The organism is Gluconobacter japonicus (assembly GCF_002723975.1).
In the GTDB taxonomy this organism is placed as follows: Bacteria; Pseudomonadota; Alphaproteobacteria; order Acetobacterales; family Acetobacteraceae; genus Gluconobacter; species Gluconobacter japonicus.
Genome location: NZ_BEWO01000009.1, coordinates 1 through 56,568 on the forward strand (window position 1 = coordinate 1; position 56,568 = coordinate 56,568).

Annotated in this window: 56 protein-coding genes (1 of these 56 only partly in view); 19 read left to right on the forward strand and 37 right to left on the reverse strand. The window is 57.7% G+C overall.

The genetic code is table 11. The features are described from left to right. Positions 1-123 precede the first annotated feature (123 nt). Positions 124-366: a sulfurtransferase TusA family protein gene (locus GJA01_RS07720; RefSeq protein WP_010503550.1), complete on the forward strand. Its 243-nt coding sequence runs from the start codon at positions 124-126 to the stop codon at positions 364-366. Here GJA01_RS07720 and rimI read toward each other — a convergent pair. The 6 genes from rimI to GJA01_RS07750 form a co-directional block, all read right to left on the reverse strand. Next, complete coding sequence (rimI, locus tag GJA01_RS07725; RefSeq protein ID WP_062502621.1) at positions 356-796, reverse strand: ribosomal protein S18-alanine N-acetyltransferase; 441 nt, start codon at positions 794-796, stop codon at positions 356-358. The genes GJA01_RS07720 and rimI overlap by 11 nt on opposite strands. Next, positions 793-1,404, reverse strand: a complete 612-nt coding sequence (gene tsaB / locus GJA01_RS07730; protein ID WP_062502622.1) for a tRNA (adenosine(37)-N6)-threonylcarbamoyltransferase complex dimerization subunit type 1 TsaB — start codon at positions 1,402-1,404, stop codon at positions 793-795. The genes rimI and tsaB overlap by 4 nt, the downstream gene beginning before the upstream one ends. Before the next feature lie 5 nt (positions 1,405-1,409). Beyond that, positions 1,410-2,048 (reverse strand): malonic semialdehyde reductase, encoded by a 639-nt coding sequence (locus GJA01_RS07735; protein ID WP_062502623.1) that lies wholly within the window; start codon positions 2,046-2,048, stop codon positions 1,410-1,412. A 3-nt stretch (positions 2,049-2,051) separates the two neighbouring features. After that, positions 2,052-2,615: a NifU family protein gene (locus tag GJA01_RS07740; RefSeq protein WP_026017565.1), complete on the reverse strand. Its 564-nt coding sequence runs from the start codon at positions 2,613-2,615 to the stop codon at positions 2,052-2,054. 96 nt (positions 2,616-2,711) lie between these two features. After that, positions 2,712-4,064 (reverse strand): ATP-binding protein, encoded by a 1,353-nt coding sequence (locus tag GJA01_RS07745; RefSeq protein WP_062502624.1) that lies wholly within the window; start codon positions 4,062-4,064, stop codon positions 2,712-2,714. A gap of 20 nt (positions 4,065-4,084) precedes the next feature. Continuing rightward, the gene (locus GJA01_RS07750; protein ID WP_023943939.1) at positions 4,085-4,852 is read right to left on the reverse strand and encodes a response regulator; all 768 of its coding nucleotides are present in this window, start codon (positions 4,850-4,852) and stop codon (positions 4,085-4,087) included. Between the two features lie 163 nt (positions 4,853-5,015). On the opposite strand from GJA01_RS07750, the gene fbaA reads away from it, so the two are divergent. Further along, positions 5,016-6,089 (forward strand): class II fructose-bisphosphate aldolase, encoded by a 1,074-nt coding sequence (gene fbaA / locus GJA01_RS07755; protein ID WP_062502625.1) that lies wholly within the window; start codon positions 5,016-5,018, stop codon positions 6,087-6,089. A gap of 42 nt (positions 6,090-6,131) precedes the next feature. Here fbaA and GJA01_RS07760 read toward each other — a convergent pair whose 3' ends face one another. Further along, positions 6,132-7,709, reverse strand: a complete 1,578-nt coding sequence (locus GJA01_RS07760) for an efflux transporter outer membrane subunit (protein WP_062502626.1) — start codon at positions 7,707-7,709, stop codon at positions 6,132-6,134. Positions 7,710-7,807: 98 nt separating this feature from the next. Between GJA01_RS07760 and GJA01_RS07765 the strand changes: the two genes are divergently transcribed. Beyond that, positions 7,808-8,476 (forward strand): TetR/AcrR family transcriptional regulator, encoded by a 669-nt coding sequence (locus GJA01_RS07765; protein WP_062502627.1) that lies wholly within the window; start codon positions 7,808-7,810, stop codon positions 8,474-8,476. Here the strand turns inward: GJA01_RS07765 and GJA01_RS07770 are convergent. From GJA01_RS07770 to GJA01_RS07790, 4 genes are all read right to left on the reverse strand, one after another. Continuing rightward, positions 8,470-10,044: a DHA2 family efflux MFS transporter permease subunit gene (locus tag GJA01_RS07770; RefSeq protein WP_023943943.1), complete on the reverse strand. Its 1,575-nt coding sequence runs from the start codon at positions 10,042-10,044 to the stop codon at positions 8,470-8,472. The genes GJA01_RS07765 and GJA01_RS07770 overlap by 7 nt on opposite strands. After that, entirely contained in the window at positions 10,041-11,138 is a 1,098-nt protein-coding gene (locus GJA01_RS07775; RefSeq protein WP_061931855.1) for an HlyD family secretion protein, read from the reverse strand. Before GJA01_RS07775 ends, GJA01_RS07770 begins: the two co-directional genes overlap by 4 nt. A 244-nt stretch (positions 11,139-11,382) precedes the next feature. After that, complete coding sequence (locus tag GJA01_RS07785) at positions 11,383-12,825, reverse strand: UdgX family uracil-DNA binding protein (protein WP_062502628.1); 1,443 nt, start codon at positions 12,823-12,825, stop codon at positions 11,383-11,385. After that, positions 12,825-14,057, reverse strand: coding sequence for a putative DNA modification/repair radical SAM protein (locus GJA01_RS07790; protein ID WP_010503531.1), 1,233 nt, complete (start codon positions 14,055-14,057; stop codon positions 12,825-12,827). Before GJA01_RS07790 ends, GJA01_RS07785 begins: the two co-directional genes overlap by 1 nt. A gap of 183 nt (positions 14,058-14,240) precedes the next feature. Here GJA01_RS07790 and GJA01_RS07795 point away from each other — a divergent pair, with 183 nt between their 5' ends. Next, on the forward strand, positions 14,241-15,710 hold the full coding sequence (locus tag GJA01_RS07795; protein WP_253783123.1) for a flagellin: 1,470 nt from the start codon (positions 14,241-14,243) through the stop codon (positions 15,708-15,710). A gap of 123 nt (positions 15,711-15,833) precedes the next feature. Further along, positions 15,834-16,247, forward strand: coding sequence for a flagellar biosynthesis regulator FlaF (locus tag GJA01_RS07800; RefSeq protein ID WP_061931845.1), 414 nt, complete (start codon positions 15,834-15,836; stop codon positions 16,245-16,247). 104 nt (positions 16,248-16,351) lie between these two features. Here the strand turns inward: GJA01_RS07800 and GJA01_RS07805 are convergent, their stop codons facing one another. Genes GJA01_RS07805 through folD form a run of 3 tightly spaced genes read right to left on the reverse strand, consistent with a single transcriptional unit; the run spans position 16,352 to position 20,001 of the window. Then, positions 16,352-18,313 (reverse strand): M1 family metallopeptidase, encoded by a 1,962-nt coding sequence (locus GJA01_RS07805; protein WP_062502630.1) that lies wholly within the window; start codon positions 18,311-18,313, stop codon positions 16,352-16,354. Between the two features lie 30 nt (positions 18,314-18,343). Then, on the reverse strand, positions 18,344-19,093 hold the full coding sequence (locus GJA01_RS07810) for a methylenetetrahydrofolate reductase (RefSeq protein ID WP_062502631.1): 750 nt from the start codon (positions 19,091-19,093) through the stop codon (positions 18,344-18,346). Beyond that, entirely contained in the window at positions 19,093-20,001 is a 909-nt protein-coding gene (gene folD / locus GJA01_RS07815; protein ID WP_062502632.1) for a bifunctional methylenetetrahydrofolate dehydrogenase/methenyltetrahydrofolate cyclohydrolase FolD, read from the reverse strand. Before folD ends, GJA01_RS07810 begins: the two co-directional genes overlap by 1 nt. On the opposite strand from folD, the gene GJA01_RS07820 reads away from it, so the two are divergent. Beyond that, positions 20,000-21,148: a threonine aldolase family protein gene (locus tag GJA01_RS07820; protein ID WP_062502633.1), complete on the forward strand. Its 1,149-nt coding sequence runs from the start codon at positions 20,000-20,002 to the stop codon at positions 21,146-21,148. The genes folD and GJA01_RS07820 overlap by 2 nt on opposite strands. 43 nt (positions 21,149-21,191) lie before the next feature. On the opposite strand, the gene GJA01_RS07825 is transcribed toward GJA01_RS07820, so the two are convergent. Further along, positions 21,192-22,217, reverse strand: coding sequence for an MYG1 family protein (locus GJA01_RS07825; RefSeq protein WP_099282327.1), 1,026 nt, complete (start codon positions 22,215-22,217; stop codon positions 21,192-21,194). Positions 22,218-22,417: 200 nt separating this feature from the next. Between GJA01_RS07825 and hflX the strand changes: the two genes are divergently transcribed. Next, positions 22,418-23,779, forward strand: a complete 1,362-nt coding sequence (gene hflX / locus GJA01_RS07830; RefSeq protein ID WP_099282329.1) for a GTPase HflX — start codon at positions 22,418-22,420, stop codon at positions 23,777-23,779. Positions 23,780-23,857: 78 nt separating this feature from the next. On the opposite strand, the gene pgm is transcribed toward hflX, so the two are convergent. The 3 genes from pgm to GJA01_RS07845 all read right to left on the reverse strand — a co-directional run bounded on the left by pgm (position 23,858) and on the right by GJA01_RS07845 (position 27,793). Then, positions 23,858-25,504: a phosphoglucomutase (alpha-D-glucose-1,6-bisphosphate-dependent) gene (pgm, locus tag GJA01_RS07835; protein ID WP_062504438.1), complete on the reverse strand. Its 1,647-nt coding sequence runs from the start codon at positions 25,502-25,504 to the stop codon at positions 23,858-23,860. Between the two features lie 191 nt (positions 25,505-25,695). After that, positions 25,696-27,216 carry a Do family serine endopeptidase gene (locus GJA01_RS07840; RefSeq protein ID WP_062504440.1) on the reverse strand — a complete coding sequence of 507 codons (1,521 nt, stop codon included), beginning with the start codon at positions 27,214-27,216 and terminating at the stop codon, positions 25,696-25,698. Positions 27,217-27,328: 112 nt separating this feature from the next. After that, the gene (locus tag GJA01_RS07845) at positions 27,329-27,793 is read right to left on the reverse strand and encodes a nucleoside deaminase (protein WP_062504443.1); all 465 of its coding nucleotides are present in this window, start codon (positions 27,791-27,793) and stop codon (positions 27,329-27,331) included. A gap of 6 nt (positions 27,794-27,799) precedes the next feature. On the opposite strand from GJA01_RS07845, the gene GJA01_RS07850 reads away from it, so the two are divergent. The 5 genes from GJA01_RS07850 (at position 27,800) to GJA01_RS07870 (ending at position 33,466) form a co-directional block, all read left to right on the forward strand. Further along, positions 27,800-28,540, forward strand: a complete 741-nt coding sequence (locus tag GJA01_RS07850) for a gamma-glutamyl-gamma-aminobutyrate hydrolase family protein (protein ID WP_061931830.1) — start codon at positions 27,800-27,802, stop codon at positions 28,538-28,540. After that, complete coding sequence (locus GJA01_RS07855; RefSeq protein WP_010503516.1) at positions 28,537-29,325, forward strand: pseudouridine synthase; 789 nt, start codon at positions 28,537-28,539, stop codon at positions 29,323-29,325. The genes GJA01_RS07850 and GJA01_RS07855 overlap by 4 nt, the downstream gene beginning before the upstream one ends. 3 nt (positions 29,326-29,328) lie before the next feature. Next, on the forward strand, positions 29,329-29,928 hold the full coding sequence (rsmD, locus tag GJA01_RS07860) for a 16S rRNA (guanine(966)-N(2))-methyltransferase RsmD (RefSeq protein ID WP_061931828.1): 600 nt from the start codon (positions 29,329-29,331) through the stop codon (positions 29,926-29,928). Positions 29,929-30,045: 117 nt separating this feature from the next. Further along, positions 30,046-32,745, forward strand: coding sequence for an FtsK/SpoIIIE family DNA translocase (locus GJA01_RS07865; RefSeq protein ID WP_062504566.1), 2,700 nt, complete (start codon positions 30,046-30,048; stop codon positions 32,743-32,745). After that, complete coding sequence (locus GJA01_RS07870; protein WP_062504452.1) at positions 32,735-33,466, forward strand: RluA family pseudouridine synthase; 732 nt, start codon at positions 32,735-32,737, stop codon at positions 33,464-33,466. The genes GJA01_RS07865 and GJA01_RS07870 overlap by 11 nt, the downstream gene beginning before the upstream one ends. On the opposite strand, the gene GJA01_RS07875 is transcribed toward GJA01_RS07870, so the two are convergent. The 12 genes from GJA01_RS07875 to GJA01_RS07930 form a co-directional block, all read right to left on the reverse strand. After that, on the reverse strand, positions 33,457-34,197 hold the full coding sequence (locus tag GJA01_RS07875; RefSeq protein WP_062504568.1) for a DUF4097 family beta strand repeat-containing protein: 741 nt from the start codon (positions 34,195-34,197) through the stop codon (positions 33,457-33,459). The genes GJA01_RS07870 and GJA01_RS07875 overlap by 10 nt on opposite strands. Before the next feature lie 20 nt (positions 34,198-34,217). Beyond that, positions 34,218-34,628, reverse strand: a complete 411-nt coding sequence (locus GJA01_RS07880; protein WP_023943980.1) for a hypothetical protein — start codon at positions 34,626-34,628, stop codon at positions 34,218-34,220. 129 nt (positions 34,629-34,757) lie between these two features. After that, the gene (locus GJA01_RS07885) at positions 34,758-35,168 is read right to left on the reverse strand and encodes a hypothetical protein (RefSeq protein ID WP_062504454.1); all 411 of its coding nucleotides are present in this window, start codon (positions 35,166-35,168) and stop codon (positions 34,758-34,760) included. 87 nt (positions 35,169-35,255) lie between these two features. After that, positions 35,256-36,680 carry a sugar porter family MFS transporter gene (locus GJA01_RS07890; protein WP_231875979.1) on the reverse strand — a complete coding sequence of 475 codons (1,425 nt, stop codon included), beginning with the start codon at positions 36,678-36,680 and terminating at the stop codon, positions 35,256-35,258. Positions 36,681-36,763: 83 nt separating this feature from the next. Next, positions 36,764-37,789 carry an asparaginase gene (locus GJA01_RS07895; RefSeq protein WP_062504456.1) on the reverse strand — a complete coding sequence of 342 codons (1,026 nt, stop codon included), beginning with the start codon at positions 37,787-37,789 and terminating at the stop codon, positions 36,764-36,766. A gap of 18 nt (positions 37,790-37,807) precedes the next feature. After that, the gene (locus GJA01_RS07900; protein ID WP_062504458.1) at positions 37,808-38,275 is read right to left on the reverse strand and encodes a hypothetical protein; all 468 of its coding nucleotides are present in this window, start codon (positions 38,273-38,275) and stop codon (positions 37,808-37,810) included. Positions 38,276-38,280: 5 nt separating this feature from the next. Next, entirely contained in the window at positions 38,281-38,820 is a 540-nt protein-coding gene (locus GJA01_RS07905) for a Fur family transcriptional regulator (protein WP_010503497.1), read from the reverse strand. A 61-nt stretch (positions 38,821-38,881) separates the two neighbouring features. Further along, on the reverse strand, positions 38,882-40,753 hold the full coding sequence (gene ptsP, locus GJA01_RS07910; RefSeq protein WP_062504571.1) for a phosphoenolpyruvate--protein phosphotransferase: 1,872 nt from the start codon (positions 40,751-40,753) through the stop codon (positions 38,882-38,884). Continuing rightward, positions 40,746-41,030 carry an HPr family phosphocarrier protein gene (locus tag GJA01_RS07915; RefSeq protein WP_010503495.1) on the reverse strand — a complete coding sequence of 95 codons (285 nt, stop codon included), beginning with the start codon at positions 41,028-41,030 and terminating at the stop codon, positions 40,746-40,748. Before GJA01_RS07915 ends, ptsP begins: the two co-directional genes overlap by 8 nt. Continuing rightward, positions 41,030-41,470, reverse strand: coding sequence for a PTS sugar transporter subunit IIA (locus GJA01_RS07920; protein WP_023943995.1), 441 nt, complete (start codon positions 41,468-41,470; stop codon positions 41,030-41,032). The genes GJA01_RS07915 and GJA01_RS07920 overlap by 1 nt, the downstream gene beginning before the upstream one ends. Next, the gene (rapZ, locus tag GJA01_RS07925) at positions 41,467-42,435 is read right to left on the reverse strand and encodes an RNase adapter RapZ (protein WP_010503493.1); all 969 of its coding nucleotides are present in this window, start codon (positions 42,433-42,435) and stop codon (positions 41,467-41,469) included. Before rapZ ends, GJA01_RS07920 begins: the two co-directional genes overlap by 4 nt. Before the next feature lie 49 nt (positions 42,436-42,484). Then, entirely contained in the window at positions 42,485-43,072 is a 588-nt protein-coding gene (locus GJA01_RS07930; protein ID WP_010503492.1) for an HPr kinase/phosphorylase, read from the reverse strand. On the opposite strand from GJA01_RS07930, the gene GJA01_RS07935 reads away from it, so the two are divergent. Together GJA01_RS07935 and GJA01_RS07940 are read left to right on the forward strand one after the other, a co-directional pair. After that, positions 43,073-43,423, forward strand: a complete 351-nt coding sequence (locus GJA01_RS07935) for a hypothetical protein (RefSeq protein WP_010503491.1) — start codon at positions 43,073-43,075, stop codon at positions 43,421-43,423. A gap of 169 nt (positions 43,424-43,592) precedes the next feature. Next, the gene (locus GJA01_RS07940; RefSeq protein WP_062504460.1) at positions 43,593-43,976 is read left to right on the forward strand and encodes a UrcA family protein; all 384 of its coding nucleotides are present in this window, start codon (positions 43,593-43,595) and stop codon (positions 43,974-43,976) included. A 154-nt stretch (positions 43,977-44,130) separates the two neighbouring features. Here GJA01_RS07940 and GJA01_RS07945 read toward each other — a convergent pair whose 3' ends face one another. Further along, positions 44,131-45,945 carry a stimulus-sensing domain-containing protein gene (locus GJA01_RS07945; protein ID WP_062504462.1) on the reverse strand — a complete coding sequence of 605 codons (1,815 nt, stop codon included), beginning with the start codon at positions 45,943-45,945 and terminating at the stop codon, positions 44,131-44,133. A gap of 34 nt (positions 45,946-45,979) precedes the next feature. Beyond that, positions 45,980-46,750, reverse strand: a complete 771-nt coding sequence (locus GJA01_RS07950) for a response regulator transcription factor (RefSeq protein ID WP_023944006.1) — start codon at positions 46,748-46,750, stop codon at positions 45,980-45,982. Between the two features lie 184 nt (positions 46,751-46,934). Between GJA01_RS07950 and GJA01_RS07955 the strand changes: the two genes are divergently transcribed. The 5 genes from GJA01_RS07955 (at position 46,935) to infC (ending at position 52,380) form a co-directional block, all read left to right on the forward strand. Further along, on the forward strand, positions 46,935-47,564 hold the full coding sequence (locus GJA01_RS07955; protein ID WP_062504464.1) for a nucleotide exchange factor GrpE: 630 nt from the start codon (positions 46,935-46,937) through the stop codon (positions 47,562-47,564). 94 nt (positions 47,565-47,658) lie between these two features. Next, positions 47,659-48,567: a glycosyltransferase family 9 protein gene (locus GJA01_RS07960; protein WP_062504466.1), complete on the forward strand. Its 909-nt coding sequence runs from the start codon at positions 47,659-47,661 to the stop codon at positions 48,565-48,567. After that, complete coding sequence (locus GJA01_RS07965) at positions 48,564-49,649, forward strand: glycosyltransferase family 2 protein (protein WP_062504468.1); 1,086 nt, start codon at positions 48,564-48,566, stop codon at positions 49,647-49,649. Before GJA01_RS07960 ends, GJA01_RS07965 begins: the two co-directional genes overlap by 4 nt. Before the next feature lie 111 nt (positions 49,650-49,760). After that, entirely contained in the window at positions 49,761-51,704 is a 1,944-nt protein-coding gene (thrS, locus tag GJA01_RS07970) for a threonine--tRNA ligase (protein ID WP_062504470.1), read from the forward strand. A gap of 154 nt (positions 51,705-51,858) precedes the next feature. Then, positions 51,859-52,380: a translation initiation factor IF-3 gene (infC, locus tag GJA01_RS07975; RefSeq protein ID WP_010503474.1), complete on the forward strand. Its 522-nt coding sequence runs from the start codon at positions 51,859-51,861 to the stop codon at positions 52,378-52,380. Positions 52,381-52,449: 69 nt separating this feature from the next. On the opposite strand, the gene GJA01_RS07980 is transcribed toward infC, so the two are convergent. The 5 genes from GJA01_RS07980 to GJA01_RS08000 all read right to left on the reverse strand — a co-directional run. Then, the gene (locus GJA01_RS07980) at positions 52,450-54,000 is read right to left on the reverse strand and encodes a tetratricopeptide repeat protein (RefSeq protein WP_062504472.1); all 1,551 of its coding nucleotides are present in this window, start codon (positions 53,998-54,000) and stop codon (positions 52,450-52,452) included. Between the two features lie 175 nt (positions 54,001-54,175). Continuing rightward, positions 54,176-55,081 carry a hypothetical protein gene (locus tag GJA01_RS07985; protein ID WP_062504475.1) on the reverse strand — a complete coding sequence of 302 codons (906 nt, stop codon included), beginning with the start codon at positions 55,079-55,081 and terminating at the stop codon, positions 54,176-54,178. Positions 55,082-55,162: 81 nt separating this feature from the next. Then, positions 55,163-55,546, reverse strand: coding sequence for a thiol-disulfide oxidoreductase DCC family protein (locus tag GJA01_RS07990; protein WP_306417367.1), 384 nt, complete (start codon positions 55,544-55,546; stop codon positions 55,163-55,165). After that, positions 55,521-56,219: an SIMPL domain-containing protein gene (locus GJA01_RS07995; protein WP_062504476.1), complete on the reverse strand. Its 699-nt coding sequence runs from the start codon at positions 56,217-56,219 to the stop codon at positions 55,521-55,523. The genes GJA01_RS07990 and GJA01_RS07995 overlap by 26 nt, the downstream gene beginning before the upstream one ends. Next, positions 56,216-56,568: the 3' portion of a hypothetical protein gene (locus GJA01_RS08000; protein ID WP_062504478.1), read on the reverse strand. The gene runs 4 nt beyond the window's last position; 353 of the gene's 357 nt are visible here — the last part of the coding sequence; its start codon lies off the right edge, out of view — the gene reads right to left on this strand; the stop codon is at positions 56,216-56,218. Before GJA01_RS08000 ends, GJA01_RS07995 begins: the two co-directional genes overlap by 4 nt.

The window sequence follows — 56,568 nt, forward strand, 5'->3', positions numbered from 1 at the left end:
GGTGGCGCAGATCAAGGTCTGCTGTCTCTTGCGACATAATATAAAGTCCTTCATCCGGAAACGGGCAGTTCTCTATCAGTGAATTTTGACTACTATCAAGCAAAAACAAGGTGCAGACGAGACATGACAGAATATGAAATATTTCCACTCGACATCAGAGACAAGCGTTGCCCAATGACGACTGTGTATGTTCGCACCCGTCTGGACTCCATGACTTCCGGCCAAAAACTCCGGGTTTTAATCAAAGGTGAAGAACCAAAGCGGAATGTTTCCACCGCCGTTCGAGCACTTGGACACCAGATAATAGACGAAACTCACGTTCAGGAAGATAGCGGTTTTTATTGTCTTCTGATTGTCAAATCTTAGAGGTCATGACGATGGCATCACTTCCATCCTGATAATAACCACGCCTTACGCCAGCCCGGACAAATCCACAGGCCTCATAAAGCGCCATCGCAGCCGTGTTACTTACGGATACTTCCAGAAATATTTGACCTTTTGGAAAGATTTTCTCAATCAGCCGACGTCCCAATCCCCGTCGCTGAAAGCGGGGAGAGACAGCAAGTGTCAGGATTTCCGTTTCATCCAGAAGCGTTCTGGTCAGAATAAAGCCCGCAGGCTGCCCTTCCAGAGTCACAACCAGCGCTTCAGTTCCAGGGATGGAGAGCAACGAGGCAAACTCCGCCTCATTCCAGACTTCCCCGCCCTGAAAGGCTTCTTCATGCAAGGCCGCCAGCAAAGGCGCCCCCTCCACACCCAGATCCTGAAAGACCTGGTCCGGTTTTGCGGCTATCATTGGGGAAGCGGGCGCAGTCCAGCCGCAGGCGGCTTTGCTTCCGGAGGATCAACATAAAGAGGGCTGAGAGGCCCGGCAGCCTGCCCCTGCGCTGCACGGACGATTCCAAGCGCATCCGGAGCAACACAGTTAATCGTGGGACACCCCCAGGACAATCGTTCCTGAACACCGTCCCCCGCTATCGCAGAAAACACTGTCTCATCCAGATCGTCCGCAGAGATTGCGAAAACATCTCCCCTCGGCGGGTCAACAAAGAACCGCCCTCGCCGCGCGAGACTGACACAGGCAACATCCGGCCGTCCAAGCGTAGCCCGGATCGCAGCTCCCAATGTGACGCCAATCGTCGGACAGTTCCACCCAGCGGCCAGTCCTGCGGCCAAAGACAGAGACGCCCGCAAACCCGTAAAAGATCCTGGCCCTATCACAGCAACGACCGCATCCGGAGCCTCGACCCACTGCTCTTCTTCAAGAAGGGATCTCAGGGCAGGCGCGAAATGCTCGGACGCGCCTCGTCCGGTCAGAAGCTTTTCTGCAACGACACGTCCGTCTTCAACAAGAGCAATAAGATTGGTCGTTCCCGTCCCTGCACCTGCGCCATTGAAAACCACAGTCCTCACAGGCACAGACACGCCTCGCCAAAGTCCAGACGCGGAGCACGGGGTTCAGCATGATCCGGATGAGGCTCGTTTTCTGCCGGGTAACCAAGGCCAATCAGGAAATTCGCCCGCCACCCTGAAGCAGTCAGCAAAGCATCTTCCACCATGAAGGAATCAAATCCCGACATTGGCATCGCCGCAAGCCCCAGCATCCGGGCCGCCAGAATGAGATAGCCGCCCTCCAGCGTCCCATTCCGGAACGCTGTTTCTTCAGACAGACCAACATCCGCCGCAAACCAGTCCCGCAGCCCTTCATCGCTTCCAAGCCGGGGGAGCGCTTCAAAGAACAGCGGATCATGGCACACGACAGCCAAAACAGGAGCGGCCATGGCGCGTTCAACGTTCCCGGGCGACAAGGCAGGGCGCAAACGCTCCTTGGCATCCTGCGTCGTCAGAAACACGAACCGCCCCGGTGAGCAATTTCCAGATGTCGGACCCAGCTTCACCAGATCGTACAAATGCCGCAACACGTCTTCCCCAACAGCCCGCGGGGAAAAAGCCCGTGGTGTGCGGGCCTGTGTAAACAGAACCTCGGCGCCCGGCATAGGGCCGGAACACGGGGCCTCCGTCACGGGGAGAGACGTCTGGTCGTCCATAAATCAGTCCTCGACCTGCTCGACAGACTGCACTTCCGGCACATAATGACGGAGCATGTTCTCAACACCATGCTTCAGCGTCGCGCGGGAAGACGGACAGCCGGAACAGGCGCCCTGCATCGTCAGGTAAACAATTCCGTCCTTGTAGCCCCGGAAAGCAATGTCGCCACCATCTCCAGCCACAGCCGGACGAACACGCGTATCCAGCAAATCACGGATGCGAACCACAACGTCAGCATCTTCCGGCGCAACATCGTACTTCAGGGCTTCATCACCGCCAGCGAGTACAGCTTTGCCGCTCTCAAAGAACGTCGTGAGCGTGCTGAGCACAACCGGCTTCATGTCTCCCCAACTGACGTCCGGCGCCTTGGTGATGGAAACGAAATCGCTGCCCAGAAAGACGCGCTTGACGTCCGGCAGAGCAAAAAGCGTTTCAGCCAGCTCGGAACGCCCTTCAGCAGCTGAGGCCTCTCCAAAATCAACCGTGCGCGAGTCTCCGGTTACAGGGCGTCCCGGAAGAAACTTCAGCGTCGCAGGATTCGGGGTATCTTCGGTTTCAATGAACATCGTCGTCATGTCCTCAGTGTCCAGTCCGTCCCTGACATGTGCCACTTCAGCCCTCGGCGCAAGGGTCTGGACCAATCCAGTCCCACTTCCCGGCCTTCAAACCTGTGGCCGTTCACCAATCGTCGGCTTGCGGGCAGGCGGCAGAACAATTGTCGCACAGAGCCCGCCGTACCCCTTTTCGGCATCGCCCCGCCCCAGACGTAAATAGCCCCCTTCCCGGGCAATCTCGCGGGTCACAATGGCCAGTCCCAGCCCGATCCCGCCCGTCTGACGGGAGCGGGACCCTTCCAGACGGTAGAACGGTGTCAGAACACGCTCATATTCACTTTCAGGAATACCCGGACCATTGTCCTGAATGGCAATTTCTATGGAGTCATCGTCCCGCACCGTCAGCGTGGCCAGAACATTTCCCCCGTAATTCAGGGCGTTCTCAATCAGGTTGGACAGAACACGCTTGATCGCCAGGGGGCGGACGCGGACCAGCGCCCGATCCGGGCCTTCGTAGCGGGCATCCTTGCCATGATCGGCGTGGTCATCGATGAGCGTCGTCAGCGTAGCGACAATATTGATGGTCTTTGGTTTTTCCGGATCATCCGCGCCTGCGAGATACGCGAGAATGCCATTCACCATTCCCTCCATCTCATCCAGATCCGATTCGATGGCGGCCTGCGCCTCCCCATCGTTCAGAAAACCGCATCGAAGCCGAAGCCGTGTCAGAGGTGTTCGCAAATCGTGAGAAACGGCCGCCAGAGCCTGCGTCCGGTCATTGATGAGGCTCTGAATACGGCGCTGCATGGCGTTGAGGGCGCGCGCAACATCCCGGACTTCCCGGGGACCACGCTCCGCAAGTGGCACCCAGGTTTCATTGGAACCAATCTTGTCCGCAACGGATGCCAGAGCCCGCAAGGGCATGCTCAGGCCACGAATGAGCATGGTCGCCGCGATTGCCACGGCACAGGCTGCAATCGCGGCGGAGGCCAGACCACGGGTGAAATGATGTCGTCCCAGCAGCCCCGGAACCCGGAAATGGATGTAACTTCCATCCGGAAGACGCTCGGTTCCCAGCACGTCAGGGGATCCGCTTCCCAGCGTATAGAGATCAAGCTGGGCCTGAGCGAGGATAGGATCATCCTTGATCAGCCGCTTCGTCAGGTCCAGCAGGACCTGCGGCCGGTGTCCCGGCAGCAGCGGCATGGATGTCACGGGCTGCCAAGCAACGCTCAGTTCACTGCCCGAAAGCATAACCGCCAGAAAGGAGCGCTGCGTAACAGGTGCAGCCGCCAACACACGCAAATTGGTGCTCAGCCCTTCTCCAAGCTGTGCAATCCGCACGTCATCAACAATGTAGGTTTCAGCCTCGCCATAAAAAACGGCATTGGCGAGGAACACCAGTGTGACCGCTACGGTCAGGACGACGCAGACACGCCCGACCAGCCCCAGCGGCCACAGCAGGATCCGATTCTGAATATTCAGACCCGTTCGACCTCAGCCACGAAGATATAGCCCAGCCCCCTTACCGTACGGATAAGCTGGTCCGCATCAGAACCCAGCTTACGGCGCAGACGGCTGACGAGAACGTCGATACTGCGATCCGAGACATCACCCAGACGGGTACGGGACAGTTCCAGCAGACGATCACGGGCAATGACGCGCTGGGGATTGTCGAGGAAGCTGGTCAAAAGATCGTGTTCAGCTCCGGAGATATCGACCGTCGCACCGCTTGGATCAGTCAGTTCACGGCGACGGAGATCGAGCGTCCAGCCCGCAAACTGTAATTTTTCACGCCGAACCTTCTCCGGTGCTGTCGTGCCGGGAGTGCCTCGTCGCAGAACCGCACGGACACGAGCCAGAAGTTCACGCTGACCAAAAGGCTTGGGCACATAATCGTCTGCACCGGTCTCAAGCCCCATGACACGGTCACGCTCTTCACCACGGGCCGACACCATGATGATGGGAACCTGTGACGGCGGCGTCTCATCAGGATGACTTGCCCCTTGGCCACTGCGCAGCGCACGGCACAACTCTATGCCGTTCGTACCAGGGAGCATGATGTCCAGAATAATGAGATCGACCGGAGCCACCTCAAGGGCGGCCCACATCTCATCACCACTGGCGACACCACGGGCGCGGAAACCGCCGCCCTGCAATGCACGCAGAATGAGGGTACGCATACCTGCATCGTCTTCAACGACGAGAATGCGAGCGGGAAGATCGGGGTCTGAAAGATTTGGCACCATACTTTTCCATAATCTCAGCGGGGCAAACACTACAAGCAACAAATCTGGGCTGGAACTGTTCCCTTATCTTGAGCGCTCATGACGGAAAGATTTTTCTGCCTTACAATACATGAAACGCAGGGCCAGCCTAATCAGGGTTCCTGCCATTCGACCGGAGTCTCTCATGACAAGCGTTTCTCCCGGCGTCGTAACAGGCGCCGATTATAAAACTCTTCTTCAGGCATGCAGGGACGGCGGATATGCCCTCCCAGCCATTAACGTCGTTGGAACCAACAGCGTCAATGCCGTTCTGGAAGCCGCCGCAGCCAACAGGTCCGATGTCGTCATTCAGGTCTCGAATGGCGGGGCCCGCTTCTTCGCCGGCGAAGGCTTGCCGGATGCCCATCGCGCCCGTGTTCTTGGGGCAGCCTCAATGGCGCATCACGTTCATCTTCTGGCGAAAGAATATGGTGTCGCCGTCATTCTTCATACCGATCACGCTGATCGCAAGCTTATTCCCTGGCTTGAAGACCTGATTACCCTCAGCGAAGCCGAGTTCAAGGCTCAGGGTCGCCCGCTGTTTTCATCCCATATGCTCGATCTGTCCGCCGAGACGCTTGATGACAATCTGGCTCTCTCCCAAAAACTTCTGACGCGCCTTGCACCCCTTGGCATGGGCCTGGAAATCGAACTGGGCGTCACGGGCGGCGAGGAAGATGGCGTCGGACATGATCTGGAGGAAGGTGCGGACAATGCGCATCTCTATACCCAGCCGGAAGACGTGCTGAGAGCCTGGGAATTGCTCTCGCCTATTGGCATGGTCTCCATCGCCGCGTCTTTCGGCAACGTTCATGGCGTTTACAAGCCAGGTAACGTCAAACTCCGTCCGGAAATTCTGAAGAATTCACAGGATGCCGTACAGAAAGCCACAGGAAGCGGGCCGAAGCCTCTGCCGCTGGTCTTCCATGGCGGGTCCGGGTCCAGTCTGGAAGAAATCCGGGATGCCGTGGCTTACGGCACCTTCAAGATGAATCTGGATACAGATATCCAGTTCGCTTTCGCTCACGGCGTCGGCTCTTATGTCAGCGCGCATCCGGTTGCCTTCCAGCACCAGATCGACCCCGCGACAGACAAGCCTATGAAGTCCCTTTACGATCCTCGCAAATGGCTCCGCGCAGGTGAAAAATCCGTTACGGAGCGTATGGGCGAGGCTTTCGAAATCCTTGGCTCAAAGGGCAAATCCATCGCCCAAAGCTGAAACAGCCCCGGGAGACAGCCCTCCAAACTCTGACGCCGGGTCTCAGGGACCCGGTGTTGCGGAAGCAAGCTTCGTTCTGGTGACGTCCTGCGATGCCGGAACGACGTCTTCCCATCCGCCGCCAAGAGCGTTGTAAAGACGGGCCAGATTGGTCGCGACCGTTGCATCGCTCTCGGCAAGGCTCATCTGGGCGGACTGAAGCTGACCCTGCGCATTCAACACATTCAGGTAGTTGGTCAGGCCACTGCGATACTGGCTCTGGGCCAACTGAAGCGCCTTGCGGTTATCATTCACCGCACGCTCCAGACCCTGATGACGAAGCTGCTCGTCACGATAGGCAATCAGGGCATTATCAACGTCATGCCAGGCCTGAATGACCGTCTGCTGATAGGAAATTGCCGCAGCCTTCTGCGCATATTTCTTCAGTTCCAACTGGCCGCGCAGACGTCCACCCTGGAAAATCGGCAGGGAAATGGATGGCCCCACATTCCAAGCGCGGGCATTCCAGAACCCGAGATCCCGGAAGGACAGGGTCTGGAAACCGAAATCCGCATTGATGGTAATCTTCGGATAGAAGTCCGCTGTCGCCTCACCCACTTCTGCTACGGACGCGCGCAGTTTGGCTTCGGCTTCCCGGATATCGGGACGGCGATGAGCCAGTTCAGACGGAAGCCCTACAGGCACAACCGGCGGCACAACCGGAATACCGGCATTTTTCTCGAGTTCTGCATTCAGGCTAGCCGGAGGCGCACCGAGCAGAAGGGCCAGGGCATTCTCTTCCTGCGCGATACTCTGCTGAAGCTGCGCTGCCTGTGCTTCCGTATCGTGCTGACGGGCCTGTGCAGAATCCACATCCACTTCCGTCACCAGACCGCTGTGATAGCGGCTCTGGGAAATATCCACGATCTGCTTCAGCGTCGCGAGGTTATCCTGAAGCACTTGAAGGCGCTTCTGGTCTCCCCGCAGGGCCATGTAACCGCGCGCCATATCGGCCTGCTGGGCAATCAGGACTGACCGGCGTTCCTCGTCCGTTGCCTGAAGATCTGCTTTCGCAGCATCATACTGATGCGCGACACGGCCCCAGAGATCGATTTCGTAGCTGGCATCAATAGAGGTTTTCCACTGATTGAGCAGCGGAATTGTGGCACCACTGGCGGCACCGCTCAAAATGCTGCTGCCCCGATCACCAAGAAGCCCATTATCGGATTTGGCAATACTGCCCCCTACCCGGCTGATGATTTCCTGCATCTGCTTTGTGCTGAACTGGCTGCGGGTATAGGAACCAGAAGCACTCAGCCCGGGAAAGCGCTCAGCACCCGCCATCAGAAGCTGTGCACGGCTCTGAGCCAGATTGGCCGTCGCAAGGCGGAAGGACAGGTTCTGCTGAACCAGACGATCTTCCAGAGAAGCCAGTTCCGGATCGTTGAAGACCGTCCACCACTTGCTGGCGGCCTTGGCTTCACTTGTCACGCTCTCAGGCGCACCAGCCGTATGGTCGGCATAATGCGCGGGGGACCAAGGGTGTGGTTCATGATATTCCGGCCCAACCCGCAGGCAACCGGACAAAGCGACGAGGGCGCAGCCTGACAGCAGCGCGCGGGACAGAAAGGCTGCGCTCACAAAGAAACTCCTGATACGGAAATGATCTTGCGGTGACCGACCAGTTCGGTCAGCATAATGAAGACGGTAGAAGAACCACAAAAGGACCCTGTCCCCTCATGACCAGTACCCCTGTCCCCCGCACCCAGAGCACGCCTGACGAAACCAGCGCGTCTGTGTGCCAGTTGCGCGCCAAGCGCGAGCAGATCCTGCAGGGGGCGGAAAAGGTTTTTCTGGCGAGTGGATACGAAGGCGCGTCCATGTCCCAGATTGCCAGAGAGGCTGGCGTTTCGAAAGGCACGCTTTACAATCATTTTGACGGTAAGGCGTCCCTGTTTTCTGCGTTTTTCGAAGAACGTAGCAAGACTAAACTTGCCGCCATCGAGGCCATCTCGCGTGAAGACGGACAGAATGTTCACATTGTCCTGCGGCGTCTCACGGAAAGCGCCATCAAGATGATGCTCAACCCCACTTCCATGGACCTGTACCGCATCATTGTTGGCGAGGCAGGAAAGTTCCCCAATCTGGCCGATGCGTTCTGGCGCTATGGTTTCGGGCGCACCCTGCACAATCTGGCGGACTGGCTCCGCCGTCGCAGCGATGCGGGAGAACTTCACATCGAAGATCCTGAATTCGCCGCCGAACAGCTCATGATCCTGTGTCAGGCCCGCATCGTTCATCGTCGTCGCCTCATGCTGCAGGTCGATGACAGCCCGGAAGCGATCAGCCTTTTGGCGAGCAGGACGGCAGATTCGTTCATGAAAATGTACGGTCCCCGTCATCAGTGACCCCCAGCCGGTTCCGTTTTCTTCGTGCTGTTGGGTGACAGCAGGAAGCAAAGCGGAACCACGAACATCGCGATGATACCGATCCAGCGGAATACTTCGTTGTAAGCCAGCATCGAGATTTGCGATGTGAACTCTGCAAACAGGCGATGAATTGCAAACGTATGCGCGGCGGCAGGTGTGAGGCCATGCGCTTCCCCCACGGCCTGCGCCTGATTGATGTAGTTCGTAAACTCCTGCCGTCCCGGCGTCATGTTGTCGGTCACATAGGTCTGGTGCCGCTGCCGGGTCTCGATAATCGCCGCCGTAGCCAGAGAAATGGCCATGGATCCCACATAGTTTCGCGCCATACTGAAGAGCGCCGATGCGTCCGAGTTCAGTTCTCGCGGCAGAGTAGAATAGGCGATCGTGGAGATCGGCACGAACAGGAACGCGAGTGAGGCCGTCTGGGTGATGCGGTAGAAAACCAGATGTCTGAAATCAATCCCGGCATACAGGTTGGCCGCCTGGAACATGGCCATGCCCATGAAGAAAAATCCAAATGCGATCAAATAACGCAACTGGATGAACTTCATCAGTCGTCCCACAAAGGGGATGAGAATGATGATCGCTACACCGCCCGGTGCAAGCAGAAGCCCTGACGTTGTCGCCGTATAGCCCAGAACCTGCTGCGCAAACTGCGGAACAATGATCGCGGAGGAATAAAGCGTCGCACCGACCATCGAGATCAGGAACATGCCTGTCGCGAAGTTACGATCTTTCAGAACCGTCAACTTCACCAGCGGATCCTTGGCATAGCACAGCCAGACAATCGCACCGAGAACGCCGATCACGCCCAGAACAGCCATGGTGATGATGAAGTTCGATCCGAACCAATCATCATCCTCGCCACGATCGACCATGACTTCGAGACAGCCCAGCCCCAGCGTAATGAGACTGATACCAATCACGTCGATTTTCTCGCGCTTCTGTTTCTCCCATGGCGGATCTTCCACGAAAGCCGTAACCGCCATGACCGTCAGGATACCGAACGGAACGTTGACGAAGAAAATCCAGCGCCAGGAGAAATTGTCCGTCAGATAGCCACCCAACATCGGACCGAGAACCGGACCAACGATGGTCGCAATAGCCGTCATGCCAAACGCTGCGCCGCGTTTTTCGGGCGGGAAGGTATCCAGAATGATGGACTGCTGGCTCGGCTGTAGCCCGCCACCAAAAAATCCCTGCATCAGACGGAAAACGACGAGCATGGGCAGCGATGTCGCCAATCCACACAGGAAGGACGACACCGTGAACATGGTGATACAGATGAGGAAGTATCGTTTCCGCCCGAACAGCCGGGAGAGCCAGCCGGAAATCGTCAGAACGATACCGTTTGCCACCAGATAGGACGTCAGCGCCCAAGTGGCATCGTCATAGGAACTGCCGAGCGATCCCGCGATGTGTGGCAGCGCCACGTTGACGATGGTGGTGTCCAGCACCTCCATGAAGGCCGCCAGCGTGACCGTAATGGCCACAAGCCACGGATTATGACTGGGTTTCCAGTCTTGATGCCCGGCAGTATCGCTCATTTTACGTAGACCGTGGGAACAACAGACATACCAAGAGCCAGCGGCAGATGAGGATCAAGACCACTGTCGATCAGGATCTTCACCGGAATACGCTGAACCGTCTTCACAAAGTTACCCGTCGCATTTTCCGGCGGGAACGTGCTGAAGGATTCACCCGAGCCAAGCTGAATGGAATCCACATGGCCCTGAAGCTTGAGCTGCGGATAGGCATCGACTTCGATATCCACCTTCTGGCCCGGACGCATATGCGTCAGCTGCGTTTCCTTGTAGTTAGCGACAACCCAGACTTCCGGCTCAACAATAGAGAACATCTGCTGCCCGGTCTGGACGAAGTTGCCACGCTCGACGCTACGCTGGGATACCCAGCCATCGTTCGGCGCGCGAACCTGCGTCCATTCCATGTTGAGCTCAGCCTGCTCCAGAGACGCCTGGGCAGACTTAAGATTGGCCTGCTCCTGTGACACGTGAGCATCAGCATTCGCCACATTAGCCTTGACCGGCTCAGCCTGCGTCAACTGGCCCTGAGCCTGAACCACGCGGGCCCGGGCTTCTTCAAGAGCCGCACGCGCATAGTCGATATCCTGCTGGGACGTTGCCGCGCGGGCAACGCTGCGCTGGCGCTTGTAATCCGCTTCGGCTTTCGTCAACTGAGCCTGCGCTGCTGAAAGATTACCCTGTGCCGTCACAAGTTGGCCGGGATAATTCTTGTGCGCGACCTCAACCATCAACTGATAGGCCTGCATGTTGGCTTCGGCCTGCTGGATAGCTGCCTGAGCCTTATGCAGGGATGCCGCGTAGTCGCGGTCATCGATGGTCAGAAGCAGGTCGCCACGATGAACATACTGGTTGTCGTTCACCAGAAGCTGGGTGACATACCCGTTCACATGCGGGGCAATGGCAACCTTGCGGCCTGCCGTATAGGCGTCGTCCGTCTCAATATTATTGCGGGTCAGGAAAAGGTAGAGACCAATTCCGACCAGAACCAGAACAACCACCAGAATCAGAATAATCCTGACAAGTGGATTGCGCTTTTTCTGCGGTTTTCCGGACGCTCCGGACTGCTGGTCGGCCTGCGCCTGGTCGCCTTGCGCCATTATCGTCTCTCTCGCTTTAACGGGTCTGTCCGAAGTGACCGGCTGGAAGAGTACCCTGTAACGGGCCCATTGACCGATCGGTTCGGTCATCCATGACATATCGTCTCTCAGCCTTCAAGCCGGAAAAAACTGATGCGTTTCCTTTCTGGAGGGAACGCTTTTTCTTTTTCGTCGCAGCCTCACAAAAAGAAATTTTTCGCTCTTCAAGAAAGGGTCAGCGCAATCCTCTGACCATGTGTCTTTTTCAGAGAACACCCTTGATCTTACTCAGCCCGGCAATCAGGGCCTGACGCTCCCGCTCCGCCTGGTCTGTCGGTCCGAGACGGAGAATCCACGAAGGGTGGGCCAGAGTGAGATGCGCCCACCCCTCGCCTGCATGCTCTTGCAAGGTGCCACGGACGTCTTTCAACCGATCCGAGGGACCACTCACCGCTCGCAGAGCCGTTGCCCCCAATGAGACAATCAGTTTCGGCTTCACCAGGGCAATTTCTCGCTTGAGCCACGGCTGACAGGCAGAAATATGCTCGACCCCAGGTGCCTGGTGGATGCGTCGTCGACCGTTGACCGTAAATCGGAAATGCTTGACGGCATTCGTCAGGTAAAGCGCCTCGCGGGCGACGCCGGCTTCTTCCAGACATCCCATCAGAAGCTGCCCGGCTGGTCCCACGAACGGACGGCCTGCCAGATCTTCCTGATCTCCAGGCTGCTCCCCTACAATCATCACCTTCGCCGTTTCCGGCCCTTCTCCCACCACTGCCTGTGTAGCGTGACACTGCAAAGAACAGGCCCGGCAGGCCCGAATATCCTGTGCAAGCTCCGTCATACTCCCGGGAACATGGGCCTGAATGGTGATAGCGCTTTGTCTGGCCTGAATGGCCTGATGAAATTTTGGCGCAGGCAACGCTTCTCTCGCAGCCATTTCCGCAACACGCTTTTCAGCTTCCGCCACGAGCTGAGGAATCAGGGCGGCTTCCGGCAGATTCTTCCAGTACCGGCGTGGCATCTCATTTCGCATGGCTTTTGTGCGAACACGGGCCGGATTGAAAGTCGAGGCATAATAGGTCTGCCACAACTGTTCGACATCATCCTCAAGAGCCTGCTTTTCACACGGCTTGAACGAGCAGTTCAGCGTGGTGCCATTCCAACTTATGGAACCTCTCGGCGTCAGGATAAGCCAGTCCATGTCTGCGAAACGCTTGGCAAAAAAGGACGAGACCTTCTCCAGAACATGATGATCCGGCTCGAACCATGACAGGAATCGTCGTCGACCGTTTTCGGTTGGATCCTGCTCACGGAAACGGACAAATGCTGTCATTTTATGCGCGGCCCGGCGAACCTGTTGCACCATGCGCCGGGCCTGACCCACGTCCGGGTCAGTGGGAACGGACAGAAGATCCGGATCCTCCTGCAAACGCCAGAGCAGACGATACGCCAGTGCGAACCGCTCCGGGCTGGAATGGCACAGAACATCTTTCAGAACAGGCAGATTGGAGGCTTTCAACCTGACGTCCCGCTTGATCTCGCCGGTAAAAGACGTCGTCTCCGCACAGGAGAAAAGATCTGCGTTCTTTCCCTGCAAACACCAGACAATCTGCTCAGGAGGAACTTCACGCTGGAGGGCAGCCCGCGCCGTCTGGCGCCAAGGCTCGAACGCGCTGGTGTCTGCCAGAGTAACAACAACAGACATCAGAGAAGGCTCATCTGCTGCGGCGCGGGCAGGAACAGAGTTCGCAAATCCTGTCGATCGGTCAGGCGCGCGGGGCTCCATCCGATCGCTTTCACAAACGGACGCACCTTTTTAATGGACACATTCAGGCGTCCCAGATCTTCCAGACGGATCGCCCTGTGCTTCCGCGCCATTAGAAGAGCCTGAACGGTTTTCACCCCCAGACCGGGCACCCGGAGCAGCATTTCCTTGGACGCCCGGTTCAGATCCACCGGAAACTGTGCACGGTTATCCAGAGCCCAGGCAAGCTTTGGGTCGATTTCCAGATCCAGCATTCCACCGGGCCGGGATGCCGTCAGTTCCCCAAACTCGAAACCATAGAACCGAAATAACCAGTCGGCCTGATAAAGCCGATGCTCGCGCTGAAGCGGAGGACTGCGAACCGGCAGAATAGCGGATGCATCCGGGATAGGACTGAATGCCGAGTAATACACCCGGCGCAATCCGTAAGAGCCATACAGACCGGAACTGCTGGCCAGAACGTCCCGATCCGTCGCAGCATCGGCTCCGATAATCATCTGGGTGCTCTGACCGCCCGGTGAAAACCGTGCTGCACGGCGGCCGGTATGCGTTTTTTCCTTTGCCGCATCGATCTTAAGCCGCATATCTCCCATGGCACGCCGGATGCCACCTGCGTCCTTTTCAGGCGCATAATCCTTGAGGCCCGTTTCTGTCGGCATCTCGACATTGATGGAAAGGCGATCCGCGTAAAGACCTGCTTCTTCCAAAAGCTTGGGAGACGCATCCGGAATGGTCTTGAGATGAATATATCCCCGAAATCCATGCTTCAATCGCAGATCACGCGCGACCTGAACAAGCTGTTCCATGGTGTGATCCGAGGACTGAATGATTCCCGAGGACAGGAACAGACCCTCGATACAATTGCGCCGATAGAACTCCAGCGTCAGCCAGATTACTTCGTCTGGAGTGAAGCGGGCACGTTCTACGTTTGAAGAAGACCGGTTGATGCAATAGGCGCAATCATACACGCAGAAGTTGGTCAGCAGGATTTTGAGAAGCGAAATGCAGCGGCCGTCTGGCGTATAAGCATGGCAGATTCCGTTACCGGTTGTGGACCCAAGACCACCCGTTTTGGCAGAGTCCCGGCGCGTGGAACCACTGGATGCACAGGACGCATCATACTTCGCGGCATCGGACAGAATCGCGAGACGTTCGGACAGAGATTTCTTCATGCCATGTTCTTATTTCGTTCTTATTCATAAAATGCAAGAACTGCATGAAATTTACCGGTTGTTTGCCATTTTCCCGTCAGACCTCGTCGTCGTTTTTTAACGATGCAGATTCAGGTTCCCTTAACCATTCAAAGACTATCGTGAAGGGGCAAAACTGCACCGACGGAGAATATCTCGATGTCCATGTCCATCAATACAAATACAGCCGCCATGTCGGCTCTTCAGGTCCTGAACCAGACGACGGACCAGCTGAGCAAGACGCAGAATGCTGTCTCCACAGGCAAGAGCGTCAGCTCCGCTTCTGACAGCCCGGCCATCTACGCCATTTCCCAGACAATGAACTCCCAGATTTCGGCCCTGTCCGGCGTCTCTACGGGTCTTCAGTTCGCTGGTCAGGTGCTCAGCACCGCCACGAAACAGGCATCCTCTATCTCTGGCGTCCTGAGCAGCATGTCCGAAACGGTCACGAATGCTGCCAACAACGGCGAGAACCAGGATACGCTGAACTCCCAGCTGAGCAGCTATCTGTCCCAGATCGACGTTGCCACGTCCAACTCAACCTTCCAAGGCGTGAACCTGCTGTCCGGTTCTACCAGCAACAGCGTCAAGTACACGCAGATTTCCGCAGCGCAGGACATCAACGGCAACCTGTTCACGCTGAACGGTGCTGACGCCACGTCGACGGGTCTGGGCCTTCAGGGCCTGAGCACGGACATGAAGGGCGTCACGATTTCCACGAGCGGCATCACGGCGCTGGCTGGCACAGGTGCGACCGCTACGACGCTGACTCTGAAGAACCAGTCTTCCGCCGACAGCGCAAATGCAACCGCTTCCAACCCTGCCATCACGACATCTTTCGTGCTTGATTCCAAGCCGGGTGATGCCACGAATGGCGCCGCAACATCCATTGGAACCGCCATCGCAGCAGGCCTCACAGATAACACGACCTCGGTAACCGTCGGCTCCAACGGAGCACTGACCATTACTGGCGCCACGTCCAAGACGGCTTCTGACGGCACGACAACTTATTCTCTGACCAATGGCGACAGCATTACAGCCAAGGCTGATGCCAGCGGCAACATGACCTACAACATCGCCAAGGTTGGTGATCTGGATGCCAACGGCAATGCCAAGACGCTGACGCAGGTTGTCGATGTTGACGTCTCCGGCGCGTCTTCCACCACCACGAAGAACGATCAGCTCTCCACGCTGGTAACAGCTCTTGGTAACGCTGGTTATGGTGCCCAGATGGCCAATGATGGCACCCTGACGATTGCTGGTGGCAACCTCGACGCAGCAGACGCAACGGCAACCACGCCGTCTGTCAGCCTGACAAACGCCACGGGAACCTCCACTGTTGCAACGACCTCCGGCACGGATGTCGTTCAGCTGGCGGTAACAGGCGCCATCAACAAGATGAGCCGTATTTCTTCCAGCATCGGTGTGGCCTCTAACACCGTTACGCAGCTTCAGACGTCCAACAGCACCCTGTCCGACGCTCTGACAACCGGCGTTGGTGCTCTGACGGACGCTGACCTTGCAGCAGAAAGCGCCAAGCTGACCTCCCTACAGACGAAGCAGCAGCTGGCCATCCAGTCCCTGTCGATTGCGAACTCGCAGTCTTCCAACATCATGTCGCTCTTCCGCGGCTGATGATGGTGGGGCATCGGTTCTTCCGATGCCCCTCTTCGGACTGCTTCAGACGTTTTCCGGATGCATTCAGTTCTCTCACCGGGAAACATCTGAAACCGTCCTTTTGAAAAGGAGCCTCTTTTCGTGACCTATGGCATGTCACAGTACCAGAACCAGTCCGGCACTTATCTGCCTCCCCGTGAAGTGGAAGCCATGGCGTTCAGACACGTCAACGATCTGCTTTCCAAAGCCAAGACTCACTCTGACCGGCAGTCTGCCCTCTCTGCAAACCTCAAGCTTTGGGGAATTCTGTTGCAAGGCGTGCAGCGCGTTGATTGCCCTCTGGACGAGATCCTGCGCAAGGACCTGACAACTGTTGGCACCTGGTCCATGCGCTACGCCAACGTAGCTCTGAATTCGGACACGTCTCTCAAGGCACTGATCGACATTAACGAGGACATGATTGAAGGTCTCTCGGCACCAACGCCAGTAGCGGCCACTCCTTACGGAGCCTCCGCCCCTACCGAAGGGCATATGGCCATTCAAATGGTTGGCTGAGCGGTCCAACTCCTTTTGTAAAGAAAACCCCCTTCGCCATTTGACGAAGGGGGTTTTCTGTATTGTGACCCTGATACGCTTTCCACATCAGCGCCTGTCAAACTTTACTTCCGGTTATCAGCCCGGTCGATGTCCGGAATAACGTGATCCGGGTCCAGTGTTACGGCCTTCACCGCACCGTGCGGTTCAAACGTCACCTTGAGATCGCTGGTCTGGCGCCATGCTTCCGTCGGGATACGACGGTCCACCACTGTACCATCCTGATATTCAACACGCAGAACAACCGGAAGAGGCAAGGTTCCGTAGTTGAAGACCTGAACGGATACGGGATCATTTCCATGCTGTTCAACCGCCCCCACAGCATAATCCGGGGCCGCATTGGTGAAATACCATCCACGCCAGAACCAGGAGAGATCCTCGCCTGCTTCGCTGCTCATCAGGCGGAAGAAATCGGACGGTGACGGATGATGGTAAGCCCAGACAGCAATATATCGACGAAAGGCAGCATCGAAGCGCACTGGCCCCAAAATCTGCTCGCGCAGCAGTTTCAGACCATATGCGCCTTTGAAATACGTCACGCTGTGGCGGTATTTCTCGGAAATTTCGTCAGCACCCGTCATCAGGTTAGGCGCAGCCGGGTCTATCAAAACAGGAACGATATCCTGTGCGGGATTGCCGGTTTTCGGTGCAAACTCGGGGTCACGTTTGGGCGCGAATTCGCCATTATGAAAATGGTCTGAGGCGTAGGCGTCAATGAAAGTATTGAAGCCCTCATCCATGAACGGATTCCGGCGCTCGTCAGACCCGACAATCATCGGAAACCAGTCATGACCCAACTCATGCGTCGTGATCCAGAAGAGCTGCGGGTCACGGTCGCTCATGCCATCGAACACGATGCCTGGATATTCCATACCTGCACCGTGACCACCAAGATTAATGGCGTTCGGCCAAGGATATTCATACCACTGGGATGAGAAGTACTCGATGGCGTGTTTCACATACTCCGTCGAACGATCCCAGCCATGCGGACCAATACCTTCACGCGGATAGACGGACATCGCCAGACGCGGAACCGCATGATAATTCGTCCAAGGCACGACCGGCGGAAGGTTAATACGGGCTGCATCCCACAGAAACGCTGGAGAGGCCGTGAAGGCCACGTCGCGGCTATTGCGCATGACGTAATGCCAGGTCACTTCGCCGGACTGCTTCAGATGACTCTTGGGATCTGTCACATCATCAATCGTGCGGATCATGACGCGACTGTCACTTTGTGCAGCCTGTGCCAGACGGGAGCGTTCTGTAGCAGTCAGCGTTTGCTCAGGATTCAGAAGAGCGCCTGATCCGACCAGCGTAAAGTTCCATGGCACCGTAACCGAGTAATCGAAGTTCCCATATTCCAGATAAAACTCCTGCCCCAGATACGGCAGCGTGTTCCATCCCGCACGGTCATCATAAACGCTCAGCCGCGGATACCACTGGGCGATTTCATAGATTTCACCTTCGCGGGACGGCGTGACAGCCGTGCGGCCACCCCATTCGCCCGGGATGGTGTAATGCCAGTCGATCTTGACGAACGCGACGCCGTGGGAGTCCAGCATCCGGGGCAAACGAAGCTGCATTCGGGTATCGGATACCAGCGGTGTCACGTCGACTTCGCGTCCACCCTGCACAATCGACACATGCTCGATTTCCATCCCCGACGAATGACCGCCAGACGGAAACTTACCCCAGAACGACGCACGAGAGTCCTGCCGATACAGATTCTGCTCAAGCTGAACCCACAAAACGTCCAGAGCTTCAGGGCTGTTGTTTGTATAGGTGATGGTTTCCGAACCATGCAGAACATGGGTTTGCGTATCGATCCGGGATCGAATCGTATAGTCCGTGCGGTTCTGCCAGTATTGCGGGCCCGGCAGACCGGAGCCCGACCGATAGACATTCGGAGCGTCTGGCAGGGTTAACGGGGCAAAGACTGGCGCTGGATCGGAGAGGGTTTTAGCGGAAAGTGCGGCTGGAACCAGCACGCCTCCCAGAAGCGGTAAGAGGAAAAGACGTGCGTGCATCCGGGCTATGATCTCCGCTCTCGTTAGTTCTTACCCCGTTATAATATCACTCAGTCCACCCAGATAGGACGCAAGATCAACTTTCAGTGGCATCAGATAGGTATTGTCGTTCTTTTCGCGCACCAGCGTCAGCATCTGGCGAGCGAGACGAATGTTTCCGTCCAGCGTGTCATCATAGTCTTTCGGGAACACCACATGGTTAACGCGTTCCCAATATCGCCGGGACCGTTCGCCCAGAACCGGTGAAATCCCCCAGAACACCGTGTCATCGCGCAGCCAGTCCATGGACAACTGAAGCATATGCAGATCAAACAGGGGCTGCGTAAAGAACCCGCAGGCGCCGGCGTCTTTCTTGCGCGCAACGTCTTCCAGCTCCTGCCAGGGGGCACGTCGATAGGGATCGAAGACCGCATAGACATCCAGATGCGGCGCTTCGCGGCGATACCGCTCGATAATCTGTGCAGACGTGTTCGGATAAGCCACCCGATCACTGCCAGCAGGGAGCGGGTCACCCGCGACAACGAGAACAGCGTTCAGTTCCGGCCGGTCAGCACCCGGCAGCGGCGCATTGGGCGCAATGTCGATAGCGCGGATATGCGGGATGACAGTCAGGCCAGACGCCCGATTGACGCGCGCCGCAGCCTCATCACTGCGCAGATCAAACCGGATGAGGTCCGGAATATTCAGCAGATCAACGGACGGCAGCACCCTGCGGACCACCGACACGTCTTCAAACAACGCCTCTTCCGAGCGTGGAACAAGTTCAACAGAAACGCGCATCAGAAAAGATCGTCCTTCCCCAGACCCTGCGTAGCGCGGGCCGCCTGAAGCGTGTTGTGCAGCAAACAGGCAATGGTCATCGGACCGACACCGCCCGGAACCGGCGTAATATGGCCAGCAATAGGAAGCGCTTCTTCAAACGCCACATCCCCAACAAGGCGGGTCTTGCCTTCAGGTGTCGGAATACGGGTGATGCCGACGTCGATCACGGTTGCACCCGGCTTGATCCAGTCCCCGCGGACAAGACCATGCTTACCTGTCGCAACGACGAGAATATCTGCCTCACGGGCCAGTTCGCGCGTATTGCGCGTATGGATATGGGCGATCGAGACCGTACAGTTCTCTTTCAGAAGAAGCTGCACCATGGGCTTACCCACCAGGCTAGATGCGCCGATGACGACTGCATTCTTGCCCGTCATGTCCTTGTGCACGGACTGAAGCAGCATCAGGCAGCCAAGTGGCGTGCAGGGAACGATACCCTCAATGCCCAGCGACAGACGACCCGCGTTGACTTCCCCAAGACCGTCCACATCCTTGTGAGGGGCAATGGCATTCGTCACCACGACCGGATCGATCTGCGGCGGCAACGGAAGCTGCACGAGGATGCCATGGATCTGCGGGTTGGCATTCAGTTGCGCAATCAGATCCAGCAACTCCCCCTGCGATGTGCTCTGCGGAAGCATATGCATGAAGGATCGCATTCCGGCGCGATGCGTCTGGATGGCCTTGTTCTTCACATAGACTTCCGAAGCCGGATCGTTTCCGACCAGCACGACGGCGAGACCCGGCAGGGTATTGCCCTGCTCGATAAAGCTGGACACTTCTCGGCCGACACGGTCTGTCAGAGACCGGGCAATGCCTTTGCCATCAATGAGTTTGCCGGCCAGTTCAGGGGGAAACGTGCTCATGGGCTCTCCGGATGACAACAGGCTGCGGTTTCAGTTACGCTTTACGCCAGCCCGCGTTGTGCGCAGGAAAAAGGATGGTTTCGTGTCCGAGGAAATACGCAAGAACTTCGCCAGTGACAATGTCACACCGATCTGCCCTGAAGTCATGGCCGCCCTGATCGCGGCCAATGAAGGCAGTGTCGGGTCCTATGGAGAAGACGATCTGACCCGTTCCCTGAACGAACGGTTCGGGGAAGTTTTCGAAACCGAGGTCGCTGTTTTCCCGATCGCCACAGGGACAGCCGCCAATAGTGTGGCCCTGTCAGCACTTGTTTCGCCGTATGGCGCCGTCCTGTGTGATGAGAGCGCACATATCAACATGGACGAAGGCGGGGCTCCCGAATTCTATATGCACGGGGCCAAACTGATCTGCATTCCGTCTGCGGACGGAAAGGTGGACCCCGTGACGGTCCCTCCCGTTCTCAAAAGCAATGCGGAAAGCGGGATTCTCAGCCCCGTCATTCAGGCACTCTCCCTGACGCAGGCCAATGAATGGGGCACAGTTTACAGCCCGGACACTCTGGCCGAACTGTCCCGCATCGCGCATGAGCATGACCTTTCCGTACATCTGGATGGCGCTCGTCTGGGCAATGCCCTCGCCCATCTGGGTTGCACCCCAGCGGAAGGGACCTGGAAAGCGGGCGTAGACGTTCTCAGCTTCGGGGGCACAAAAGCAGGTGCCATGGCCGCCGAAGCCGTGGTGTTCTTCCTCAATGATCGTACACGACCGCTGATGAAGAATTTCCTGCGACGCATCAAGCGCAGCGGAAATCTGTGGTCCAAGCATCGCTTCCTGAGCGCCCAGCTTCTAGCGCTTTTGCAGAACGATGTCTGGCTGAAAAATGCCGTCCATGCCAACGCTATGGCACAACGGCTTGTGGACGGGCTTCGCCGTCATGCCGCGGCACAGATGCCCTATGAACGGCAGAGCAACGAGGTTTTCGTCATTCTTCCGGACCTTCTTTTGAAGGATCTGGAAGAGGCAGGATACGGTTTTTACCGCTGGCCAACACCGGAAGGTGTTCCCGGCACGCTGATCCGTCTGGTGACGAGCTATTACACACGCCCAGAAGACGTGGACGCACTTCTGGCCGAAATCGCCGCCTGAACAGGATGGTTGATCCGGTCAAATCCCGGATCAACCCTTTCAATCAATTGCCAGCCTTAAGAGATGCATCAATCTCCAGCGCCAGACGCGCCATCTTCAAGGCCCCTTCACGGCTCCCTGCGCCGCAGATGAAACGGGCGGGGTGAGCGAAAACTGCGTCAGGCACGCCGGAAATCTCGGCCAGTGCCTTCTTTTCCAGACCGCCCCAGGCTTCCGGCAGGGAAACGCGCTGACCGAAATCCCCGCGTACAGGCGGAATGGCCTTCACATTCCACTGTTCCGGGCCAGCGGGTGACACAACGTACACGACCGGAAGATCACGCTCGAAAATGACCTTTTCAGTCGGCATTCCCGTTTCCATGAGCAGAATGCGCTTGTCTTCCGCAGCTTCGTAAGCCTGCACGACGCGATTGGCGGCTTTCAGGCTGGCGCGAACACGATCCACCATGTTGACCAGATGCGCCGCAACAGCCGTGGCAGCGTTCGCAAAGCCGAGAGATTCCTGCTTTTTGGCTTCTTCCGCACCATAAAGTTCGGCTGTATCCCAAGGCGGGCTACAGGCTGACACGATATCGGCCAGAGACAGCTTGCCCATCTTGGCAACGCCATTGTCGTCCTGATCCACCGGGATGATCAGGGACTTGTCCAGAGACTGCCAGATGGCGGTCAGAGTTGCCTCATCCACCGGCGTTTTGACGATATTGCGGACAGCAGCGAGCCCGTAGTCCTTCCACAGCAGACCAGCAGCGCTATACGGCGCTCCGTCTTCACGCAGCGGCTTGTCCTTCATGTGGTGATCGTAGCGGCCCTTGGTCGGGTCAAAAACGCCACCCACGTCAAAGACGATATCCGCTTCTGTGATACGGTCTGGCGAGCGGGTACGTACAAATGTCAGACGGTCCGTGCCCGGCTCTCCGAGAACACGTCCACGCAGATCGCCTTCTGGTGCCAGCGCATAATGCAGGATGGCGTAGCCCAGCGTTTCATCAGCATGGAAATTGCCGGAATGGGTGAGCGCCTTGACGGCTCGGGTCTCGTTTTCGAGCCCGATAGGAGTGTGTTCTGACATCTGGAAAACCTGCTGACAGCGAAGAGGAGTTTCTGAGTGTGCCCCCTCATGCCGCAGGGACTACGGCCAGACAACACGCTTCCTCAGGAAAATGCAGCCACTTTCTCTTTCTGCCGCCTCTTGATGATACCCATAAAGCCGCTTTCGCGGGATCACGCGCAGCCCTGCAGGATTAGCGCGTCACTGCCGGAATTCATGCTATGAGCTGCCGGATGGAAACCGCATCCCCTACCCCGCTCGCCGTCCTTGTCGGCATCCAGACGCCCGACGTCGATGACATCGCCCATGAGGCAAGCCTTGAGGAACTGGGGCGGCTGGTCAAAACGCTCGGCTACGAGGTCGTCGGCTCCGTCTCACAGAAGCGAGAAGGCACTGGGGCAGCATCCATTCTGGGCGCTGGCAAGCTTGAAGAACTGGCCAACATCACGGGTGGTCGGGGCATCATCACGCCCATCGTCAAAACACCGATGACGAAAGCGCGGAAACGGTTTGAAGGCGCGGCAAACTCCCATGAAGATATTGAAGAAGAGACGGATGATCTCCGCCGTCCTGAATTCGTCATCGTCGATCATGAGCTGACCCCCAGCCAGATCCGAAATCTGGAGCGGGCGACCGGCGCGCAGGTGCTGGATCGAACAGGCGTTATCGTTGAGATTTTCCATCGTCATGCCAACACACGGGAAGCAAAGCTTCAGGTCGAGATGGCGCGCCTGCGTTATGTCGCGCCACGCCTGCGGGAGTCGTCGAATGGCGGAGGCAGACAGCAGGGGCCAGGCGCAGGTGAGAGCAACCTCTCCCTGGACCGCCGCAAGATCCGGGACCGGCTGGCCGAACTCAAAACCCAGCTTGAAGCCGTGCAACGGGATAGCGATCATCGGCGCTCTGCCAGAAAAAACCAGCTTCGCGTGGCGCTGGTTGGCTATACCAATGCAGGCAAATCTTCGCTGATGCGGGCCCTGACAGGCAGTCAGGTTCTCGTTCAGGACAAGCTGTTTGCGACCCTCGACACGACTGTCCGCACGCTCCAGCCGGAAACACGGCCCCGTATTCTGATTTCAGACACGGTGGGCTTCATCAAGCAGCTTCCGCATGATCTGGTTGCATCTTTCCGCTCTACGCTGTCCGAAGCGCTGGAAGCGTCCCTGCTGCTGTTTGTCGTGGATGCGTCGGACCCGACATATGAAGCGCAGCTTGAAGTCAGCCGCAGCGTTCTGCACGAAATTGGCGCGGATGTGGTCCCTTCCCGGCTTGTTCTGAACAAGATGGATCGCGTTGATGAGGCCAGACGCGCCGAGCTTCTGGAAAAGCACCCGGATGCCATTCCGCTGTCCGCGCACCGCCCGGAAGATGTGAGCGCCCTGCGGGAAACGCTGATTGCGTTCTTCGAGGCCGACATGGTGGAAGACGTTCTGGTACTGCCCTACGCAAAACAGGGCCTAATTGGCGAAATCTATGAGAGTGCCCGTGTTTTGTCAGAAGATCATGACGAAACGGGCAGGATTCTGACGGTTCGCGGTCTTCCCGGCGCTCTTGCCCGTCTGAAGCGCAGTCTGGCCGGTTAAAACGCCATAAAAAAAAGCCCGTCATTCCCATTCGGTGAATGACGGGCCTGTCTGATTTTCAGCAGAAATGCTTCAGCGTTACGACGCAAAGACCTTCGAAATCGCGGCCTGCGCCTCGTCCTGAATGGCCTTCAGGTGCTCTGGGCTTTTGAAGCTTTCGGCATAGATTTTGTAAACGTCTTCCGTGCCAGACGGACGGGCTGCAAACCAGCCGTTTTCTGTCACAACCTTCAGGCCTCCAATCGCCGCGCCATTGCCCGGTGCCTTCGTCAGCTTGGCAATGATCTTGTCTCCAGCAAGGTCTTCGAGCGGGAACTGCTCGGGCGCCAGCTTGCTGAGCTTGGCCTTCTGCTCCGGGTTCGCCGCAGCGTCGATCCGCGCATAGTACGGCGTTCCGAGACGGGCTATGATCTCATGGTAATGCTGGCTCGGGTTCTTGCCCGTCTTGGCGGTGATTTCCGCAGCAAGAAGGCCGAGAATGATCCCGTCCTTATCGGTCGTCCAAACAGAACCATCACGACGCAGGAACGTCGCGCCTGCGCTTTCCTCACCGCCAAAGCCCAGCGAGCCATCCATCAGGCCCGGCACGAACCATTTCAGGCCAACCGGCACTTCGACCAGCTTGCGGCCCATATCCGCGACAACACGGTCAATCAGACCACTGCTCACCAGCGTCTTGCCGACGCCAAGATCCGGCTTCCACTCTGGGCGATTCTGGAAGAGGTACGAAACCGCCACGGCCAGATAATGGTTCGGGTTCATGAGGCCATCCGGCATGGCAACAATGCCGTGACGGTCTGCGTCCGTGTCATTGGCGAATGCAACGTCAAAGTCCTCGCCCATCTTGATGAGGCGCGCCATGGCGTAGGGTGAAGAGCAGTCCATACGGATCTGCCCGTCCCAGTCTGCCGTCATGAACGCAAACTGCGGGTCCACGACATCGCTGACGATCGTAGCGTTCAGGCCGTACTTCTCAACAATCGGCTTCCAGTAACCAACGGCTGCGCCACCCAGCGGATCAATGCCAATTTTTACACCCGCATCACGGATGGCCGCCATGTCGATGACGTTTTCCAGATCGGCCACATACGGCGTGACGTAATCATAGCGCTTGATGGACGGTGCGTTCTTGGCTTCGTCGTAAGGCAGGCGCTTTACGTCCTTCAGGCCATCCGCCAGCAGCTCATTCGCTATGTCCTGAATGGCTTTCGTCACGGCCGTATCCGCCGGGCCACCATTCGTCGGGTTGTATTTGAAGCCACCGTCCGTCGGCGGGTTATGGGACGGCGTGACAACCACACCATCAGCCAGACCGGTCGTGCGGCCTTTGTTGTAGGTCAGAATGGCGTGGGAAATAACAGGGGTGGGCGTGTAGCCGTCGTTCTGGTCGATGCGGACGTCAATGCCATGCGCGGCGAAGACTTCAATGGCAGAGCGCTGCGCGGGAGCGGACAGAGCGTGCGAATCAATGCCGATGAAGAGCGGGCCATCAATGCCTTCCGCCTTGCGATAACGGCAGATGGCTTCGCAGATGGCGAGGATATGCCCTTCATTGAAGCTCGTATGGAACGAGGAGCCACGATGGCCTGAAGTCCCGAACGAAACACGCTGAGTCGGGATGGAGACGTCCGGCTTGCGATCGTAATAGGCGGCTACCAGAGCCGGTATGTCCGTCAGTTGTGACTGATCGAGCGTTTTCCCGGCGAGTGGGCTGATATTGGCCATTGATCCAAAAATCCTTAGACAGATCCGCGTTTTAAGCGACCGTAACGCACGAACGCTTCAGCGGATCACAAAAACTCATCCGGACAGGACTGTCCAGTGACAGAACTCTGACTTCACTCCGCAAAACGGGCATGAAAAAGGCGGAGAGACATCATCTCTCCGCCTTGGCGCTATCAGATCAGGCTGGGATCTTACGGTGCGTCGTCCGAACCGCTGTCATCAGAACCATCTGGCGAGACTGCGACGAAGAGCTGCTGACCATCACGCAGGATCCGCAGAAGCGGCGGCTGCTTGCGGCCCAGAGCCTCCTTCACCTGTGCGACAACAGCCTTGGGCGATGGGGTGATGTGGTTTCCAACACCTACGATGATGTCACCCGGACGAATGCCGGACTGGTCAGCAGGCGAGCCCTGGGCAACATCCGCGACAACTGCGCCCTGAACACTGTCATCAAGGCCCAGTTCCTGACGGGCACGCGGCGTCAGGGATGCAAGAGACACACCCAGCTTGCCGGCACCGGCAGACTGGCTGCTATCCGCACCATCACCGCCATGATCCTGATTGGCGAGATTGCCCACCGTGAACTTCACGTCCATCGGCTTGCCATCACGCAGAAGGCTCACCGTCGCGTCCGTACCCGGCGCGATCGCAACGACCTTGACGGCCAGATCATGACCATTCTTCACCGGATGACCATTCAGAGTGAGGATTACGTCCCCGCTCTTGATGCCAGCCTTCTCGGCCGGGCTCCCCTTGGACACGGACGCAACCAGCGTCCCATGCGGCGGAGCACCAGGTTCCGGGGACTTCAGATTGAGGGCCTGCGCCATCGTCGGGGAAATGTCCTGCCCTTCGATGCCGAAATACCCCCGTGTGACGTGACCGGTCTTCTCAAGCTGCTCGACGACAGACTTCACGGTGTTGGACGGAATAGCGAAGCCAATACCAATCGAACCGCCACCGTTTGGCGAGATAATCATGGAGTTGATGCCAACAACCTTGCCGTCCTGTGTGAACAGCGGACCGCCGGAATTGCCATGATTGATCGGCGCATCAACCTGAATGAAGTCGTTATACGCACCAGAATGGAGATCACGCCCCAGAGCGGAGACGATACCCGCCGTGACGGTTCCGCCCAGGCCATAGGGATTACCCACTGCGATGACCCATTCACCCGGCTGAACGTCATCAGAATCGCCCAGATCAATGAACGGCAGCTTGCCCGTCGGCTTCACGCGAAGCAGGGCAACGTCCGTCTTCGGGTCACGGCCAATGATCTTGGCCTGAAGCGTTGTGCCATCGTCCAGCGTGACCGTAACCTTGGTGGCGCCATTCACAACATGGTTGTTGGTGACGACATAGCCATCAGCCGAGATGATAAAGCCGGACCCGCGAGCTTCGACCGTACGGTTCGGCTGCTGTTGCTGCGGCATCATCTGGAACGGGAAGGGGAACGGAAAGGGCGAACCCTGCATGCCGCCGCCGCCGCCGCCCGGGCCGTTTTCTTCCTGCTCGGCAACGTCGGCCTTGATATGGGCCGTGATGGAAACAACGGCAGGCTTCACCTGCTTCACGAGCGTGACGAAATTCGGCAGCGCCTGAACGTTGGTCTGCGGCTTGATGGCCCCATTGTCCGCCATGGCGGCGGGAGCGGCGACCAGAAAGGTCGTCGCAGCGAGAGCAGCAAGGGAGGCGCGGAAACGTGTGGTCATGTCAGTCCCGATTGTTACAGAGGAACGGTTCGGTCGTTATACGTCAGACTATGAACTGTGTTCCCGTTCACCAAGCTGACCGGGACGTGAAACATCCGTAAGTCTTTGTTTGTTACGCTCTCCTGAGACGTCGGAAAAAAGCCCGGAGTTGCTCCGAGGCTTCACGCTCCCGTACGCCCCCGATGACTTCCGGGCGATGCAGACAATTCGGACGTTCAAACAGGCGAGGGCCATGATCCACGCCACCACCTTTCGGATCGTAAGCCCCAAACACCACACGCTCGCAGCGGAAATGTACGATCGCCCCCGCACACATCGGGCATGGCTCCAGCGTAACGACCAATGTGCATCCGGTCAGCCGAGGGGACCCAAGTTTCCGCGCGGCTTCCCGCATGGCCAGGAGTTCAGCATGCGCTGACCCGTCATGCAGTTCTTCCACACGATTACGGGCCACGGCGAGAATCTTTCCCTCCGCATCAAGCACGACAGCTCCCACGGGCACTTCCCCATGACGGGCAGCCTCGTCCGCGGCATCGAGCGCCATCTGCATGGCGCGGCTTGTATCGGCCTGAATCATGATGCGATGATGCGGTGCATGACCCTGTCCCGTCCATCCCGCTTTCAGAATTCTGCCCCCCTCATCGGCCTAACACTGGATCACGAGCCCGGCGGCGGCGGAAAATTCTCGCGTTATCCTTTTCACGCGCTGCGTGAAAATTACCTGACAGCTCTCAGTGAGGCTGGCGGATTACCGGTCTGTCTGGGCTACACGGCCGATGCCGAAGCCATGGTGGCGCGGCTGGATGCGCTGGTCATTACAGGGGGAGCTTTTGACGTCGACCCGGCGCTTTATGATGAAGATCCTCATCCCCTGACGAGCCCGCGTCCCGCACGAACCTCGGCGGAATTGGCACTCCTGCGGGCCGCATTGAAACGGGATATTCCCATCCTCGGGATCTGCGGCGGCATGCAACTGATAGCCGTGAACGCAGGTGGCACGCTGATCCAGCATCTTCCGCCGGAACTGGAGCACGAACAGCCCAATCCACGACACGAACCGGGCCATGCCGTGTCGATCGTGCCAGACACCCGATTAGCGGAAATTGTCGGCATGCCCACAATGATGGTAAACTCCTCCCATCATCAGGCCGTCCGCAGCTCTGGTGAGGCACGGATTTCGGCTCTCGCACCGGATGGTGTGATCGAAGCGATTGAACTGGACGGTCCGAAATTCGCCATTGGTGTACAATGGCATCCCGAATTCACCCTCGACCCCGGCGACCGTCGCCTGTATGCGGCGCTGGTGGAGGCAGCAGCACGATGACCGAAGATTTTACCCCGACCCCTGAAGAAACATCCGACGCACCAAGAGGCGAACGCATTGCCAAGTTCCTGGCCCGCGCTGGCGTAGCAAGTCGCCGGGATGTGGAACGCATGATTGAAGACAATCGCATCAAGCTTGGTGGGCAGCCGGTCACGCATCCGGCGACCTTTGTTCAGCCGGGCGACATTGTGCTGGTGGATGGCAAGCCCGTGGATAACCCGGAGCGCACCCGCCTGTGGCGTTATCACAAGCCGGACGGCCTCCTGACCACGCATCGTGACCCGCAGGAACGCAAGACGGTCTTTGACTCCCTTCCGGAAGGCATGCCCCGCGTCATCAGCGTTGGTCGGCTGGATATCAACTCCGAAGGGCTTCTGCTGCTGACCAATGACGGCGAACTGGCCCGCCGTCTGGAACTGCCGGGCAATGCCTGGGTGCGCCGTTACCGTGTCCGCGTGTTTGGCGTGGTAGACGAGAAGCGTCTGGCGTCGCTGGTGAACGGTTTCGAATATGAGGGCGTGAAATACGGCTCCATCGAAGCAGAACTGGATTCCAAGAAGGGCGATAACTCCTGGCTGACGGTCTCTCTGCGTGAAGGCAAGAACCGTGAGATCCGTCGCGTGATGCAGGGCTTGAACCTACATGTGAGCCGTCTGATTCGTCTGTCTTACGGGCCGTTCCAGCTTGGTTCCCTGAAAGCGCGTGAGCTTGAGGAAGTGAACGGCAAGACGCTGCGTGAGCAGATCCCCGACCTGCCTGCCCCTACCCGTAAGCGGACCCGCTGATCCATGCGGATTGTTGGCGGAGAGAACAAAGGCCGCGCGCTCGTAGCCCCAACCGGCGAGCGGACGCGCCCAACCTCGGACCGGACGCGTCAGGCCATTTTCGACATGCTGGCCCATGCGCCATGGTACGGTCAGGAAGAGCTGGAACAGGCCATCGTGCTGGATGGGTATGCCGGAACAGGCGCACTAGGCCTGGAAGCTCTGTCCCGTGGAGCACAGCGTGCGGCCTTCATCGAGCGGGACCGCAACGCACTGAATGCCTTGCGCACCAATCTGGATATCTGCCGGGCCCGTGACCGTTCACGCGTATTGAGTTGCAGCGTTACGCATCCGCCAAAAGCCGCGGAGCCTCACACGCTGATCTTTCTTGATCCGCCTTACGGGAAAACGCTGGTCGAATCGGGTCTGCGCGCATTGGCCCGAAACGGCTGGATTGCCGAAGGAGCGCTGGTCGTTGCCGAGACAGGTGCGACCGAGGATTTTGCCCCGTTTGTGCCACCTTCCGAACACTTTTCCCCCACACTTCCGGCCGAACCGCTTTCAATCCGGAAATTCGGCGCGGCGAAGGTGACGATCTGGCGACATTCCTCCACTGTTCCTTAATTTTCCTACTGTATTCAGTGGCCTGTCAGGTATAATTCAGACGTAATCTGAAAGCCGTAATCCAAAAAACCGACGGGGTGACGAGACTTGGCCGTGTTCAGCCGATCGACCAGCACAGTGCGCAACATTGTCCGTGAGGCACACGACCGTCACATGACACCCAAACTCCGGAGCGCGCTGAATGCGCGTCTGCTGGAGTTGCTGGGTCTCGGATTTCTGATCGCAGCCGTTGCCATCGGCATCGCGCTGTGGAGCTTCAATCCGCACGATCCGTCCTTCAACACCTCGACAGGTACGGAACCCACAAACCTTCTTGGCCGTACGGGCGCAACCATTTCCGATGGTCTGGTGCAGTGGCTTGGCTTGGGTAGTGGTCTGCCGATTGTTGTTCTGCTGGCCTGGGCGTGGCGCATGGTCCGCCATCACGGCATGAGCGCGCCAATCCTCCGCATCGCGGCGGCTCTCCTGCTGCTTCCAGCGGGGGCGACCTTTATCGGTACGCTTCAGTTGCTCATTCCGGGACTTGAAGTTGCATGGCCGACGGCGGCGGGTCTTGGGGGCGAAATGGGCGTTTCCTTTGCTCACCGCCTGCTGGATGCTGCCCATGCCGAAGCCGGGTCCGCCGGAAGCGCACTGGCTGTGTTTCTGGTTCTGCTGTTGATGGGCATTCTGATGCCGCTGGCCATGGGGCTTCAGTGGCGCGAGTGGCGCGCCATGGGTCAGGGTGCAGCGCTTCTGGCCCGTCAGCCCGTGCGTCTGGCGCGCCGTATGAACGGCCCGCAGACGTCTGATCGCCCGGCACCTGATCCGCGCCAGTACGAATTTCAACCCGGTAGTGCGGGAGGCGTTCCAGCTCCTGATGCAGCCCCGCTTTCCTTCCTGCGTCGAAGCTTTGGAAAGAGCGATCCGCGAACGCGCCCATCTCCGTTCGTGCCGCAAAATACGGGGTGGATGCAGCCCCCTATGGAGACGACGGAAGACCCGTACGAGCACCCTACGGCACTGCGTAAAGAACCACCCGCCCCTGCTCCACAGTTGTCGGAAGAAGAAGAGGCGCCGTCCAACCCCTATGCAGAACGGCTGGCGCAGATTGCACGACAGCGGAATGTTCAGACGATCCAGCGCTCGCATGTTGAAGACGATGCGGAAGATGATGTTCCACAGAGCAGCATCGAGCCCCCTGAGCCGGAGCCCGAACAGCGCCGCAGCCTGTTCGGGATGCGCCGCCCGGAGCGCCCGGCACAGCCTCAACCGGTGGCACGCCCCATGCCGGCCCGCACTCCTGCCGCGACGGGTTGGGTCCTGCCACCCCTGTCGCTGCTGAACCCGCCACCGGCCCACGCCACGACAGGTCCTTCACAGGAAACGCTGCAATCCAATGCGCGCCTTCTGGAAAGTGTGCTGGCTGACTATGGTGTTCAGGGCACAATCGGAGACATTCATGCGGGCCCGGTCGTCACGCTTTATGAACTGGAGCCCGCTCCCGGCATCCGCTCGTCCCGCGTTATCGGTCTTGCGGATGACGTAGCACGCTCCCTGTCCGTGCTGAGCGTCCGTATCGCGACTGTACCGGGACGTAATGTCATTGGTATCGAAGTCCCGAACGCCAAGCGCGAAACCGTTTACTTCTCTGAACTCCTGCTGACGCCGGAATGGACCAACGGAACGGGCCGCCTTCAGATTGCGCTCGGCAAGGATATTGCGGGCGTGCCGGTCTATACCGATCTGGCCAAGATGCCGCATCTTCTGGTGGCTGGTACGACAGGCTCCGGTAAGTCGGTCGGTGTGAATGCGATGATCCTGTCGTTGCTCTACCGCCTCAGCCCGGAAGAGTGCCGCCTGATCATGATTGATCCGAAGATTCTGGAACTGTCGATCTATGACGGCATTCCGCATCTTCTGACCCCGGTTGTGACGGAGCCAACCAAGGCCGTCAGCGCCCTTAAATGGACGGTGCAGGAAATGGACCGCCGCTATCGTCTGATGGCGCAGCTTCAAGTCCGTAACATCAACGGCTACAACGAACGCGTCAGCCAGCTTCGCGCCTCCGGCGAGATGGTCACGCGTCGCGTTCAGACCGGCTTTGACCCTGAGACGGGTAAACCCGTCTTCGATGAACAGCAGGTCCCGCTGGAAAACCTGCCGTATATCGTCGTCGTCATCGACGAAATGGCCGACCTGATGATGGTTGCGGGCAAGGAAATCGAGACGGCAGTACAGCGTCTGGCTCAGAAAGCCCGTGCCGCTGGTATTCACGTCATCATGGCGACGCAGCGTCCGTCCGTTGACGTCATTACTGGCACCATCAAGGCCAACTTCCCGACCCGTATTTCCTTCCAGGTCATCAGCAAGTTCGACAGTCGCACCATTCTTCAGGAACAGGGCGCCGAACAGCTTCTGGGCCAGGGTGACATGCTGTTCATGCAGGGTGGCGGTCGCATTACGCGTGTCCACGGTCCGTTCGTGGCGGATGAAGAAGTTGAAGAAGTCGTGGCGGATCTGCGCTCCAAGGGCGACCCGATCTACAATGACGATGTGGTGTCTGGTGAAGATGAGGAAGGCGGCTCGTCCGGCGGAAGCATGGGCGGCGGCGGAAGCGGTGGCGACGGAGAAGGCAGCCTGTTCGAGCAGGCTGTGGATATCGTCATGACCGAAGGCCGCGCTTCGACCAGCTTCATCCAGCGCCATTTGTCGATTGGGTATAACCGCGCCGCGAAGCTGATCGACCAGATGGAAAAGGAAGGCATCATCGGGCCAGCCAACCATGTGGGCAAGCGCGAGGTTTTGGCCCGTCGCCCGTCTTCCCATGAGGAATGATCGACGGCGCCAGCGGCCTGTCAGGCAGGACGCGGCCCCTTCCTCTGCCCCAAGAGGTCTGTTTTATCTGGGGCAGGATCTTCCGGTCCTGCTGGAAACGCCACGCTTTCTGGTTCTGAACAAGCCCGCAGGGCTGGCGGTTCATCCCGGTCCCTCAACGCAGGATTCCGTTGAAACACGACTGGTCACGCATCCGCGCGGCGGTCCATGGCTGGCCCATCGACTGGACGCAGATACGTCTGGCTGCCTCCTGATCGCACGCCGCAAAACCGCGCTGCTCGAAGCACAGGCGGCCTTTCAGAGCAGGCAGGTTCGAAAACTTTACTGGACTGTTGTTGAGGGCACACCAACGGACGATGAGGGCGAAATTTCCGCCCCCCTTTTGCGCCAATCCAATCCATCAGGATGGCGCATGATCGTGGATCCAAAAGGAGACGTTGCCGTGACACGCTGGCGCGTTCTTGGTCGTGCAGAGGGACGGAGTTGGCTGGAACTGGAGCTTCTAACTGGCCGAACCCATCAGGCCCGAATTCATTGTGCATCTCTAGGCACACCGATCGTCGGTGATCGGGTCTATGGCAAAAGCGATGCAAACGGCCTGTACCTTCTTGCGCGCAATCTGCATGTCGCTTTGCCGGAAGGTGACCTGGAAGCCGTTGCTCCACCGCCCCCAGCTATGGCGGAGGCGCTGAAGCGTCTGGGGTGGCAGGATCAATCCTGAAGAATTCGCACTTTCCCGGAAACACCGTGGATCGTGACATGATCCCGACCATTTCCGACAGTCCCGGTGGCTGTGATTGTCCTGCTTTCGCTGGACAGAAATCCTTGCTTCTCCCAAGGACCAAACTGTACCGTCAGACCGAGAGACTGCTCTAGCGGAACAGCACTTTGCTGACGGCTCTGACGAAGCGTAATATCGAATGTACCGCCAAAATCATGCGGAAGATGAAGCGTTACGTCGCCTGAGACGGTTTCAAGAATGATCTTCCGTGCGCTGCCGGTAGAAACCAGCGTGACGTCCTGATCCCCGCTGGTGCTTTTAACCGTCACATCTCCTGCGGCCTCGCCCAACTGCGTGTCACCACTGACTGTCATAAGGGCCGCTCCGCCTGCAGCATGGGCGACGGCAATGTCTCCGCTGACAGTCTTGATCTGCACAGCCCCCAGACCCTGACCAATCTGGGCATCTCCACTCACTGTTGTCAGAGAGGTTGGTCCCTCGTTTTTTGATATCTTGATGTCACCACTCACCCCACGAATGGAGAGAGGGCCATTGGAGGTCTGAATCTGCACATCACCGCTCATGCTGGAGATAACACCCCCTTCTGGCAGCATGGTGTAAGACAGATCATCAGACGTGACGCTCTGGTTGAGCGGCGCGGCGAACGCTCCCGAAAAAGACAGGCAGGTTGCGACCAGAAGGGCGGGAAGAATCATACGGAAAGAGGACATCGGTGGAGCTTTCTCTGGCATCAGAACGATGAGGAGGACACAACGGAACGATTCATGAGCGCGGCATGGATGCCTCGGACAATCGCCCAGGCTGTCAGGATCCCCCACGTCAGAGTCAGCCCCCAGGGAATGACCATGAAGACCAGACCCAGACCACCCGTGATCGCGCCCAACCCGGCCACCATGAGATGGATCATCCCAATCGCAGCCAGCGCCAGAAAGCCATACCAGAACAGCCTGATCTGCCAGTCCAACTGGGCTCGCTTGAGACCCGTAGCGGAACGGCGACTCATGTGAGCAAGTGTCACACCGACGAAAGCGGTAATGCCGGTGAAAAACCCGGCCAGATACAACGCATAGATCAGCAGAACGTAATCCCGTCCTGTATCCTGATAAACCCGGCCGTAACCCGGCATTGCTGTAGTGTACATGACTGAACTCCTCTGGAGGAAGACCCTCGACAAAGGAATTCATGCAGAAACCGTGCCATTTTAGGTTTTCAGGACAAATCCGGGAAAACAGGATCGTCAGAAAACGATCAAATGGCGGATTTCACCAGTTTATTCGCCCAACGTACGAAAACGGTCGGGAAGTGGTCCTTTGCCCTGCGTCAGGGAACGCACGCCGTACAGCAACGAGACGAGAAGGGCTATGTTCCAGAGCGCAAAAATGCCGATCGGGATAAGGAACAGAAGCTGCCCAGGCCCTGAACTTCCCGGTGGTTCCGTGATGAAACACGCTCCGAACAGAACCGCACACCCAATGATAAAGGCGACGTCATACCAGAACAGGCGAATGAGCCAGCTCAGATGAGACCGTACAAGCCCGGCGCTGGAACCCTTAAGGATATAGGCCAGAATCACCCCGACCAGCAGGGAAATCCCTGTGAAAAAACGGGCAATATACAGGCCGTAGACCAGAAAAACCCCGCCGCGGCTTGGCCCTTCGGACGAAAGAGAAAAATTGCTCATGACAGCCTCCTTAAGCTGACAGTGTATAACAGAAACGCCCAGCCCAAGGGGCTGGACGCTTTGTCAGACAAAATTCATTCAGATGGGTTAGCGACCGAGTTTACGCAGCTTCACGCCCTGCATCAGACGCTTTTCAATCACATGCAGAGACATGCCCTTTGTCTCGGGAACAAACAGGATGGTGAGCAGCAGAAAGAGTGCGTTCAATCCAGCGAAGAGCCAGAATGTACCGCCTGTCCCGATGGTGTTCATCAAAGAGAGGAAGCTCACACCCACCAGAAGATTGGTTATCCAGTTGGTGAAAGTGGACATGGCAATCCCGAAATCCCGACCACCGAGAGGCTGGATTTCAGCACACAAGACCCACATGAGCGGCCCGGCGGACATCGCAAACCCTGCACAGAAGATCATAAGCAGAAAGACAGCCGCAATCTGCGAAGACTGCGTTGTCATGCCCCCCTGAAGCAGAATGGCAAGAATGCCCATTCCAAGTGCCATAACCGTAAACCCTGCGTAGAGGATGGGTTTACGGCCCCAGCGATCCACAAGCCCGACAGCCACAAATGTCGCGAGCATGTTCACGAGGCCAATGATGGCCGTACACCACATCTGGGCGTGAGCATCGAAATGAGCAGCGGCCAGAATATTGGGCGCGTAATACATAACAATGTTGATGCCAGCGAGCTGCTGCATCGCCTGAAGCATGATTCCCAGCGCAACCGAACGGCGGAAATTGCTGTTCGTGCGGAAGAGTTTGAAGCCCTCCTGCTTGGTTTCAAGCTGCTCGCGGATCGCGCGGATTTCCTTGGCGGCTTCCAGCGGGTCGTTGCGCAGGTCTACAAGGATTTCACGAGCTTCCTTGTGCCGCCCCTGCATGATCAGCCAGCGTGGGCTGTATGGCAGGAACAACACTCCGATCAGGAACAGGACTGCAGGGATACCTGCGACACCAAACATCCAGCGCCAGTTTTCGCTATAGGAAAAATAGGTGTCCGACAGGAAAGCCACAAAAATACCGACTGTCACCATAAGCTGGTAAGTCGAGACCATTGCGCCACGAGACTCTTCGCTGGCAATTTCGGACAGATAAAGCGGCGCGGTAAATGCCGAAATACCAACCGCGATTCCCATAATGATCCGGAAGACAATGATGGATGGAATAGACCACCCCATTGCACAGCCTAGCGTCCCGACGACGAACACCGCCGCACCGAGGATCAGGGACCGCTTGCGCCCCAGGTGATGGGACAGCCAACCCGCGCCCAGAGCGCCAGCCGCCGCACCAGCCATCATGGAACTGACAACCCATTCAAGGGCCAGCGTGGACGCATGATATTCCTTGCCGATCAGGTCTAGCGCTCCAGCCACAACACCAATATCCAGACCGGACATCAATCCCGCGAGGGCCGCGATCACACCGATGGCAATAATCTTGAAGCGTGTTGCGTCAAAAACGGACGTCGCACTGTCATCTGTCTGAGGGGGTTCTACGGTCCTGCCCTGATCTGTCATGCTGGTGCACATTCCTTTCCAAAAAAATGACACCCACCTGTCTGGTGGATGTCAGAACTGTAATCTTTATAACACGATCGCACTCAGATCGTGAGGGCAGCCCGGATTTCGCCCACCGTCACGCCCTGCCAGTTCCGCAGCGTCTGACGCGCTGTATCCGTCAGAACGGCATGATCCTGAGGCGTCCGGCAGAGTGCCTCGCCACCAAAATGGTGAAGCAGAGCAGACATCGCAACTTCCGCGGCCCTGTTAGCACCGTCATCCGTCTTGATAGCAAAACCCAGACCCTGCTCCGGCAAGGCCGCGATCATGACGCCTTCGGCGCCCATTTTAATGAACGCACGAGTTTCGAAATTGTTCATGACCGTTGTGTCATATCGTCCCGTCCCCGCGACCATGAACGGATTGGCGGCCACAGCTTCACGCAAACGCTTTGCAGCGCCAGCGCGGCCCGCGGAGAGGCCGACCCCACTTCCGAAGCGCGCAAACCCATGCGCCAAAGCCTTAAGCGGGACAGCGTAGGTCGGCATGGAACACCCATCCGTTCCACGATTAGCGTCCGTATGCGGCGTTCCGGTCATGGCTGCCAGAACATCCGTGACACGGCGCTGGATCTCATGGGACGGGTCGATATAGCCCGTCGGGTCCACGCCCTGATCACAGGCGAGGCAGATCAATCCAGCATGTTTGCCCGAACAGTTATTGTGAAGCGGACAGGCCGTTTGATGAGCAGCAGCGAGCGCGCGAGCAGCTGGCTCGTAGGTAGGCCAGTGTGTTCCGCACTCCAGAGCCTCCACATCACGCCCCGCCGCAGCCAGCATGGAGGCAGCAACTTTTGCATGAGGCTCCTCTCCTCCATGGGAGGCGCAGGCCAACGCAAGCGCTTCAGCCGTCAGGCCCAACCGATCGGCAGCACCACTTTCCACAAGTTCAATGGCCAAAAGGGATTTGACGGTAGACCGGGGGAAAACAGGCTTTTCCACGTCCCCACAGGACCAGACGACTGCACCGTCCGCATCCACAACGACGGCGCGCCCCAGATGTCGCGATTCAACCTGGCTGCCACGCGTCACTTCTGCGAGCAGACCTGAGCCTGTCTGTACTGTCATTCATTTTACCCTTTGCTGTCAGCCCGATGAAGGCTGTTTTGAGACCAGCACATAGCATGGCTTCCCGCCGTCGCGATGGGTCTCCAGCCAGGCCTGGATCAACCTGCGGCGTACGCGAAGGATGCCGATTTCCTGTTCTGGCGGCAGTTCCGCAATTTCATTGACGACGTCCTTGCCTTCGAGAAAGACCAACTGATCTTCAAGAGGCAAACCCTGTTCCATCAAGGTCTGCGCGTAAGAGAGGTCCAGAAGGGCATAGAGAAACGCTTCCCCCGAAGCCGGACGAAACCCTACAGCCTCCAGAATGTGAGCATCAGTTTCCTGGACAGACAGATGCGTCTGCGGGGGCTGCCAATCCAGCAAATCCGGCTGAACGCTCTCAGGAGAAAGCGTACGATTTCGGCGAGAGGAAAGCGATTTGGTAGCACGCTGCTGCGGAAGATCAGCGAACGGAAGGGCGGGCGGAGGAGAACGTCGCACGCCCATGGTCGTTAGTGCCCGCCGCTAAGAGCAGCTTTCTGGCATCCGGCGCAAACACCTTCAATTTCGACCGTGGCAGCTTCAGCACGGAAGCCAACAGCTTTCGCCGCAAGCATCAGGGCAGGCACAATGGTCTCTTGCTCCAGTTCCCAGGCCCGCCCGCAGGACTTGCAAATCAGGAACTGCGCGCGGTGAACACCCCATTCCCCATGATCACAGCCATGATGGCAATCTGTCGCGTGCGAACAGGCAACGAAAGCGCTCAGTCGCTCCAGACGGTGAATCAAACCCTGTTCAAGAAGAAAATCTATCGCACGATAAACCGTAGGCGGAGCAGCGTTCGGATGCGCCGGTCGCAGACGGGCCAGCAAATCGTAGGCCCCGGAAGGCTTTTCTGAAGAGAGGATCAGACCCAGAACCTGACGTCGCGTTTCCGTCAGACGTTGCCCACGGTGGCGACACCAGTCTCCAGCCCGTTCAAGACGGGCTGTAATGGATGGGGAAAAAGACAGGCTCTCCGCGGGGGAGGTCTCATAAGGCGAATCCGGCATGATCTCTCTTATATGGCATCGAGCGGCAGTTTTTTCGAGAGAGACCGTCCAGAACGACTGGTCAGAGCGCGAAATCCCGGATCAGGGACTGAATGGTTGCAGGATCTGTTTCCACCATGATCTGTCGTCGCAAATGATCGCAGTCTTCCATCTTAAGAGTGCGGATCAGGCGTTTTACGCGCGGCAGAGACGCCGAGTTCATGGAAAAAGACCGAAGGCCAAAACCGATCAGAAGCGCAACCACTCTGGGGTCAGACGCCATTTCTCCACAGACGGAAATGGGTCGATGAGTACGCAAAGCCGCTTCAGCCGTAGCTTCGATGAGTTGAAGAACCGCCGGGTGAAGAGGGCTATATCGATCAGCCACCATCGAATCCGCCCGATCTACAGCCAGCGTGTACATCGTCAGATCATTGGTGCCGAGCGCCATGAAATCAGCGTGTTGCGCCATCGTGCTTGCCGTCAGAGCGGCTGCCGGTGTTTCCACCATGATCCCGAGCGGAGGAAGCACATCAGGTAGCGGAACCTGTTTGCGCTTGAGGCGGCGCGCCACCTTCTCGTAAATTTCCCGCGCCTCCAGCACTTCATCCGGAGACGTGACCATCGGAAGCAGAATACGGACCGGACCGATGGCCGTATTGCCCTCTTCAGGCGCAGCAGCCCTTAAAATCGCAGCGAACTGGGTCTCCAGAACATCGGGAACGCGGAGGAGAAGACGAATACCCCGCAGGCCAAGGGCTGGGTTATCGCCATCCGCGACCTGTTCCGCCAGACCGAGACGGCGCATACACGCACGGCCTTTTTCGCCACCCCAGTCCAGAACACGGATCGTGACCTGCCGTCCGTCCATGCCTTCGATAATGGACCGGTAGGTGGCAGTCTGGCCGTCCTCATCAGGCAGATCATCCCGTTCACCAAACAGGAACTCGCTTCTCAGCAGGCCAATCCCTCTGGCGCCATTGCGAAGCAGCATGGGGAGTTCGGCGGGAAGCTCCAGATTGGCCAGAAGTTCAATCGGCTCGCCGCCCTGCAACTGGGCCGGGAGCTTTTTCAGACGGCCAAAAGCGCGCTTTTCCTTGGCTTCCTTCTGGGCAGCTTCACGGGCCAGACGCAGTTCGGTCTCGTTCGGGGAGAGCGTAATCGTGCCAAGATGCCCGTCCACGACGAGCATATCGCCTTCATTCACTTGTGCCATCAGATTGGGCACAGCCAGAATCGCAGGGATATCAAGCGCGCGTAATAGAATAGCGGTGTGATCTGCACCGCCACCGCCCTCGGTTACGACAGCCGCAATCCGCGCGGGGTCAATCATTGCAACATCGGCAGGTCGCAACTGTTCAGCAACAAGAACCGAGCCAGGAGGTAGGCTGGAGAATGCCCTATAAGATACGCCGGTGAGGTTACGGATCAACCGGCGACCGATTTCCTCAAACTCTCCGGCAAGCCTGAAATTGGCATCCTGTTCCTGTGCGCCATGGTCACCCGCCATGGCTTCGGCAGTCCTAAGGACCTGAAGGGCCAGCGCCTCACTGACGTCTGACACGGCTGCTTCGGCACAGAGTCCGTCTTCGTTGATCCGCGCCCGAACCTGACGCGTCAGGCGGGACGGGCCGAGCATGCGCTCATAAACCGTAAGCAGGGTTGCGATTTCTTCGCGCCCTTCTTCCGGCAAACCCACCAGACGGTCCCGCATTTTCTCGATCTGACGAAGAGCCCGGGTAATGGCAGCATCCAGCCGGGCAAGCTCAGCTTCTGGGCCGATCTTGCTATATCGCTCCGTAATGTCTGGAAGAGGCAATTCCTCAACACGCCCAGCCGGTCCCAGCCCGATAGACTGGGTGATGGCCTTACCGTGCAGGGTCGTGGAACTGGGAGGCGTCTTGCGTGAACGGGACGCTCTGGGTCGACTGGAACGGGAAGGCTGGTCAGTCACGCTCACCAAATCCGTCCGCAATCAGAGCTTCCACAGCGTCGAGCGCCTCAGCAGCCTGTGGGCCGTGTGCATGCAGGGTCACCGTCTCCCCTTCCCCGGCACCCAACATCATCAGCCCCATGATCGAAAGGGCAGAAACGACGTTTCCCCCCCGCTCTACCGTCGTTTCTGCATCAAAGCGCTCTGCTGTCGTGACCAGCTTGGCTGCGGCACGAGCATGGAGGCCCAACCGATTGACGATGGTCAGGGTGCGGGGGGCAAGGGCTGTTTCGCTCATCAGGGGACCGGTATGACACAGGGGCGCGGCCCCCCGTGAAGACAGGGATCGGGAAGCTGGGACGCAACCGCGATATATTTACGCCCGGCCATCGTTGCTTTTTCAATGCAGCCTTCGAGATCCAGCCCCGCGCGTGTTTTCGCGAGCTTGACCAGCATGGGCACATTCACGCCTGAAACGACTTCGACATGCCCCGGTTTCCGAAGAGACAAAGCCAGATTTGACGGTGAACTTCCGAAAATATCCGTCAGAACAAGGACACCATCGCCCGTGTCCAGCTGATGCAACAGCCTGTCTGCTTCAGGATGCAGAAGAGCCGGGTCGTCATCGTCGCCAACACCCACGATTCCGATCTGGGCTTGTGGCCCCACGACATGCACCATGGTTTCGAGCAGGACTTCGCCGAGCCTGCCATGCGTGACCAGCATCAGTCCGATCATGCAGATTTATCCTGCCCGGACAGGTTGTGTGGCGGAACAGCCCAACGCCAGGAGGAAAGGCCTTTCCGGGCCAACTCACGGTGCAGCACCATCATCGGGCCGACAGGTGCCGTTTTTGGAAGCAGGCGCGCCAGTTCCTCAATGATGGTGACGGAACGATGACGCCCACCGCTGCATCCCACAGCGATGGTGGCGTATTTCTTACCTTCTTCGACAAAGCGCGGAAGCACGAGATCAAGAAGACCATGCACATGATTAAAGAATGCCGGATAAGCCGGGTCCTGCTTGACGTGTTGCACGACAGCCTGATCAAGGCCTGTCATGGGCTGGAGGGTTGGATCGTAATGAGGGTTCCGCAGGAAGCGTGCGTCGAACACCATGTCCGCTTCTCTGGGCAGGCCAGATGGATAAGCGAAAGACATCAAGGCAACCGTCAACCCATCTTCCGCGCCACTACCAAAGCGCGTCTCGATCAATTGCCGCAGTTCAGGCGCTGGCAGGTCAGACGTATCGATGACGAAATCCGCATGAGCCCGCAGAGGAGCCAGAAGCCGGGTCTCCTGCTCAATTCCGGGCAGAATCGTACCACTGGTCACAAGGGGATGGCGGCGGCGCGTGGCTGTAAAGCGGCGAAGAAGGATTTCCGGCTCTGCCGTGGCATAGAGAAGCTGGACCTGACTGCCAGGCAAAGCTTTCAGCCGGTCCATTTCCTCAAGCACCCGGGACGCCTCGAACCCGCGACTACGAACATCAATTCCAATCGCAAGACGTGACCCACCTCGTGCAGCCAGAGCTTCAAGAAGATGCAAAGGCGGATTATCTACGACTTCGTGGCCGAGATCTTCAAGCACTCGTAGAATGGATGATTTTCCGGCGCCGGAAAGCCCTGTAACAATCAGGATCTGTCTGGAACCAGGACCATATCCTGCCGAAAGTTCGGACTCGGGAATATTCGCCGGTGTCATGCGCCCTACTCTAGCCCTTTTTCGAGCGATAAGGAACTATTTCGCCGCTTCAGAGTCCCGCTCCCTCACCACCTGCTCCAGCATACCATTCATAGTCCCCACAGCAGGCTTTGAAGGCGGCAATAATACGGTTCAAATCTCCCGGAAAAGCCCCATTAAGGCGCAGAACAACGACCCCCGTCCGTGGATCTCGTTCGGGCATCGGCAAGCGCGCGCCCTCCTCCCCAAGAAAGACCTTCAGAATGACTCGCGCATTCGTGACAAAAGATGTCCTGAGAATGCCGACGCCCCGCACCTCCAGCAGCCCCGCCAGTTGCGGCGGAGGACTGGCATAAACCCCTCGCATCACAACGCGATCATCCGCCACAAGAGAAAAACCCGCGTCCATCAACTGCAGAGCCAGAGTCGATTTTCCCGTTCCGGATGCTCCGCACAGCAGAATAGCTTTTCCGTTCCGGACAACACAGGACGCATAAATATTTTCGCCATCAGGAAACCGTTGTCGAGATGACACGGATTGCGACCCTTCCAAGTCCGGTTTAGAAGGCTGGGTAACGGATTGCGCTGCATCGCCGTCAGCGCCTTTGTCCGGAGAGGAATTTGCAACCTCTGACGACGGATCGGGAATACGGATCATATGGGCGAACCTTCCAGACACGAGACTGTCACTGTCTATGGTGACGAAGTGACATGCACGGATTTTAATGGTCTTGGCCCCTCCGGCGAACGCCCTCAGCGTCTTTCAGAAGAATGTCAGGCCGCACTGGACGCTATTTCCGAAGAACTGGCCAAGCACGATCTGACACTGGATCAGACACGCCATATTGCAGCAATGCTTCGAGAAGGTGATGGCTTCAGTCAATGTCAAAGCACACTTGGCGATGCTCTTGCTGGAGCCCGCCCCACGCTCACGCTACGGATTGTGCAGGGTTTTCCAGATGCCAACCAGCGTATTGCTTTAAGCCTGATCGCCAGCCCTTCCCCATAACAGCGTACTTCACCATAAAATGGCAAAATTGACCGTTTTTATAGGGAAAATTTTGGATCAGCATTTTTCAATCAGAAAAAACTGCTGAAAATCGAGTTTGGCACACCTTCTGCATAACGATGTTCAGGCGACATGATCGCCGCATCTTTTGGACAGAAAGGCTTTTGCCATGCTTCGCATATCTTTGCCCGTTCGCACCCTGCTCCTGGCTGCACTCACCCTTGCACCAGTGTCCCAAAGCATTGCAGCTCCGCTCCCCCTTGTCGGTATTCCCCTGACCTCAAGCCAGCAGGTTGATGTGAAGAACATCGATCTGACAAACGAACAGGGCTGGAAGCAGGCGCAAAGCCGTATTGAAGATGCTGCTCAAGCAGTATGCTCCGTCAGTAGTCCCATGGACATGACGACGCTGGACGATATTTCGAACTGTGTTCAGTCTGCCAAAGAGAATGCTCTAGCAGATCTGCGCGACATTCGGACCAATCAGCGGCGGGATCATCGGGTCGGACATGTCCTGCTTGCCGCACGACCTGTTGCCGCTCCCCATGGTTAAGGATTGCCTCTCGCCCCTCTGCATTCTGACGCTGGCCATGCCCTTTGCCTCTACGCTTCTGTTTCAGGACATCGGAGGCAAACAGGAAGCCAGCATAACAGTCAGTGGATTTGAAACGCTACACAGACTGTCGCAGAGCCGTTCACTGACCCCGTCAGGGTGCGCGGGGAAGCCGAACGACAAAACAGGCGCCGGAGACTGCACCCGAAGCATCGAGAATGTTTTCAGCGAACAGACTCCCGCGCAGCGCGTGAATAATCTGACGGCTAATAGCCAGACCCAACCCGGAATGCTGCCCGAAATGCTCAGTCTGCGGCCGCTCTGAATAGAAACGGTCAAAGATGCTTTCGAGCTTTCCGGGTGGAATTCCGGGTCCTTGGTCACTGATGGTGATTTCCACCACACTCCCTGTCCCATGGCCATTACCCGCAATATCCCTGGCACTGGCATGCAGGGCAATCACGCCATATGGTGGCGAAAACGACACCGCATTCCCAATCAGATTCCGCAGAACCTGAACCAACCGGTCTTCCACGGCAAAAGCGCGCAACGGCGGCTCCTGATCGCGCACATCCAGACGCAGGATCGGCGCATCCTCCTTGCGCGTTGTCTGATGCATTTCCGCCAGAATGGACAGAAGCGCCACAACAGAGACTGGTTCAGGCCGAACGCGCGACAGTTCAGCATCAATACGACTGGCATCCGAAATATCGGTAATCAGTCGGTCAAGCCGCTTCACGTCACTGTTGATGATTCCCAGCAGCCGGTCACGTCGTTCCGGGATGGCGATTCTTGGAAGCGTTTCAATAGCAGACCGGATCGACGACAGCGGATTCTTGATCTCATGACTCACATCGGCGGCGAACCGCTCGATATCATCCATACGCGCCCAAAGCGCGAGCGCACTTCCTCGCAGGGAACGTGCCAGAACACCAATTTCGTCCCGCCGCGCCAGAAGACGCTCCGGGACCAGATCCTTGCGCCCGTCCGATTCCCGCATTTCATGCGAAGCGCGGGCAAGTGTCAGCAATGGTCGCGCGATCGTCAGGGACAGATACCAGGAGAGCAGAATGGTAACGACAAGCGCAGCCAGCACCAGTGACAGAATGGAAGAGCGCACCGCGAACAGCGAACGGTCCACTTCCGGAGCATGACGGGTAAGCTGGATTTCCCCAACCGTCAGACCTTCATGCACCACAGGCTCAACAACCGTGACCACAAGCTGATGATCTTTGGTGCGGCGGATAAAGGGCGGAAGCTCCGACTGGGCCCGCAAAGGCTGCGCATCATGTGGGCCATCGGTTGCTGAATCCGGCGTATCCAGCGTGACGATCCCCTCGCTGGACGTCAGCGGCAGCAGGGACAGGAGCCAGTCGTAAAATGTTTCCAGTGCATTGTTGCGGGGAGGTTCCCAGGGAACCCCATCCGTTGCCGCATCCGGAGCAATGGCTTTTGGCGGGTGCCGAGGCTCCGTCCGGCTATCGGCTACCAACTTTCCATCCGGATCGAACAGCAGCGCATGCGCATTCGGGCTGGGCTCGGTCAGCCGCGCCAGCAACGGACGGGCCTGCGAGGGGTCCAGTACGAACTCTCCGCCCGGAGCGGGCTTTCCAGCAACTTTTGGCGCGGGAATGACGGCGGACTGTCCCACGGCGGCGGCGTAGATATGCGCCTGCTCACGCAGGGCGTTAACGTCCGTCTCCAGCAGGCTGTTCTGAAACTGGTCAAGAAACAGAAGCGTCACCGCCAGAAGCGCCAGCGGCAGGATATTCAGCAGAAGGATTCGCCCCAGCAGCGGAGAAGCAAGCTTCCGCCGTGGATCAGACGGCCCTTTCCGGCTAATCAGTCTACGCAGGGAGAACAGAATCCCACGCCGTGCCGCAGCGGCATGACGGCGATCGCGCCCCTGTTCAAGGCGATCCGAATCAAGATCATACGCCAGTACGGAAGACGGGTCGGCCTTAGGCACGCAGCTTTTCTTTCCGAAAAGGGGTCACGCTGCGTCACTCATCCCGGTAACGGTATCCGATACCATACAGCGTTTCGATCTGATTGAAGCTGTCATCGACCTGACGGAACTTCTTGCGGACACGCTTGATGTGGCTGTCGATCGTCCGGTCATCGACGTAGATATTATCCCCATAAGCCGCATCAATAAGCTGATCGCGGGATTTCACCATTCCGGGCCGCATGGCCAGAGCCTTGACCAGAAGAAACTCCGTGACCGTCAGGGCAATATCCTGCCCCCCCCAGAGGCACTGGTGCCGGGTTTCATCAAGCGAAAGCTGCCCACGCACGATGGCCGACCCCGTTGCCGTCACTCCGGAAGCTTCAGCGCGGCTTGCATCCTGACGGCGCAGCAGGGCGCGAATACGCTCGATGAGCAGCCGCTGGGAGAACGGTTTGGTGATATAATCATCCGCGCCAAGGCGCAGACCCATGAGTTGGTCCAGCTCTTCGTCTTTCGAGGTCAGGAAGATGACGGGCAGGTTGGACCGGGCACGCAGGCGCTGAAGAAGCTCCATACCGTCCATGCGCGGCATCTTCACATCCAGCACAGCCAGACTGACCGGGCGGCTGATAATTCCCTGAAGGGCACTTTCACCATCGGTATAGGTGTGAACGGTGAAGCCTTCGGATTCGAGGGTCATCTGAACGGAAGCAAGAATGTTCCGGTCATCATCCACCAGCGCAATAATCGGTGTCGTAGCAACGCCAGATGGCGGTTGGCTACTGGCCGGCTGGGGCGCGTAAGGCGTGTGTGGCGTCTCCATAAGGGGTCCGTCTGCTGAAATCTGATGACAGGATTATCTATAACGCATGGCGCACCATGGCAGAAAATAGGCATTTCAATGACATCGTACCACGTTGCAACCCTTGTCTTTGAGACAATCCGCGTTATCTCCTGAAAGAGAACGGGGCCAAAGGATGGCCCGTCCCACAAGATAAGGTCGTGACATGCCAGACCAGAAGACTACGCCGGAAACCGTGAACGACGCGCCTGAGCAGGGCGTCGAGACACCCGGCATGAATGAAACCGGCGGCGAAACGCTGGAAGACACCACCCCGGAAGCCCGTATCGAGGCCCTCGAAGCAGAAGTTGCGGAATACAAGGACCGCTGGGTCCGTTCCGAAGCGGAAAACCAGAACATCCGCGCCCGCGCCAAGCGGGACGTGGAAGACGCACGTCAGTACGCGATCCAGAAATTTGCGAAGGATGTGGTGGAAGCAGCTGAAAATCTTCAGCGCGGCCTCGCCTCTCTCCCTGCAAAGACTGAAGGCGAAGAAACGCTCATCACCAAACTGCGTGAGGGTATTGAAGGCACCGAGCGTTCCTTCCTGAACATTCTGGAACGCCACGGCATCACCTGCGAAGATCCGACAGGCAAGCCTTTCGATGCCAATCTGCATCAGGCTATGGCTGAACAGCCGTCCGACCAGCACAGCCCGGGCCATGTCATGCAGTCCTGGACGCCGGCATGGCTTCTCAAGGGCCGCCTGCTGAAGCCGGCCATGGTCGTGGTCGCCAAGGGTACGCCTGAAGCCGATGCTGCCAAGGCTTCTCCAGGGCTCGACACCACGGCCTGATAGGCAGATCCAATCCTGATGCAAACAGGATTTCTTTTGCGGAACGTCGGCTCTGGGAGTTGGCGTTCCGTCAGACCCTGCTAGAAATCAGGGTATGAGTCGTATTCTCGTCATCAAGCTCGGCGCTCTGGGCGATTTCGTTCAGGCTTTTGGAGCCTTCTCTTCCATTCGGGCTGCGTTCCCGGATGATCACATCACGTTGCTGACCACACCGCCTTTTGTGGATTTTGCCAAAGCAGCGCCATGGTTCGACGATGTGACGACAGACCAGCGCCCTTCCCTGAAACACCCGATCGCGTTATTCCGGCTCTCCCGGACGCTGCGGGGATTTGATCGTATTTTCGATCTTCAGACATCTGGCCGCTCAAAAACCTATTTCCGGCTGGCAGGTCGCCCAAGAAACTGGTCCGGGATTTCCAGTGGCTGTTGCCACCCCCACGCCAATCCTTCCCGCAACGACATGCACACGCTCGCCCGTCTGGATGATCAGCTTCGTGCCGCCGGTGTGCCGCCGCTCCCGCGTATCGTCCCAGAATGGCTGCAAGGTCACGGACCGAAGATTCAGGGGCGGTATGTTATTCTGGTGCCTGGAGCAGCCCCGCATCGTCCTCAGAAACGCTGGCCTGTCACACGATTTGCCGAAGTAGCCCAAGCCCTGTTTCAGCGCGGGATCACACCCATTATTGCGGGAAGCGCGGCGGAGACACCTCTGGCCGAGCAGATCCGAACCGTTTGCCCACAGGCCATAGATCTGACAGGAAAAACCAACCTGATCGAGTTAGCTGGTGTACTGGACCGCGCCGAACAGGTCATTGGCAACGACACCGGCCCGATGCATCTGGCCGCCGCCATGGACCGACCGGTCATCGCCCTGTTCTCGCAGGATAGCGACCCCCGCCTGACAGCCCCACTGACCCTGACCCCAGGGCGCACAACCATTCTGGACGTTCCGGATCTGGCGTTGTTGCCCGCTTCTAGGATAGAGGCCCTCCTCCCGGCATGACCGTCATCCGTTGCATCACGATGCAGAAGAACGAGGCCACGCTTCTTGAGCCGTGGATTCTCTGGCATGGGGCCATTTTCGGCCTTTCCAATCTGACCGTGATCGACAACGGCTCGACGGACCCGCACGTCAAGGCCGTGCAGAAGCGCTACGAAGCGCAGGGCGTTCAGATTATCCGCAAATACCGGTCTCACAGGGATTTCCTGCGGAAGGGAGACATCTTCGCGGACGTTATCCGTGGATGGGATGCAGACAATGCCTGCGATTTCGCCCTTCCTATGGATTGCGACGAGTTTCTCGCATTCTTTCTGGACCGGCTATCCGTCGATCCATCAGAAATCCGGGCACAGTTCGAACTTCTGAAAGACGAGCAGGCCACGCTGATTACAGACCGGCTGCTCCTGAATGTGCCGGATGCACCAGGCTATTACCGTCCGCAATCCGTACCGCGCGCCCTGTTCAGAGCCCATACGATTGTCGGGCTGGACCGTGGACTTCATGCGCCGCAAACCATTTATCCTGAACGCTGCGTCCGCACGCCCTTTGTGCATATTCATCTGCACAACCGACCGGATTATGAAGAGATCCGCCGCTTCGCACGACAAAAACTCTCCCATATCGCTGGCGCCATTCCTGGCGAGAAACCAAAAGCAGGCCAGATCACGCCACAAAACCCGCAGGAAGGGTATCATCTCCGGTATTATTTTCAGGCAAGTCGGGAAGATTTTCTCCGGAGCTATCTGCACACACCCGATATCTACGCACCTGCCATCGCACAGCATTTCAGCGCTCTGGGTATAGATCCCGCTCTCCTTCTGGGCGATGCTCCGGCTCCACAGTTTCCAGTCCATATTCCACAGAATTTTTTAGCGCACCGCCGGATTGAAGATGGATCACAGCACGAATACGTTCTGTTTGATCCGCTGTTTTACGCCCATGAAAACGCAGATGTGGTGAAAGATGCGTTCTACGGCATCTGGCCCCTGATCCATTATATGGATGCCGGATGGCGCGAGGGACGCCTGCCAAACGGAGCCGGACTGGCACCTTTTACCCTTCAGACAGCGACTAACGACCGATAAATCCGACTTCCCACCGGTGCAGGGCTTGCAGCCCATACCGGATTGGGGCCATTTACGCGTGTCTTTTTCCCGGCAGAGGGCTGCCGGGAGCCATCGCAGAGGAGCGATCCCATGCCCGCCATCACACTCCCCGACGGAAGCGTCCGCACGTTCGACGGGACCGTGACGGGCACGACTATCGCGGCCTCCATCGGTCCGGGGCTGGCAAAAGCCGCCCTGGCCATGGAGGTGAACGGCAGGCTCGTCGATCTCGCGACCGAGATTGCGGACGATGCGGCCGTCAAGTTCGTCACCAAGAAGGACGACGCCTCCCTTGAAATGATCCGCCATGACGCGGCCCATGTTCTGGCAGAAGCCGTACAATCGCTCTGGCCGGAAACGCAGGTCACGATCGGTCCGAGCATCAAGGACGGCTTCTATTACGATTTCTCCCGCGAGAAGCCGTTCACGCCGGATGACTTCGAGGCCATCGAAGCCAAGATGCGCGAGATTGTGGCGGCCAACGCTCCCTTCACCCGTGAAGTATGGGATCGTGACGAAGCCATCCGCTTCTTCGAAGAGAAGGGTGAGGACTTCAAGGCCGAGCTGATCCGCGATCTGCCGGAAGACGAGCAGATTTCGATCTACCGTCAGGGCGAATGGCTCGATCTCTGCCGCGGTCCGCATCTACGCGGGACGGCAGACGTCGGAACAGCGTTCAAGCTCATGCGTGTGGCCGGTGCCTACTGGCGCGGTGACCATCGCAACCCCATGCTGACCCGCATTTACGGCACAGCCTGGCGTGACAAGAAGGAGCTGGACGCTCATCTGACGCGTCTGGAAGAAGCCGAGAAGCGCGATCATCGCCGCATTGGCCGCGAGATGGACCTCTTCCACATTCAGGAAGAAGCCGTCGGGCAGATTTTCTGGCACCACAAGGGCTGGCGTCTGTACACGGTCCTTCAGGACTACATGCGCCGCGCGCAGTCCCGGAACGGGTATGAAGAAGTCCGCACCCCGCAGCTCGTGGACCGTGCCCTCTGGGAAGCTTCCGGTCACTGGGACAAGTACCGCGAGAACATGTTCATCGCGCAGGTTGAAGATGAGGACAAAACCCTCGCCCTGAAGCCGATGAACTGCCCGTGCCATGTGCAGATTTTCCGTCATGGCCTGCGGTCCTACCGTGAACTGCCACTGCGTATGGCCGAATTCGGCGCCTGCCATCGTTATGAGCCGTCCGGCTCACTGCATGGCATCATGCGCGTTCGTGGCTTCACACAGGATGATGCCCATATTTTCTGCACGGACGACCAGATTGCGGATGAAACCGCAAAATTCGTGAAGATGCTGGCCGAGGTTTACACGGATCTGGGCTTCGAGAGCTTCCGCGTGAAGTTCTCAGACCGCCCCGAGACGCGTGCTGGTTCTGACGACGTCTGGGATCGGGCCGAAGGATCACTCAAGAAAGCCTGTGAAATTGCTGGCGTTGAGTACGAATACAATCCAGGTGAAGGCGCCTTCTATGGTCCGAAGCTGGAGTTCGTTCTGACGGACGCGATCGGTCGTGACTGGCAGTGCGGTACGCTTCAGGTGGACTATGTTCTGCCGGAACGTCTGGATGCGTCCTATATTGGCGAGGACAGCCAGCGTCATCGCCCGGTCATGCTGCATCGTGCGATCCTTGGTAGTTTCGAACGCTTCATCGGCATCCTGATTGAACAGTATGCTGGCAAGTTCCCGCTCTGGCTGGCTCCGACGCAGGTTGTGGTGGCCTCTATCGTGTCCGACGCGGCGGATTACGCCACGGAAGTTGCCGCGAAGCTGAAGGCTGCCGGTCTTCAGGTTGAGACGGACGTTCGCAACGACAAGATCAACGCCAAAATCCGCGAACACAGCCTTGCCCGTGTCCCGGTCATTCTGGTCGTCGGACGCCGCGAGGCAGAAGAGCGCAAGGTGGCCATGCGCCGCCTCGGCGGGGCGCAACAGGAAATTCTTGGACTCGACGAAGCCGTCAAAGCCCTCTCAACTGAAGCAACTCCGCCGGATATTGCGCGCTTTTCTGAGGATTGTGCTTAATCCTCTTGCACCCGGAAGGGCGCGGGACTATGTGCAGAAGGAACGGGATCGGTAAAGACCGCATCCCGCCCTTTTCCGTGAAGGGTGGGCCATGTCGTCGAGACTGTTCCTTGTATGAGAATTACGACAGGAGCTGACCATAGCTAGACCGCCGATGCAGGCCGCGCCCACACGTGAAGGACCGCGCGTCAACGAGGAAATCCGTGTTCCGCAGGTTCGTCTGATTGACGAAGAAGGCGAAATGCAGGGTGTCATGTCGACCCGCGATGCCCTGATGCGTGCTTTCTCGGTTGGCCTTGACCTGCTGGAAATCAGCCCGACGGCTGTCCCGCCTGTTGTGAAGATTCTGGACTACGGCAAGTTCAAATACGAACAGCAGAAGAAGAAGAACGAAGCTCGCAAGAAGCAGAAGGTCATTGAGATCAAGGAAGTGAAGGTTCGTCCGGGTACGGGCGAGCATGACTTCCAAACAAAACTCAAGGCCATCAATTCGTTCCTTGATGACGGCGACAAGGTGAAGGTTTCCCTGCGCTTCAAGGGCCGTGAAATGGCTCACCAGGAGCTTGGTGCCAAGATGATGGAGCGCATCCGCGCCGAAGTCGAAGAAAAGGCCAAGGTTGAGCAGATGCCACGCATGGAAAACCGCCAGATGCTGATGGTCATCGCACCACGCTAAGGCTGTTCTCCGCTCTGGATTACGGAAAAGCAGTTACCTTCGGGTGGCTGCTTTTTTTGTATCCGATCTTCAGATGATCGGCAGCTTTTCCTGACAGGAACGATAAACGCTCATCAGACGATCAAGAGTTCCGCGCACGTCTTCTACGACACGTCCCCAGTCGCCTGATTCGGGCTGACGGAAAATCCGCATTGTCGGATACCATCCAGTCTGGCTACCGCTGTCTCCCCATCGCCAGCACGCATCCGCACGAGATAGCATCCACACGGGCAACCCAAGTCCACCCGCAAGATGGGCGATGGATGTATCAACCGTAATCAACAGATCCACACCGTACAGCCGCGCTCCAGTATCCTGAAAATCCAGAATACCCTCCGTCCCCTCCATCAGAGGCAGCCCTGAAGCTTCAATCTGATGCCTTGGCAGTCCCATCTGGAAGCTGACAAAGCGTATGCCCTGAACCGAGAAAAGAGGCGCCAGATTTTCCAGCCGGATGCTTCGGCGACGATCCGTTTGTGTCGCTCGCAGATCGTGAGAACGGGGATCTCCTCCCCAGACAAGCCCGACAATGAAATCTGGCTGTTCTGGATTTCCCTGCGCCAAATTCCGCAGAAGATTTCCCTGTCGTACACTCTCGTCGGCCGGCACGGAAAGATAGGGCACCGGTCCGACACAATCAGACTCCAGCCTGAGGCGGGCCGGAAGACTCATCAGCGGGCAGTGATAGTCAAAACGCTCTTCAGGTGGGATCACAGAAAAAACCCGGTCTACACCCTCAACGCGTTCCATGAGACGGACAAGTGGAACTGGTACCTGCATCACAACACAGGCGCCTGCGGCTGCCAGCAGGGAAACAAGACGCACAAAATGTAACGTGTCTCCATAGCCCTGCTCATGGTGCACAAGGATCGTCTTACCCTGGAGGTCTTCCCCTTCCCAGACGGGAGCCTTGATGTCTGTCCTCACTGTGCGGGAAGACTGCCAGCGCCATTCGTATTCCTGCCACCCTTCCCGAAAGAAGCCTGCTTTCAATAGCGCTGCCGCACGTCCAAAACGGATAACAGGATGAGACGGAGCCTGCAGAAGCGCGGTATCATAAAAGGCTATCGCTTCCGCAGACCGGTTGAGACATTGCAGGACATGGCCTGCATTATTAAGCGCATGGATATCGTCTGGCCGGAGGGTCAAGGCCAAACGTACCAGACAAAGCGCCTCCTCGAATCGTCCCATTCTGGAGAGCACCATACTCAGATCCGTGGCATAGTCAGGAACTTCCGGGGCCTGAGACACCGCATGCTCCAAAGCATCCAGCGCTTCCGGCAAATCTCCCGCATGAAGACGCACGATGCCAAGCCTGTGCCATACGCGCGACGCTTCTGGCCTGGACTGAAGGGCTTTTTCGTAAAACGCTGCGGCTTTTCGCCAATACTGGAACCGCTCATATAGTCCCCCCAGAAGGAAAGCGCTTTCCGAACGATCGGGTAACAGGCCCTCAGCCTCTTGCAAGGCCTCCAGAGCATCCCCTCTGCGTCCGGCCTCGTCCAGACTGACGGCAGCACGAAGAGAGGCCGTAAAATTATAAACATCAGGAGAAAACGGGTCGGGGGCAAAGAGGGTCATGCGGGCTCCTACCGCCCCATCTCTAGGGACTCTCCCTTAAAAACTTCCTAAAAACCTCAGATTAGCCTTCTGTTATACGCGGCCTTGTTCTCAACCATGATGAGCCAGACCGAAGCTCAATCCTCCCCCAAGCATGGAAACATTGCCCGGATATGCGGCCATGGCTCCACTTCCATCAGGGATGCAAACTGGCTGTGACATCAGAGGTAATTTTCTGCGTCTCTTCCCGACCGTCTTCTGCCCGGTCATTCGTATAGAACTCGCGAACCACGGCATCATCCAGTTCCGTCATGGCAAAATCGCCTGACTGTGGTTTCCTGTGCTTCACGAAACTGCCGAGTATCGTCTCGGACGTGTCGTAATCCTTGAGCTGCGGATTGGTGAGCGCCACCATGGAGACATATTCGAACAAGGATGGCCAGGAAACACCTTCCATTTTGGAGAGGTCCACGGTGATGGCCATGTACTTGATATCTTCATGCCGGATCGCCCCAAGAAACGACGTCATCGGAATTTCGCCAATATATAGCGCCGTTGCTCTTCCTCCCCCAAAACGTGGAGGCAGGTTTCCATTCAGGAGATGCGTTCCTGTTTGTCCGTTGTATTCGATCCCCACATCAGAAAACCAGCGGACAGGATAATCCTGTCGAATGGCATGCCGGACATCGGCGGGCGGCAGACGAAAATTATCCGCAAACGCAGCAGAAACGTCGATCCCCTGCATCAGATAGGGATCGCGCTCCAGAATATGATCGATAAGATCGTTTTCATGAACCGTGGCCAGAATGAAAAGCTGCGGGATTGGACAGTGCGCTTTGACCGGAATCCCGTATCTCGCAAACCGGTCTTCCAGATGGGCCTCGAACTGCCTTTCCACATCCGCAGGAAAGCCAACAAATTGCGGGCAAACCATCTGGTTCCAGCGGGCAATCTGGCGATCGGTCCTTGGTTGGACGATCTCCTCAACCGCATGACTGGTCTGGTCTGAGGAATATCCTTTAACGACCAGATGCTCCTGCGCATGAGCGCCAGAGCTTGCGAGGCATAAAAAAACGACAACAGCAGAAAGCCAGACCCGCATGACACATCCCCTCCCGGTGAATCATGTCAAAATATGTCTGAAAGTTTCTACCAGCAAACCGTTTCTGAGAGAAAATGGAATTTAATGCCCGATTTTTCGCATAATCTTTTGAAGGACGGGCCGCACCCTCAGGAAATGGCCATACAGATACTCAAGTCCCCGAAGCATAAGCGGAAACCGCGCGATTTCGCCCAGTAGCCTCAGGGGTGGAATGGCGCGCCACATGGCGGCAAAAGCCGCGGCACCGTCATATATCTGCTCCCCTTCTCTGGCATGGAAGCGCTCCAGAAGCTCATGCCGGCTTAAAGGACAGTCTGCTGTCTCGCTGGTCGCATCAATGAACTGGATATTTCCACGCCAATCCAACCGACGCATCAAAGCAATTTCTTTCTGGCACAAGGGACAGTTGCCATCGTGCCAGACTGTCACCTGTGGCACGTCAGGGAGCCAGTTCAGCCTGAACACTAACGGTTACGCGCAAGGTCTGCTCCTGAGGTGTGCCCTGCGGAGGCGTAAAAGAATCCCCTGACGCACGCGCAGCCATAAGCATGACCGGACGAGGCCCAGGTTCCATGGAAGAAACGCGCACCTGCTTCAGGCGAACAACATGTAGCCCGAGCGTTCTGGCGCTCTCCTCCGCTTCCTTACGGACTTTTTGAAGAGCCTGCGTGCGGGCCTGCGCGAGGAGTGTCTCACGGGTTTCGGAATCCAGAGACCACTCCAGACCATCCATCATCAAGCCATGGCTCTGCAGCTTGCCCGACAGATCCAGAATCGCCACGGCTTCCTTGCCGCTCAGACTCAGGTCCTGACGCGCCGTCCAGCGCGTCGGACCACGCTCGGGTGTCTGGTCAGACAGGGAATAGCTGTCCGCCTGAGCCTCAATCCCCGCTTGACCGGACGCCATCTTCATCGCATCGGCCATATGCGCATTCAGGGTTTTCTGAGCCTCAATCGCAGACGTGCTGTCAGCCCGCCCAAAGAGGCGCACGGTCAGAAGCGTAGGAGCCGCATGGGCTTCTCCCGTCACCGTGAAATCAAGCTGAGTTCCGTTAGGGCTATCCTCGGCGCGGGCCTGACAGAAGGCGGCCAGAGACAAAACGGCCAAGGGCGTGACCAGACGGAATAAGCGTTTCATGAATGCTCCTGACTATGTTCCAGCAGAACCAACGCACGACGCAGCCTTGCGATCCCAGCGCGAAGATGGCGATGCTTGCAGAGCGTATCTCCTTCCGTCCGCAGCCGCTTTGCATCATCCATGACACCAACCGGAATCCCATGCGGCATGGCCAGAAGCTGATCCACATTCCGGGTAAGTTGCGTACAGTATTCGGCACTGTCCGATGTCACGGAAATTGCGCCATCCTCTTTCCCGACCGCAGGGCGGGAAACCAGCGACTGAGACGGCCCATGCCCGGCGGGAGCAGCCGCAAGGCTTCCCATTAGGCCAAGACCCAGAAGACAGACAGTGGTGGGGGACAGAAGGC

Excerpts from the sequence above, each read along its gene's own strand:
- GJA01_RS07720 (WP_010503550.1), top strand. The coding sequence starts at position 124 with ATGACAGAATATGAAATATTTCCACTCGACATCAGAGACAAGCGTTGC.
- GJA01_RS07955 (WP_062504464.1), top strand. The coding sequence starts at position 46,935 with ATGCCAGACCAGAAGACTACGCCGGAAACCGTGAACGACGCGCCTGAG.
- thrS (WP_062504470.1), top strand. The coding sequence starts at position 49,761 with ATGCCCGCCATCACACTCCCCGACGGAAGCGTCCGCACGTTCGACGGG.
- GJA01_RS07795 (WP_253783123.1), top strand. The coding sequence starts at position 14,241 with ATGTCCATCAATACAAATACAGCCGCCATGTCGGCTCTTCAGGTCCTG.
- GJA01_RS07985 (WP_062504475.1), bottom strand. The coding sequence starts at position 55,081 with ATGCGGGTCTGGCTTTCTGCTGTTGTCGTTTTTTTATGCCTCGCAAGC.
- GJA01_RS07950 (WP_023944006.1), bottom strand. The coding sequence starts at position 46,750 with ATGGAGACGCCACACACGCCTTACGCGCCCCAGCCGGCCAGTAGCCAA.
- GJA01_RS07845 (WP_062504443.1), bottom strand. The coding sequence starts at position 27,793 with ATGATTCAGGCCGATACAAGCCGCGCCATGCAGATGGCGCTCGATGCC.
- GJA01_RS07775 (WP_061931855.1), bottom strand. The coding sequence starts at position 11,138 with ATGGCGCAAGGCGACCAGGCGCAGGCCGACCAGCAGTCCGGAGCGTCC.
- GJA01_RS07965 (WP_062504468.1), top strand. The coding sequence starts at position 48,564 with ATGACCGTCATCCGTTGCATCACGATGCAGAAGAACGAGGCCACGCTT.
- GJA01_RS07995 (WP_062504476.1), bottom strand. The coding sequence starts at position 56,219 with ATGAAACGCTTATTCCGTCTGGTCACGCCCTTGGCCGTTTTGTCTCTG.
- GJA01_RS07790 (WP_010503531.1), bottom strand. The coding sequence starts at position 14,057 with ATGAAGAAATCTCTGTCCGAACGTCTCGCGATTCTGTCCGATGCCGCG.
- GJA01_RS07905 (WP_010503497.1), bottom strand. The coding sequence starts at position 38,820 with ATGCCGGATTCGCCTTATGAGACCTCCCCCGCGGAGAGCCTGTCTTTT.
- GJA01_RS07890 (WP_231875979.1), bottom strand. The coding sequence starts at position 36,680 with ATGACAGATCAGGGCAGGACCGTAGAACCCCCTCAGACAGATGACAGT.
- GJA01_RS07750 (WP_023943939.1), bottom strand. The coding sequence starts at position 4,852 with ATGGTGCCAAATCTTTCAGACCCCGATCTTCCCGCTCGCATTCTCGTC.
- GJA01_RS07870 (WP_062504452.1), top strand. The coding sequence starts at position 32,735 with ATGAGGAATGATCGACGGCGCCAGCGGCCTGTCAGGCAGGACGCGGCC.
- GJA01_RS07770 (WP_023943943.1), bottom strand. The coding sequence starts at position 10,044 with ATGAGCGATACTGCCGGGCATCAAGACTGGAAACCCAGTCATAATCCG.
- GJA01_RS07850 (WP_061931830.1), top strand. The coding sequence starts at position 27,800 with ATGATGCGGTGCATGACCCTGTCCCGTCCATCCCGCTTTCAGAATTCT.
- GJA01_RS07765 (WP_062502627.1), top strand. The coding sequence starts at position 7,808 with ATGACCAGTACCCCTGTCCCCCGCACCCAGAGCACGCCTGACGAAACC.
- GJA01_RS07915 (WP_010503495.1), bottom strand. The coding sequence starts at position 41,030 with ATGAGCGAAACAGCCCTTGCCCCCCGCACCCTGACCATCGTCAATCGG.
- rsmD (WP_061931828.1), top strand. The coding sequence starts at position 29,329 with ATGCGGATTGTTGGCGGAGAGAACAAAGGCCGCGCGCTCGTAGCCCCA.
- GJA01_RS07740 (WP_026017565.1), bottom strand. The coding sequence starts at position 2,615 with ATGTTCATTGAAACCGAAGATACCCCGAATCCTGCGACGCTGAAGTTT.
- GJA01_RS07805 (WP_062502630.1), bottom strand. The coding sequence starts at position 18,313 with ATGCACGCACGTCTTTTCCTCTTACCGCTTCTGGGAGGCGTGCTGGTT.
- GJA01_RS07885 (WP_062504454.1), bottom strand. The coding sequence starts at position 35,168 with ATGAGCAATTTTTCTCTTTCGTCCGAAGGGCCAAGCCGCGGCGGGGTT.
- hflX (WP_099282329.1), top strand. The coding sequence starts at position 22,418 with ATGAGCTGCCGGATGGAAACCGCATCCCCTACCCCGCTCGCCGTCCTT.
- GJA01_RS07735 (WP_062502623.1), bottom strand. The coding sequence starts at position 2,048 with ATGGACGACCAGACGTCTCTCCCCGTGACGGAGGCCCCGTGTTCCGGC.
- GJA01_RS07785 (WP_062502628.1), bottom strand. The coding sequence starts at position 12,825 with ATGTCTGTTGTTGTTACTCTGGCAGACACCAGCGCGTTCGAGCCTTGG.
- GJA01_RS07960 (WP_062504466.1), top strand. The coding sequence starts at position 47,659 with ATGAGTCGTATTCTCGTCATCAAGCTCGGCGCTCTGGGCGATTTCGTT.
- GJA01_RS07825 (WP_099282327.1), bottom strand. The coding sequence starts at position 22,217 with ATGTCAGAACACACTCCTATCGGGCTCGAAAACGAGACCCGAGCCGTC.
- GJA01_RS07875 (WP_062504568.1), bottom strand. The coding sequence starts at position 34,197 with ATGTCCTCTTTCCGTATGATTCTTCCCGCCCTTCTGGTCGCAACCTGC.
- GJA01_RS07930 (WP_010503492.1), bottom strand. The coding sequence starts at position 43,072 with ATGATCCGTATTCCCGATCCGTCGTCAGAGGTTGCAAATTCCTCTCCG.
- infC (WP_010503474.1), top strand. The coding sequence starts at position 51,859 with ATGCAGGCCGCGCCCACACGTGAAGGACCGCGCGTCAACGAGGAAATC.
- rapZ (WP_010503493.1), bottom strand. The coding sequence starts at position 42,435 with ATGACACCGGCGAATATTCCCGAGTCCGAACTTTCGGCAGGATATGGT.
- GJA01_RS07980 (WP_062504472.1), bottom strand. The coding sequence starts at position 54,000 with ATGACCCTCTTTGCCCCCGACCCGTTTTCTCCTGATGTTTATAATTTT.
- GJA01_RS07855 (WP_010503516.1), top strand. The coding sequence starts at position 28,537 with ATGACCGAAGATTTTACCCCGACCCCTGAAGAAACATCCGACGCACCA.
- GJA01_RS07820 (WP_062502633.1), top strand. The coding sequence starts at position 20,000 with ATGGGCTCTCCGGATGACAACAGGCTGCGGTTTCAGTTACGCTTTACG.
- GJA01_RS07935 (WP_010503491.1), top strand. The coding sequence starts at position 43,073 with ATGGGCGAACCTTCCAGACACGAGACTGTCACTGTCTATGGTGACGAA.
- GJA01_RS07900 (WP_062504458.1), bottom strand. The coding sequence starts at position 38,275 with ATGGGCGTGCGACGTTCTCCTCCGCCCGCCCTTCCGTTCGCTGATCTT.
- GJA01_RS07895 (WP_062504456.1), bottom strand. The coding sequence starts at position 37,789 with ATGACAGTACAGACAGGCTCAGGTCTGCTCGCAGAAGTGACGCGTGGC.
- GJA01_RS07920 (WP_023943995.1), bottom strand. The coding sequence starts at position 41,470 with ATGATCGGACTGATGCTGGTCACGCATGGCAGGCTCGGCGAAGTCCTG.
- GJA01_RS07810 (WP_062502631.1), bottom strand. The coding sequence starts at position 19,093 with ATGCGCGTTTCTGTTGAACTTGTTCCACGCTCGGAAGAGGCGTTGTTT.
- GJA01_RS07840 (WP_062504440.1), bottom strand. The coding sequence starts at position 27,216 with ATGACCACACGTTTCCGCGCCTCCCTTGCTGCTCTCGCTGCGACGACC.
- GJA01_RS07880 (WP_023943980.1), bottom strand. The coding sequence starts at position 34,628 with ATGTACACTACAGCAATGCCGGGTTACGGCCGGGTTTATCAGGATACA.
- fbaA (WP_062502625.1), top strand. The coding sequence starts at position 5,016 with ATGACAAGCGTTTCTCCCGGCGTCGTAACAGGCGCCGATTATAAAACT.
- folD (WP_062502632.1), bottom strand. The coding sequence starts at position 20,001 with ATGAGCACGTTTCCCCCTGAACTGGCCGGCAAACTCATTGATGGCAAA.
- rimI (WP_062502621.1), bottom strand. The coding sequence starts at position 796 with ATGATAGCCGCAAAACCGGACCAGGTCTTTCAGGATCTGGGTGTGGAG.
- GJA01_RS07940 (WP_062504460.1), top strand. The coding sequence starts at position 43,593 with ATGCTTCGCATATCTTTGCCCGTTCGCACCCTGCTCCTGGCTGCACTC.
- pgm (WP_062504438.1), bottom strand. The coding sequence starts at position 25,504 with ATGGCCAATATCAGCCCACTCGCCGGGAAAACGCTCGATCAGTCACAA.